This is a genomic window from Enterobacter sp. 118C5, assembly GCF_034107645.1.
GTDB lineage: Bacteria > Pseudomonadota > Gammaproteobacteria > Enterobacterales > Enterobacteriaceae > Enterobacter > Enterobacter nematophilus.
Genome location: NZ_JAWNEU010000014.1, coordinates 55,962 through 97,072 on the forward strand (window position 1 = coordinate 55,962; position 41,111 = coordinate 97,072).

The following is a 41,111-nucleotide window of genomic DNA, read 5'->3' on the forward strand; positions in this document are numbered from 1 at the left end:
GTCTCTGTTTTCATGGTTGGCGATTCTAAATATCGTCAGCCATTAGCGCCACTCATTTTTCTATGCTTATATTTACTTTTATCCGGCCTGCGCCCTGTTTCACGCAATCGATTTGGTGGTTATTAAACCAATCACCACCTTGAGGTGAAGAAACTGTGAGTAACCGGGTGATAATTGGTAAAAGTCATCTTGCTATAACCCGGCGAGCAGTGGAATAATGAGACCGTTTTCCGCGTTAAATCCGGGTTTTGTAAGGATGTCGACGGAATGACCAATTTTGTCTGACCGATCATCCACGCAGCAATGGCGTAAGACGTATTGATCTTTCAGGCAGTTAGCGGGCTGCGGGTTGCAGTACTTCCCGGTATAAGGATTGTTCTCTGGAGAGTTCTACCCAGGCAATTCCCCTGATAATTGCGCTGTGTTTCCGTATGAAATACAGGCAACCGACACTCTGCGCCTCTTAAGCGAGCGACAACCGTGAGGTTGGCGACGTGAACAGACACGAGGCCATCGGTTCATACCCCGGAAAGCGTCACCTTGCCCGCAGCTTTGTCGTCAATGTAAGAATAACGAGTAAGTTACGATGAAAAGAATGTTAATCAACGCAACTCAGCAAGAAGAGTTGCGTGTCGCCCTTGTGGATGGGCAGCGCCTGTACGATCTGGATATCGAAAGTCCTGGACACGAACAGAAAAAAGCGAACATTTACAAAGGTAAAATCACCCGCATTGAACCAAGCCTTGAAGCTGCATTTGTCGATTACGGTGCTGAGCGTCATGGTTTCCTCCCTCTGAAAGAAATCGCCCGCGAATATTTCCCTGCAAACTACAACGCTCATGGCCGCCCAAACATCAAAGATGTTCTACGTGAAGGTCAGGAAGTTATCGTTCAGATTGATAAAGAAGAGCGCGGCAACAAAGGTGCCGCACTGACTACCTTTATCAGCCTGGCGGGGAGCTATCTGGTGCTGATGCCAAACAACCCGCGCGCGGGTGGCATCTCTCGCCGTATCGAAGGTGATGACCGTACCGAGCTGAAAGAAGCCCTGGCAAGCCTTGAGCTGCCGGATGGCATGGGGCTTATCGTGCGTACCGCGGGCGTGGGCAAATCTGCCGAAGCGCTGCAGTGGGACCTGAGCTTCCGTCTGAAGCACTGGGAAGCTATCCAGAAAGCTGCAGAAAGCCGCCCTGCTCCGTTCCTGATCCACCAGGAAAGCAACGTTATCGTGCGTGCCTTCCGTGATTACCTGCGTCAGGACATCGGTGAGATTCTGATCGATAACCCGAAAGTGCTTGAGCTGGCTCGCCAGCACATCGCCGCGCTGGGTCGTCCGGATTTCACCAGCAAAATTAAACTGTACACCGGTGAAATCCCGCTGTTCAGCCACTATCAGATCGAATCCCAGATTGAATCCGCCTTCCAGCGTGAAGTGCGCCTGCCGTCCGGCGGTTCTATCGTTATCGATACCACCGAAGCGCTGACCGCTATCGACATCAACTCCGCGCGGGCAACCCGCGGCGGCGACATCGAAGAGACGGCCTTCAACACCAACCTTGAAGCCGCTGATGAAATCGCCCGCCAGCTCCGCCTGCGCGACCTGGGCGGTCTGATTGTTATCGACTTCATCGACATGACGCCTGTTCGCCACCAGCGCGCGGTTGAAAACCGCCTGCGTGAAGCGGTGCGTCAGGATCGCGCGCGTATCCAGATTAGCCATATCTCGCGCTTCGGCCTGCTGGAGATGTCCCGCCAGCGTTTGAGCCCGTCGCTGGGTGAGTCCAGCCATCACGTCTGCCCGCGCTGCTCCGGCACCGGTACCGTGCGTGATAACGAATCTCTGTCTCTCTCTATCCTGCGTCTGATTGAAGAAGAAGCGCTGAAAGAGAACACCAAAGAGGTTCACGCGATTGTGCCTGTGCCAATTGCCTCTTACCTGCTGAACGAAAAACGTGCAGCGGTCAGCGCAATCGAAGCCCGTCAGGGTGGCGTTCGCTGCATCATCGTGCCAAACGACCAGATGGAAACCCCGCACTATCACGTGCTGCGTGTCCGTAAAGGCGAAGAAACCAGCACCCTCAGCTACCTGCTGCCGAAGCTGCATGAAGAAGAGATGGCGCTGCCTTCCGATGAAGAACCTGCCGAGCGCAAACTGCCTGAGCAGCCTGCGTTAGCGACCTTCATTATGCCTGAAGCACCACCGGAAGCGGCGCTGGAAAAACCGGCAGCCAAACCGGCGGCACAGAAACCAGAAGCCGCAGCAGCGAAAGCCCAGCCGGCGCAACCGGGTCTGCTGAGCCGCTTCTTCGGCGCGCTGAAGAAGATGTTTGCGGGTGAGGAAGTTCAGCCAGAGCAGCCGAAAGAAGAACCAAAAGCAGCCAAACCTGAGCGTCAGCAGGACCGTCGCAAGCGTCAGAATAACCGTCGCGATCGTAACGACCGCAGCGAGCGTAACGAGCGCCGTGACAGCCGTTCAGACAATAACGAAGGCCGTGAGCAGCGCGAAGACAACCGTCGCAACCGTCGCGAGAAACAGCAGCAGAACGTTGAAGATCGTGAAATTCGCCAGCAGGCGGGCGATGAGTCCGAGAAGAGCAAACAGCGCGACGAGCAGCAGCCACGCCGCGAACGTAACCGTCGTCGTAACGACGAGAAGCGTCAGGCGCAGCAGGAAGTTAAAAACCTGAACCGCGAAGAGCCCGCTGAGCAGCAGGACGGCGAGCAGGAAGAACGTACTCACGTTATGCCGCGTCGTAAGCAGCGCCAGCTGGCCCAGAAAGTGCGCACCGGTGCGGCTCCGGTAGAAGAAACCACCGTAGTTCCGGCTGAAGCGGCAGAAACCGCAACAGGCACGCAGGTTGCAAAAGTTGACCTGCCAGCCGTCGTGGACAATAACGTTGAGCAGGATGAAAACGGTGAAAACCGTGACAACGCAGGTATGCCGCGTCGCTCCCGCCGTTCTCCGCGTCATCTGCGCGTGAGTGGCCAGCGCCGTCGTCGCTACCGTGACGAGCGTTATCCGACTCAGTCTCCAATGCCGTTGACCGTGGCGTGCGCGTCACCAGAAATGGCATCCGGCAAAGTCTGGATCCATTATCCGGTCGCTCGCCTGGAGCAGGCTGTTGAAGAACAGACTGTGGCCGAAGAGGTGATTGCCCCTGTAGCAGCGGTTGAAGAGGCTGTGACCGAAGCAGCAACCGTGGTTGAACCTCAGGTTGTTGAAGCGGCAGAACCACACGCAGTGGACGTCGAAACCACCCATCCTGAAGTGATTGCCGCGCCGGTTGATGCCGCACCGCAGATTATCGCCGAAGAAGATGTCGTGGTGGCTGAGGAAGTTGCTGAAGAGGCCGAACCTGTAGCCGCGGCGGAAGAAACTGCTGAAACCCTCGTCGAAACCACCACTGAAGAAGTCGTTCAGGACGTTGAGATTCAGGTTGAACCGGTTGTTGAAGAAGCGAAAGCGCCTGAAGTGGAGCCAGAGCCGGTTAAGGTTGTTGCCGCACCTGCGCCAGCTCACGTTGCGACAGCGCCGATGACGCGCGCTCCGGCACCAGAGTATGTGCCAGAAGCACCGCGTCACAGCGACTGGGTTCGCCCGGCGTTCAGCTTTGACGGTAAAGGCGCTGCAGGCGGCCACAGTGCAACGCATCAGGCGACTGCACCGGCGACGCGTCCGCAGTCTGTCGAATAACGACGCAGAAAGTAAAAAGCCGACCTCCGGGTCGGCTTTTTTATGCCTGCTGCACGGGCTTTCTCATCCCGGTGACCTCCGGCATGATCTGCCGCATCAGCTCCAGAAACCGCCGCAATCGCGCCGGATAATACCGGGACCAGGGGTAAACCAGATGCACCGGTAACGCCGCCGGCTGCCACTCTGGCAATAAATGCACCAGCCGCCCTTCCTGAATATCATCCTGTACCGTCCAGCTGGATACCACCGCCACGCCAAGTCCGGTGAGTGCCGTATTGCGTGCGACGTACAGACTGTCGGTGCTCAGGCGTGGGGTAATTATCACGCGCGCGGTGGCGGATGATGCCTCGTGAAAAAGCTCCACATGGTGCTGGTAGAAAGAGCTGATGGCAATCCAGGGAAGCTGCTGCAGATCCTCCGGGGCGTTAACCGTCGGAAAACGGTCCAGCAATGCCGGAGAGGCCACCACCGAGCGCGGCACTTCGGCCAGCAGCACGGACACGGTTGCCGGGTCGACTTCCATTCCCACCCGAATAGCGCAGTCAAGGTTGTCGCCCAAAAAATCAGCCGACCGATCGTTGAGCATCCATTCAATAGAAAGCTGCGGATAACGCTGTAGAAATTCGGTTAAGGGTTTCAGGAGCTGATCCTGACCAAACGCATGCGGTGCCCGCACCCGCAGCACGCCTACCGGTTCATCTTCCGTCTGCCCTACCTCATCTTCCAGCGCCAGCCAGCTGTCAATCACCCGACGGGCGTGCTGGTAGCAGCGCTCCCCGTCATCCGTCAGCCGCATCGTGTGGGTGGTGCGCAACATCAGACGCACGCCCAGCATGGTCTCAAGCGACTGCAGCCGCCTGCTCACCGTGGCCTGGGTTGTGGCCAGTTGCCGTGCCGCCGCAGAGAGAGAGCCCGCCTCCACAATGCGCACAAACGTCCGCATCAGCTCCACCCTGTCTATACGCTCAGCTCTTTTCATCTCATTTTTACCTATACACCCAACGTATAAGCGTTTTACCACCACGCCCGCTACCGCCGCAAGGCGTAGTGATAAAAAATAGCCTCACACGATGAATGAGGAACGTCTTATGAACACAACAACCGCCGCCCATGCCGTAAGCCGCTGGGTAATATTAATGCTGGCGCTCGGTGCGGGCTTCAGCGTGGCATCCATCTATTATGCCCAGCCTCTGCTGCCCCTGATGGGCGCAGACCTTCACCTCAGTATCGAAGGAATGGGCATGGTCCCGACCCTCACCCAGGCGGGATATGCCCTGGGGATCCTGTTCCTGCTGCCGCTCGGCGATCGCCACGACCGCAGAACGTTAATCCTGATAAAGAGCGCGGCACTGGCGCTGTTCCTGCTGGGCTGTAGCCTGACCGGACAGATCCACTCCCTGCTGCTGGCAAGCCTGCTCATCGGCATGGCCGCTACCATGGCGCAGGATATTGTCCCGGCTGCGGCGATCCTTGCGCCAGAAGGCAAACAGGGGAAAACCGTGGGTACGGTGATGACCGGTCTGCTGCTGGGCATTTTGCTCTCCAGAACCGTCAGCGGCGTGGTGGGTGAAGCGTTTGGCTGGCGCGTGATGTATCAGCTGGCTGCGGCAAGTATTGCGTTTATCGGCGTGGTGATGTGGGCCGTGCTCCCTCGTTTCGCGGTTCACTCCACGCTGAGCTATCCCGCTCTGCTGCGCTCGATGGAACATCTGTGGCGTCGCTATCCCGCTCTGCGCCGCGCGGCGCTGGCCCAGGGTTTTCTGTCGATAGCCTTTAGCGCCTTCTGGTCTACGCTTGCGGTCATGCTGCTGGAACGCTATCACCTCGGGAGTGCCGTCGCCGGTGGTTTTGGTATCGCAGGTGCAGCCGGCGCGTTGGCAGCCCCGCTGGCGGGCGGCCTGGCGGATAAACTGGGTGCAGGAAAAGTCACGCAGCTTGGCGCCGTCCTCGTGACCGTCTCGTTTGCCCTGATGTTCCTGATGCCCGCTCTGGGGGTTCACGGACAGCTGATTCTGATTGCCGTCTCTGCTATCGGGTTCGATCTGGGCCTGCAGTCCAGCCTGGTCGCGCACCAGAATCTGGTTTACAGCCTTGAGCCACAGGCTCGTGGCCGTCTAAACGCCCTGCTCTTTACCGTGATCTTTATCGGCATGGCGTTAGGTTCCGCGTTAGGCAGCAATATTTATACGCTGGCTGGCTGGACGGGCGTGGTTGCGCTGGCAACGGTCTGCGGCATCATTGCGCTGGCAATCCGTATGATCGAAAGCGCGCGCGTCGCCTCGGCACCAGCAGAAATGGCATAAAAAAAATGCCCAATCCAGACGGATTGGGCAGTAAAACATGCCCAGTTTCAAGACATGTTCCAAGAGGTCAAGATGTTATTTGTTCAGCTGGAACAGAGACATGCCCTGCATATCGCTAAACGCTTTATAAGAGGCCTGCAGGGCCGCCTGCTGCATGGTGTAAGAGGAAATCGCTTCGTTCCAGTCCACGTCCACCAGGTCGCTCATCTGCTTAGTCTGACCCAGCGCGCGGTCGTCACCCAGGGTATCGAGTTTTTCCAGCTCATTCAGCTTGGTACCCACATCCGCAACGACCGTCAGGACGTTGTTCTGAGCGTTTTTAATACCGATCTGCGCATTGGAAATCACCTGGCTTTGCGCGGCAGCCGCGGCCGGATCGTTCTCAATCGGCGTCTTCAGCGAAGCAATGGCGGAATCAAGGATTTTAAACATGTTGGTATCGCCATACCCACCGCCCGGCAGCTCTTGCGCATTGCTGGTAATGCTCTCGAAGATCTGCTGGCCGGTATGGCTGATCGCCATGTTTCGCGCCGTATCAACCTGCTGGGTGATCGCCTCAGTGCCGCCATTGTAGGTGCCGGTTGCGGCATCAAACGGTGCACTCTCGGTTTTGTAACCCGCAAAGATAAAGCGACCATTGCCATCCGTCGTGTTAGCCAGGTTCATGAGCTGGTCGCGGATCCCCTGGATATCGGTCGCCAGAGAGAGGCGGTCGTCATCGCTTAAGGTGCCGTTTGACGCGTAAACCAGCTTCTCACGCACGCTTGATAACGCGGTGTTCACCTGGGTCAGCACGTTATCTTCCAGCGACACTTTTTGCGTGGCAAAGGTGCGCGCTAACGCGAACTGGCTGTTTTGAGACTGAGATTGTGACAGCACAATAGACTGTGAAGCCGCGATAGGATCGTCCGACGGACGGTTAACGCGCTTGCCGGTGGACATCTGCTCACCATAGCTCAGCCATCTGCTCTGGGAATCGGTGATCCCGCGCATGTTCTGTTCGTACATCATCTGGGTGCTAATACGCATTTTTCACCTCAACCTTAACGAATGTTGATAATTGCATCAAAGAGCGTACTGGCAGTCTGGAGCACCTGCGCGTTGGCGAGGTAATACTGCTGATAACGCTGCAGGTTGCCATACTCTTCGTCGAGGTTTACCCCGGAGATGGTCTGCTGCTGCTTAATTAACTGCGTTTCCACATTGGCTTTCGTCTGGCTGCTGACTTTCAGTGAAGCGGTGGTGCTCCCCACGGTGCTGACCAGCGAGGCGTAGGCATCGTTGAAGGTTTTGTTCCCGCCGACCACTTTGCTGTTTTGCAGATCGAGCATTTTCTGCCCGTTGCGGTTATCGCTGTCACCGCCGTTCTGCACCCCGGCCATGGCCAGTTTGGACTCGTCGCTGATGGACAGTTCCATGTTCATGATGACGTCGGAAACAGGCTTCACGGTAAAGCTGTCTTTGGCGTTTGCCGAACCGCTGACGTTCACGTTGAGACCGTCAAACGACAGATTGCCGCTGGCATCCGGGCTCATGGTAAAGCTGGTCTTGTCCGACGTGCGGGTAATGGTCCAGTCGGTGCCGTTAAACTGCAGCTTATAGTCCGTTGCCTGAACTTTGGTGCTGTCCGCAACGGTGGCATTGACGACCGCCGTACCGCTATTTTTGCTGTTGGAAAGCACAGCCGGAGAGCCAAAGCCGAACAGCTTGCCGCCCGCATCGCCGTTGGCATCAAAGCCGGCCTCGTGCTGCTTGTTCATCGCGTCAGCAAACGCCAGCGCCATCTGGTTCAGGGTGTTACGGGCCTTATCCAGATCTTCCGCGCGGAAGGTCAGCAAACCGCCTAACGAGCCGGTGGTGATCATCTTTTCCGGGATCTCGACATTACCCGCAACCTCATCGACGTAGGCGATAGTGGTGCGGGATGGATCGGCGCTGGACTTTACGGCCGCCAGCTGGTTAGCTTTGCTGCCCTGCACCAGGCTGTAGCCATTGCCGAAAGAGATGTTAAACGTGCCGCTATCCTGAACCGAAACTTCCACACCCACGATTTTGTTCAACTCGTTGACAAGCTGATCGCGCTGGTCGAGCAGATCGTTAGGCGATGCGCCCGCGCCGACGCCGGTGAGGCGGGAAATCTGATCGTTAAGATTCGCAATCTGTTTGGCATAGTTGTTGATCTGCGAAACGCTGGTCGCAATTGCGGTATTCACCTGCGAATCCTGATCGCGAAGATACTGATCGTTGGTTTTAAACTGATTGACCAGGCCGCCCGCTTTTCCCAGCACCGTCTGACGCGCAGCCGGATCTTCGGCGTTGCTCACCAGCGTTTGCAGGCTCTTGAAGAAATCCTGCAGGGTGGTGGAAAGCGAGTTGGTTGTATCGGAGAGCACATCGTCAATTTTTGACATCTGCTGATAGCGCGTGGTCAGGCCGCTGCTCTGGGTCTGCGCGGCGCGCAACTGGTTGGTGATGAAAGCGTCATATTCACGCTGGACACCGGAGACATACACCCCGTTACCCACCCAGCCACCGCCGGTCAGCGTGCTGTTAGATGCACCCAGCACCGTCGTCTGGCGGGTGTAACCTGCCACGTTATAGCTTGAAATATTATTACTGACGGTATTGAGTGCCGACTGCGCGGCACTGAGGCCACTCATGGCGCTGTTAATCAAACTGGACATGGGGGTTCCTTTTATACGTTCAGACACGAGTCCTGATGAAGGTTATCGGCAACCTCCACCGGGACTTGAGAACTTTCAGAACAGATTTTCGATATCTGTGCTATAGGCTTTGCTGACCTTCTCGCCCATGGATTTCAGCTGTTGGATCATGCTGGTAAGCTTACGGGCGTAGTTCGGATCGGTCGCGTAGCCCGCGTTTTGCAGGGCCTGGGCGCCCTGCTCCGCCGTTGCTGCCTGCGTAACGGCGGTATAACGCGGATTTCGACTCAGCAGCCCCACATAGTCGGACAAGGCTTCCAGATAAGAGCTGTAAACGCGGAATTTCGCTTTCACCTTCACCGCCGCGCCGTTCTCGTATTCGGTGGTGGTGATCTCCGTGGTCGGCCCCTTCCAGCTGGAGGTGGCCTTCACGCCGAAGATGTTAAAGCTCGGATCGCCGTTTTCCTTGCGGATCTGGCGCTGGCCCCAGCCCGACTCCAGCGCGGCCTGGGCGAGAATCAGGTGGTGAGGCACGCCGCTCTGTTCACTGGCCAGTCGCGCAGGCAGAGAAAGCTGCGCCAGGAAGTCTTTGCTGTCACCGGAGAGCGCCTCGACGCCGCTGCCCGTTGCCTTCGGTATCGCTTTACGCACCATCTGCGTCAGCGCCTGGTTCTGATAACTGGTCACCGTTTCAAGGTCGAACTTCATCGGCACCTGCTGCGGCTGCTCTTCAGGCTGAACACCCTGTGCGGCGGCGGTCTGTTTGACAATCATGTCAGCCAGACCGAGGCCTTTACCGGCGGTCATCTGCTGCGCAATCTGCTGGTCATACATGCTGGTGTAAAGACGCGTTGAATCGCTGCTGAACATCCCGTCTTTCGGCAGGGTTTCACGCATGCTTTTCAGCATCATCTGTACAAACATCCCTTCCACCTGGCGGGCAACCGGGCGGATATTCGCCGCCGGATCTTTACCTGCTTTGGATTTCAGTTCGTTGAGCGACTGGGCGTCCCAGGCGGCACTGGTCAACAGTTTGCTATCGGTCAGCATCAGATGATTTCCAGTTTGGCGCGCAGGCAACCCGCGCTTTGCATGGATTGCAGAATGGACATCAGATCCATCGGCGTCGCGCCCAGCGCGTTCAGGGCACGCACCACGCTGTTCAGGTTGGCGCTGGAGCGCACGCTCTGCAGGGAACCGCCGCTCTGGCGTAAATCAATCTGCGTTTGCGGCGTCACTACCGTCTGTCCACCGCCAAATGGTGTATCCGGCTGGCTGACGTTGGCAGAACGGTTAACCGTCACCGACAGGTTACCCTGCGCCACGGCACAACTATCCAGCGACACTTCCCGGTTCATCACCACGGAGCCCGTACGGGAGTTGATGATCACTTTGGCATCCTGCACCGGCACGTTCACTTCCAGATTCTGGATATCCGCCAGCATGCGCACCTGGTTGCTGCTGCCGGTGGAGGTGCGGATCTGCACGGTACGCGCATCCAGTGCCGTGGCATTGCCATAGCTGCGGTTGATGGTGTCGGCAATCTGCTGCGCCATCGTGAAGTCTTCATTATTCAGCTGCAGGTTGATGGTGTTGCCCGCGCCAAACTGGGTCGGCAGTTCACGCTCGATGATCGCACCGTTGGTGATACGCCCGCCGTTCAGCTGGTTCACCTGCACGCTGCTTCCGCCAGCGGATGCGCCCGCCCCGCCGACCAGGATGTTACCCTGCGCCAGCGCGTAGACCTGGCTGTCGACGCCTTTCAGCGGGGTCATCAGCAGCGTACCGCCGCGCAGGCTTTTGGCGTTACCCATTGAGGAGACCACCACGTCAATGGTCTGCCCCTGGCGCGCAAACGCCGGGTAGGATGCGGTGACCATTACCGCGGCCACGTTTTTCAGCTGCATGTTGGTTCCCGCCGGCACGGTAATGCCGAGCTGGGAAAGCATGTTGTTTAAGCTTTGGGTGGTAAACGGCGTCTGGGTCGTCTGGTCACCGGTACCGTCCAGCCCCACCACCAGGCCATAGCCAATCAGCGAGTTCCCGCGAACGCCCTGAACGCTGGTGAGATCGCGAATGCGGTCAGCCTGGGCAAACGTTGCGACAAGAACCAGCGCCGCGGCGAAGATCGATTTAAACATGGGTCACCTCGCTTACATCGGCGATAAATTAAGGAAGAAGCGCTGCAGCCAACCCATATTCTGCGCTTCATTAATGTAGCCGTTACCGACGTACTCAATGCGCGCATCCGCCACCTGGGTGGACGGAACGGTGTTGGTGCCGCTGATGGTGCGTGGATTCACCACGCCCGAGAAGCGAATGAATTCAGTGCCCTGGTTAATGGCGATCTGTTTTTCACCCACGACGTGTAAATTGCCGTTAACCAGCACCTGGTCAACCGTGACGGTCAGCGTACCGCTGAAGGTGTTGCTGGCGTTCGCGCCACCTTTACCGTTAAAGGTGTTGCCGCCGGAGGCCTCAACATCCGCACGGGCATTGCCGAACAGGCCCTGCAAATAACGTGGAACGGTGTCGAAGCCAAAATTGGTTTTGCCATCGCGGCTGGCGTTCGCCGACGAGCTCTTGCTCGCGCTGACGTTTTCCTGCAGCACAATGGTCAATGTATCGCCGACATTACGCGGGCGGCGATCTTCAAACAGCGGCTGATAGCCGTAGTTAATCGGCTGCGCGGTCTGGAAAATGGAGCCGTTTACGACTGGCGCAGGGCCAGGAACGGGTTGGGCAGTCGTCGCACCCTGGACCAATGGTTTAGACGGGATCAAGGCGCACCCGCTGAGGGTGACGGCCAGAACAGTCAGTATCGGATAACGAAACGCCGCGTTTTTTTGCATTGCCTTCATCTTCGAAAACAGGGAGCCGGTGCGAGGTTTACCGCACCGGGCTACACCTTAGAGTTGCGTCAGTTTCTGCAGCATCTGATCGGTCGTCGAGACTGCTTTACTGTTAATTTCATACGCGCGCTGGACCTGGATCATATTCACCAGCTCTTCCGCCACGTTCACGTTGGAGGTTTCGACATACCCCTGATACAGCAGACCGGCACCGTTCAGGCCTGGCGTACTTTCATTTGGCGTACCGGAGGATTGCGTTTCGGTGTAGAGGTTCTCACCAATGCTTTCCAGGCCGGTATCGTTCATGAAGGTGGTCAGGTTGAGCTGACCGACCTGAACCGGCGCGGCCTGCCCCTGCTGGGTCACGCTCACGATGCCGTCACGGCCGATGGTAATGCTCAGGGCGTTCGCCGGAATGGTGATCGCAGGCTGAACCTGGAAACCGCCCGCCGTTACCAGCTGGCCGTTCTGATCGACCTGGAAGGAACCGTCACGGGTGTAGGCAGAGGTCCCGTCAGGCAGCTGCACCTGGAAGAAGCCCTGGCCTTTGATCGCCACGTCTTTGCTGTTGTTGGTCTGAGACAGGTTGCCCTGGCTGTGCAGACGCTCGGTCGCCACCGGGCGAACGCCGGTACCGATCTGCAGGCCTGACGGCAGCGTCGTCTGTTCAGAAGACTGCGCGCCCGGCTGGCGGATGGTTTGATAAAGCAAATCTTCGAAAACGGCGCGCTGACGCTTGAAACCATTGGTGCTCACGTTTGCCAGGTTGTTGGCAATCACGTCCATATTGGTTTGCTGCGCGTCCAGGCCAGTTTTCGCGATCCATAAAGAACTGATCATAAAGAGTCCTGTTAACTCATCGACAGAAGTTGGTTAGCCTTGCCCGCGTTTTCGTCCACGCTGCTGATAATCTTCATCTGCATTTCAAAACGACGGGCGCTGGCGATCATGTCGCTCATGGCGGCTACCGGCTTAACGTTGCTGCCTTCCAGAACGCCGGACATCACGCGGATGCTCGGATCGGCCTGTAGCGTGGCACCACGGGTAGCCTGGGCCGCCTGGGTCAGACGGAACATGCCGTCGTCGCCGCGCTGCACCTCTTTGCCTTCCGCTTTGACCAGCTTCAGACGCCCGACGGGAGCAACGGTGTTGGCCGGATCGCCCGGGTTCAGCGCCGAGATGGTACCGTCCGCAGCGATGGTCAGCTCAGAGCCTTCCGGTACGGTCAGCGGGCCCGCTTCACCCATCACCGGATGCCCCTGAATCGTCAGCTGGCCGGTCGCGCTGACCTGGATATTCCCGTTACGGGTATAGCCTTCGCCTCCGTCCGCCGTTTGCACCGCCAGCCAGCCGTCCTGCTGCAGAGCAACGTCCAGCGGGCGTGAGGTGTAATCCATCTGCCCTGGCGTCATGTCTGCGCCCGGGGTGGATGCCGCCACCAGCGTACGGGTCGGCAGGGAGAGCCCTTCCACCGGCACCGCGCGCAGCGCATTCAGCTGCGCGCGAAAGCCCGGCGTAGAGGCGTTGGCCAGGTTGCTGGCGGTAACGGCCTGCTGGTTGAGCGTCTGACTTGCCGCGCCCATCGCGGTATATATTGCGTGATCCATTGCGCTTTCCTGTTAGCCGCTTAACGCAGGTTAACCAGCGTGTTGAGGATCTGATCCTGGGTCTTGATGGTCTGCGCGTTCGACTGATAGTTACGCTGCGCGACAATCATGTTCACCAGTTCTTTACTCAGGTCCACGTTAGAGGCTTCCAGCGCGCCGTTGGTCAGCGTGCCGAAGTTACCGGTTCCCGCCGTACCCAGCAGCGCCACGCCGGAGGACTGGGTAGCCGACCAGACGTTATCGCCTTCAGATTTCAGGCCTTCGTTGTTGGCAAAGTTAGCCAGCACGATCTGGCCCAGCACCTGGGTCTGCTCGTTGGAGTAGTTCCCGACGACGGTACCGTCATCGTTGATCTGATAGCTCACCAGGTCGCCCGGCTTGAAGCCGTTCTGGTTGGTCGCCACGATATTGTTCGCACCGGTGTTCTGCTGCATGGAGTTAGCAAAACTCATCGCGAAGGTCGCCGGATCCGCACCTGGGATAGTCGCGGTAGTGATGTTGATGTTTCCCCCCCCAATCAACGTACCGTTATTATCGAAGGTCAACGTCGTGGCCACTGCCGCCGTGCTGCCTGCCACGCTGCCGTCCTGGGCATACACTTTCCAGGAGTTAGCCGGGGTCGCATCTTTGACGTAAAACAGGTTCATGTTGTGCGCATTACCCTGGCTATCAAAGACGGTTACCGTACCTTTTTTGTTGTAGGTATCCGGGTTAGCCGGATCGAAGGCGGCGGTCGGTGCGGCATCGGTAGAGTTGAGGTTAATCTGCTGGGAAGCCGTGGTGGTGGACTTCGCGGCCATCAGCGTGGTCGGGATATTAATCGCCTGTGGATTCGCACCGGTCTGAACCGTTGATGGCGTTCCGGCAACCGGATAACCCGTTAATTGCATCCCCTGCATGTTCACCAGGTTACGGTTTTCGTCCAGCTTGAACTGGCCGTTACGGCTGTAGAACACCGAGCCGTTTGCATCGACCATACGGAAGAAACCGTTCTGGCTGATGGCAACGTCCAGGCCACGACCGGTGTTGGTGGTGGTGCCGTCGGTAAAGTCCTGAGTGATGCCCGCAACTTTTACGCCCAGACCCACTTTGGAACCGGCAAACATATCTGCAAAGGACGCAGAACCGGATTTGAAACCATAGGTCGCGGAGTTGGCGATGTTGTTGCCAATGACGTCCAGGTTGGTGGCCGCAGCATTCAGGCCGCTGACCGCTTGAGAAAAGGCCATGACTTACTCCTGATAAGTGTTAAGGCTTAGATAATCTGCCGAACTTCGTCGAGTGTGGTGGTACCGGAGGTACCCAAATCCAGTTTGTTGCCGTCGCCCCCTTTAATCACGCCCTGAACCAGCGCGAACTGCAGCGGCTGCGCCACCAGCTGGGTTGTCCCGTTGCTGGCGCTAATCGCGACTTTGTAGGAGCCATTTGGTGCTTTCGTGCCGTCGGTCAGGCTGCCGTCCCAGGTAAAGGTGTGAACGCCCGCCTTCAGCTCGCCGATGTCGATGGTGCGAACCACGGCGCCGGTTGAGTCGGTGATCGTCGCCGTCACTTTGTCAGCCGCCTGCTGCAATTCAACGCCGAACGGCGTAGTGGTGGTGGTCGATGTACCGTCGGTGGTGCTGGTGCCCGCAAGGATCGTGGTCCCCGGGATCATCACGCCGTGACCAATCAGGCTTGCCGCCTGCAGGGACTGGGCGCTGTTAATCTGACCGGAGACGGAACCCAGAGTAGTGTTCAGTTTCTCAATGCCGCTCACGGTACTGATCTGCGCAAGCTGCGTGGTCAGTTCGTTGTTCTGCATTGGGTTAGTCGGATCCTGGTTCTTAAGCTGAGCCACCAGCAGCGTCAGGAAGCTGCTCTGCAAATCGGAGGCATTGCTTCCCGTCAGGGAGCTGGAGCTTGTCGAACTTTTGGTGTTGTTAACACCCGTGTTCGTCGGATCGTTCACATTTACGGCGATGGACATGCATGTCTCCTTTACTGGCCGAGAGTGAGTGTTTTGAGCATCATGCTCTTCACGGTATTAAGCACTTCGACGTTCGCCTGGTAGCTACGGGACGCCGACATGGAGTTCACCATCTCGCCCACCACGTCCACGTTTGGCATCTTCACGTATCCGTTAGCGTCCGCGAGCGGGTTACCGGGCTCATACACCAGCTTGTCCGGCGCCTGGCTCTCTACCACGTCAGACACCTTCACGCCGCCCGTTGCCGCGCCTGGCGCAGCGTCGACCTGAAACACAACCTGTTTGGCACGATAAGGCTGTCCGTCAGGTCCGGTCACGCTGTCGGCGTTCGCCAGGTTACTGGCGGCCACGTTCAGACGTTTTGACTGGGCGGTTAACGCCGAGCCGGCGATATCAAAAATATTCAGCAAGGCCATTTATCAGTTGCCCCCCTGCAGGACGTTCATCATGCCTTTGATTTGTCCGCCGAGTACGGTCAGGCCCGTCTGGTATTTCAGGCTGTTATCGGCAAACTGCGTACGCTCCCGGTCCATATCCACGGTGTTACCGTCGAGTGAAGGCTGGTCAGGGATGCGATAAAGTAAATCGGTCGCTGGCGCGGTCATCGCCTGAGCGGGAATATGGCGAGAGGATGTCATGGCGAGTGCAACACCCGTTCCTTCGGCACGTCCACGCTCCATCACCTTTTTGAGTTCACTGGAAAAATCAATATCGCGCGCCTGATACCCGGGCGTATCGGCGTTAGCGATGTTGGCGGCTAAAATCTCCTGCCGCTGGGCGCGTAAATTGAGCGCTTCCTGCTGAAAACGTAACGCGGCGTCGAGTTTATCGAGCATGTCTCCTCCGCTGATGGCAAAATTTCAGTTCACAGCTTAAATCTCACCCGGTCTCCCCTATCGACGGAATAAGCACAAAATGCGTCGCTATTTATTCCGTTGATGCAAAACCACTGCAGGTAGAATTCACTCAACTCTGGAAACGGTGGAACTTGCGATGCAAACGTTAAAACGTGGCCTGATGGCAACCTTCTTGCTGTTTAGCCCTCTGGTGAATGCCGGGGATTTACAGGATGCGCTGACCAATTTTTTTGCCCAGAAGCTGGCGGGCTTTAGCGACGACGTTAACGTGACCATCCGCACGCCGCCGAATCTGTATCCGACCTGCGAGCAACCGTCATTCAGCGTGACGGGGACCACCAAGCTGTGGGGCAATGTGAACGTCCTGGCACGCTGCGCCAACGAAAAACGCTATTTACAGGTTGCAGTTCAGGCGACGGGCAATTATGTTGTCGCCGCCGTACCCATTGTGCGTGGCAGCGCGCTGCAGGCAAACAGCGTGACGTTAAAGCGTGGGCGTCTGGATCAGCTCCCGCCGCGGACAATGCTGGACATTAACCAGGCACAGGACGCCGTCAGCCTGCGCGACGTCGCGCCGGGCCAGCCGATTCAGCTCTCCATGCTGCGCCAGGCGTGGCGTGTCAAAGCGGGACAGCAGGTGATGGTGGTCGCCAACGGAGACGGCTTTAGCATCAACAGTGAAGGGAAAGCGTTAAACAATGCCGCGGTAGCGCAAAACGCCCGCGTCAGAATGTCCTCAGGCCAGGTGGTGAGCGGAACCGTCGATTCTGATGGGAATATTCTGATTAACCTATAATCTTTTTAAAGATTTCGCGGCGCGTGCCGATAAATATTCCACTAATGATGATGTCAGGCGCAAACGCCGCGAACCCTCGATGAGGACAACACTATGAGCATTGATCGTACATCAGCCCTGAAGCCGGTAAGCGCTGTACAGCCTCGCGAAACGAACGACGCAACCCCTCAGAAAACGCGTCTGGAAAAACCGTCAACGTCTAACAGCACCAGCGTGACCCTGAGCGATGCCCAGGCAAAACTGATGCAGCCAGGCAGCAACGATATCAATATGGAACGTGTTGAAGCGCTGAAAACGGCTATTCGCAACGGTGAGCTGAAAATGGACACCAGCAAAATCGCTGATGCCCTGATTCAGGAAGCACAGAGTTTCTTACAGAGTAACTAACCGTATGAGTCGACTGTCAGAAATACTGGATCAAATGACGGTTGTCCTGAACGACCTGAAAACGGTAATGGACGCTGAACAGCAGCATCTCTCTTCCGGTCACATTAACGGCAGCGCGCTGCAGCGTATTACTGAAGATAAGAGTTCGCTGCTGGCGACGCTGGACTATCTGGAGCAGCAGCGCCGCGCCGAGCAGGACTCGAAGCGCAGCGCCAATGACGATATTGCCGAGCGCTGGCAGACCATTACCGAAAAAACCCAGCATCTGCGCGATCTCAACCAGCATAACGGCTGGCTGCTAGAAGGCCAGATAGAGCGTAATCAGCAGGCGCTTGAGGTGCTGAAGCCGCATAAAGAAACCGGACTGTACGGCGCGGATGGTCAGACGGCGACGGCACGTATTGCGGGTGTAAAAAAGATTTCGATTTGAAGCTTAAGCGACAAATCATGCAGTGGGGAGCACCCTGAGGTGAACTCCCCTTTTGGCGTTTATGCCGTCCGGCGGGTAAATTCTTTCACTTTGAAGCCCAGCACGGCGAGCGTGGCGAAATAGGCTACCACCCCAACGCCCACCACGGCCATCAGGCGCATCAGACGGTAAGGCATCGTGCCGAGGGACCACTCCGGCATGACGTACATCATCCCGATGAGTGCCGCAGACATCACCAGCACCGCCACAACCAAACGCGCGAGGAAACTTGCCCAGCCCGGCTGCGGCGTAAAGATATCCTGCTTGCGCAGCTGCCAATAAAGCAGCCCGGCATTCAGGCAGGCCGCCAGACCAATAGAGAGCGACAGGCCGGCATGCTTCAGCGGGCCGATAAATGCCAGGTTCATCAGCTGCGTCATAATCAGCGTCACAATGGCAATTTTCACCGGCGTTTTAATGTCCTGACGCGAATAGAACCCCGGCGCCAGCACTTTGACGACAATTAGCCCCATCAATCCCACCGAGTAAGCGACCAGCGCGCGCTGGGTCATCGCGGCGTCAAACGCGGTGAATTTACCGTACTGGAACAGCGACACCGTCAGCGGCTTGGCGAGGATCCCCAGCGCTACCGCGCTTGGCAGGGCCAGCAGGAAGCAGAGACGCAGGCCCCAGTCCATCAGGCGGCAGTATTCGTCATGGTTGCCGCTGGCAAAGCTTTTCGACAGCGACGGCAGCAGGATGGTCCCCAGCGCCACGCCCAGCACGCCGGACGGAAACTCCATCAGACGGTCAGCGTAGTACATCCACGAGACGGAACCCGACACCAGGAAAGAGGCAAAGATGGTGTTGATGATAAGCGAGATCTGGCTGACGGAGACGCCAAGAATGGCGGGCCCCATCTGCTTAATCACCCGCATAGCCCCGGCATCTTTAAGGTTGATGCGCGGCAGCACCAGCATGCCGATTTTCTTCAGATGCGGCAGCTGATACGCCAGCTGCAGCACCCCGCCCACGGTGACCGCCCAGGCCAGGGCCAGCACCGGCGGGTTGAAGTGCGGCGCGGCGAACAGCGCAAAACCGATCATGCTGACGTTGAGGAACGTCGGCGCAAACGCCGGAACGGAGAAGCGGTTCCAGGTGTTCAGGATCGCCCCCACCAGCGAGGCCAGCGAGATCAGCAGAATATAGGGGAAGGTAATGCGCAGAAGCTGCGAGGTGAGGGCAAATTTATCCGCCGTGTCGGCAAAGCCGGGTGCGGTCACCATAATTACCCAGGGCGCGGCCAGCATACCGACTACCGTCACCACGGCCAGCGCCAGCGTCAACAGCCCGGAGACATAAGAGACAAACACGCGCGTCGCGTCTTCACCCTGCTTGCTTTTATATTCCGCCAGAATGGGCACGAACGCCTGGGAGAACGCCCCTTCAGCAAAAATGCGACGCAGCAGGTTCGGCAGCTTGAACGCGACGAAAAAGGCGTCCGTTGCCATCCCTGCACCAAAGACCCTTGCCACAATGGCATCGCGCGCAAAACCGAGAACGCGAGAGAACATGGTCATCGAGCTGACGGCCGCCAGCGATTTTAATAAGTTCATTAACGTGAATTTCCAGAACCATACGGATTTATAGACCGGGTACGCGCAAGCGCCACCCGGCAAAGCCAACAAGCGGCGCTTAGTCTAACCCGATTTCAACGAATTACTATCCGCAGATGTTACAGCGAGTTATTCACTCATGGCATCGCGCCAGAGCCGCTCCACAATGCGCTGAGCCAGAATGGCCTGCTCGCCGGACGTTTCAGGAACCGTCTGATTTTGCACGCAGGTGATAAAGTGGCGGGCACATCCTGCGAAACCACGTTGCTCCAGAGTGCTTTGCCAGCCGGGGACCGGCTGCATCACCACGCCGCTGCCCTTCTCTTCCCGCCACTCGCGCATGTCGGTAACGTCGTACAGCGCGCCGTCGGTCACCGCCTGTACGGATTCCCGCTGGCTGCCCGCGCGGCGGTGCATGCTGGTGGTGACCTGAAGATGCTCAACGGCAAAATGGTGTTCCGCATACACCATCTGCCCCTGCTCGTTGGTGACGAGAGTGCCGCTTTTCAGCTGTGCATTGCCGTTAGTCAGCCACAGCGCTGTGTCCACTACGTGAAGGTAGTCATCGAGAAGGGTAAAGCGCAGATCGTTCGGACCCACGCTGTCGGTGCGGTGCTTGTCCATGCGCAGCGAGGCCATATTGCCGGACTGCGCCTTCAGCTGCTGGTAAAGCGGCGCGAAGCGGCGGTTGAAACCGACCATCAGCGTCAGTTTTTTACGGGCCGCCAGCTCAATCAGCCGTTCGGCGTCCTGAACATTTTCCGCCAGCGGTTTATCCACGCAGACGTGAACGCCCGCATTGAGCAGCTCGCTCACTACCTGATAGTGGGTTGCCGTTGAGGTATGCACAAATACCGCATCGCACTCGCGGGCCAGATCCTGAAGCGATGCCGCATACGGGATACGCCAGGTTTCGCAGATACGTTCTGCCTTTTCTCGGGTAGGTGACCATGCCCCTTGCAGCGTCCAGTCAGACGCGGCGCCCAGTACGGGCAGCCAGGCTTTCTGCGCAATACCGCCGAGCCCCACCACGCCAATGCGTAATTTTTTCACCGTTAGTCTCCCAAATGTGCCAGCAGTGCATCCAGCCGCTGTTTCAGCCCGGCCACCTCGTCTTCCAGCGCCTCTACGCGCGCGGCAAGGTCGTCACGGGTTGCAGGGCCCGATTCCGTCGCCACGCTTGTGGCGTCAACATCGCCGCTGAAGAGATGCATATAGCGGCTCTCACGTTTGCCCGGCTCGCGCGCCAGGCGCACCACGTAAGGGCCATCCTCACGCGCGGCCAGCCCTTCCAGGGTCTGCTCGACTTCCTGCATGTCGCTGAACTCATGCATTCGGGAAGCGCGCGTTCGCAGTTCCCCCGGCGTTTGCGCCCCGCGCAGCAGCAGCGTGGTAATGACCGCCACTTCCGCGCTGCTCAGCTTCAGGTCGCCAAATTCGGAGTTACAGAAGCGCTGCTCGTATTTGGTCACGCGGTTGCCGAAGCCGCTGACGGTGCGCAGATAGTGGCGCTTCACCAGCGCATCCAGCACGTCCTGAACCTCATGCTCGCTGAGGTTCATCACCGGCTCGCGGTTGGTCTTCTGGTTACAGGCCATGGTCACGGCGTTGACAGAGAGCGGATACTGCTCCGGCGTGGTGACCTGTTTTTCGAGTAAGCACCCAATCACGCGCGCTTCCGTACCGTTTAGCTGATATTTCATCTTTTCTCCTTAACGACCTGCGGTCCAGTCACGGGTGGTTAATGCCGTCAGAACGTGGTCGCGCCACTCTCCGTCTATCAGCAGATAGTCTTTAGCGTACCCCTCTTTCTCGAACCCTAAACGCGCCAGCAAATTGCCGCTGCGCTGATTATGCGGCATGTAGTTCGCCATAATGCGATGGATATGCTGCGTGCGCTGCATATAGCGGATGGCTACCGTTAACGCCTCGTACATCAGCCCCTGCCCTTGCCATTTCTGGCCGATGGAGTACCCAAGGTAGCAGGCGTGAAACGATCCCCGCACCACGTTTGAAAAATTGGCGATCCCGATAATCTCTTTCTCTTCTGGATCCAGCAGCGCGAAATAAAACGCGCTGCCCTGCTTATGAAATTCAGCGATCATGCTGAGGCGCGCCTGCCAGCCGGAGGGGTAACAATGGCTCTCGTCCCGAACGGGTTCCCAGGGTTTTAAAAACTGGCGATTCTCGGCGTAATAATCCGCCAGACGCCAGGCATCACGCTCATGCACAAGACGAACGACCAGCCTGTCCGTTGTCAGACGCACTTTTGGCACATTACTGCGATAGCCAAACATCAATACCACTCCTTCCCGTCACTTCAGCTTACCCATTAGCTTTACTATACCTGCGCCTGTGCCGTCTGTGAAAACAGTGACATACCATTTTGACCTCTTTTCACATTTTTCGATGAGAACTCTCTATCAAAGCACCGTTTTGATAAAAAAATATTGTCGCGCCCGGGGGTGGGAAAAAACGCGGCGACACCGCAGAATGTTAGCGTGCTCACCTTCTTATTTTCCCTGGAGGGAAAATGTCCCGCGTATCACAGGCCAGGAGCCTGGGTAAATATTTCCTGCTCGTCGATAACATGCTGGTCGTGCTCGGCTTTTTTGTCGTGTTCCCCCTCATCTCGATCCGCTTTGTCGATCAAATGGGCTGGGCGGCATTGATGGTCGGTATTGCGCTGGGGCTACGTCAGTTTGTCCAGCAGGGTCTGGGCGTCTTTGGCGGCGCGATCGCTGACCGCTTTGGCGCTAAACCGATGATCGTTACCGGTATGCTGCTCCGCGCGGCAGGCTTTGCCACGATGGCGGTTGCCCACGAGCCCTGGCTGCTGTGGTTCTCCTGCTTCCTCTCCGGTATCGGTGGCACCCTGTTTGACCCGCCGCGCACCGCGCTGGTGGTAAAGCTGATTCGTCCTCAGCACCGCGGCCGCTTCTTCTCCATTCTGATGATGCAGGACAGCGCCGGGGCGGTTGTTGGCGCCCTGCTGGGCAGCTGGCTGCTGCAGTACGATTTCCGTCTGGTTTGCGCGGCCGGGGCGGTGCTGTTTATTCTTTGCGCGCTGTTTAACGGCCTCTACCTTCCGGCCTGGAAGCTGTCGACGGTAAAAGCCCCGGTGCGCGAAGGGCTCGGACGCGTCCTGCGCGACAGGCGTTTTGTCACCTACGTGTTGACCCTGACCGGCTATTACATGCTGGCCGTACAGGTGATGCTGATGCTGCCAATCATGGTGAACGATATTGCGGGCACGCCTGCTGCCGTAAAATGGATGTACGCCATCGAAGCCTGCCTGTCGTTAACGCTGCTCTACCCGATTGCCCGCTGGAGTGAACGACGTTTTCGCCTGGAGCATCGCCTGATGGCCGGGCTGTTTCTGATGACGCTGAGCATGATGCCGATCGGTCTGGTAAACACGCTTCAGCAGCTTTTTACGCTGATCTGCACCTTCTACATCGGCTCCATCATTGCCGAGCCCGCCCGCGAAACGCTGAGCGCCTCGCTTGCGGATGCGCGTGCGCGGGGCAGCTATATGGGCTTCAGCCGCCTGGGTTTGGCCTTTGGCGGTGCGCTGGGTTACGCCGGCGGCGGCTGGCTGTTCGATGCCGGCAAAGCGCTGAACCAGCCGGAGCTCCCCTGGATGATGCTCGGCGTGGTGGGTGTCATGACGCTCCTCGCCCTGTGGTGGCAGTTCAGCCAGAAGCGCAGCGCGAGCGGCATGCTCGAGCCCGGCGCGTAGACCTTCCCTCCGGCGGGAGAAAACTCCCGCCTCACTTCTCAGTATTTTCTGCTGGTTTATGCCATTTCACACTGACATACTTGCGAAACAGGACAGAAGCGCCGATTTTTCGTTGAGGAACACTATGAAGAAAATTGTCATTGCCGCCGCATTTATTGTCAGCGGACTGCTGGTGGGCTGTAACCAGCTTACGCAATATACCGTCAGTGAGCAGGAAATTAATCAGGCGCTGGAAAAACATAACAATTTCTCTAAAGACATTGGCGTGCCGGGGCTGGCCGATGCCCACATCGTGCTCACCAATCTCACCAGCCAGATTGGTCGCGAAGAGCCGAATAAAGTCACTCTGGCAGGCGATGCCGCGCTTGATATGACCTCCCTTTTTGGCAATCAGAAAGCCAACATCAAGCTCAAGCTGAAGGCGCTTCCCGTTTTCAACAAAGAGAAGGGGGCGATATTCCTGCAGGAGATGGAAGTGGTCGATGCGCAGGTTTCGCCGGACAAAATGGCACCGGTACTGCAAACCCTGATGCCCTATCTTAACCAGTCGCTGCGAAACTACTTTAACCAGCAGCCGGCGTACGTCTTAAGCGAAGACAAAAGCAAGGGTGAAGCTCTCGCGAAGAAATACGCAAAAGGGATAGAGGTGAAGCCGGGAGAGATCGTTATTCCCTTCACCGATTAACCTGAAGGGCGCTGCGGCGCCCTTTTTTTTACGGAAAAGTGTGCAAACGAAAACGTTTCCGCTTATGATTTGTGTCCGGCAAAAACAGCCATCCTTATGACTGATTCCTGACAAGCCGGAGCTTCCATGACTGCACAACCCCAGGTTCTTAAAATCCGCCGCCCAGACGACTGGCATATCCATCTGCGTGATGGCGATATGCTGAAAACCGTCGTGCCCTATACCAGTGAAATTTATGGCCGCGCGATTGTCATGCCAAACCTGGTTCCGCCAGTCACCACCGTCGATGCAGCGGTTGCCTACCGCCAGCGCATTCTGGATGCCGTTCCGGCGGGACATGATTTCACCCCGTTGATGACCTGCTACCTGACCGATTCACTGGATCCGAACGAAGTGGAACGCGGGTTTAACGAAGGCGTATTTACGGCGGCGAAACTCTACCCGGCGAATGCCACCACCAACTCCAGCCACGGCGTCACCAGCATTGATGCCATCATGCCGGTGCTGGAGCGCATGCAGAAGCTGGGCATGCCGCTGCTGGTACACGGCGAAGTAACGCATGCAGAGATTGACATCTTCGACCGTGAAGCCCGTTTTATCGAGACCGTGATGGAGCCCCTGCGCCAGCGCCTGCCGGCGCTTAAGGTGGTCTTTGAGCATATCACCACCAAAGATGCGGCAGAGTATGTTCGCGACGGTAATGAGCTGATCGCTGCGACCATCACTCCGCAGCATCTGATGTTTAACCGTAACCATATGCTGGTGGGCGGGGTGCGCCCTCACCTGTACTGCCTGCCGATCCTCAAGCGCAACGTTCACCAGCAGGCGCTGCGCGAGCTGGTCGCCAGCGGATTCACGCGTGCGTTCCTGGGCACGGACTCCGCGCCTCACGCCCGCCATCGTAAAGAGGCTAGCTGCGGCTGCGCGGGCTGTTTCAACGCCCCAACGGCGCTTGCCAGCTATGCAACCGTATTTGAAGAGATGGACGCGCTGGAGCATTTCGAAGCGTTCTGCTCCCTCAACGGCCCGCGCTTCTACGGCCTGACGGTCAATGACACCTTCATTGAACTGGAGCGCAAAGCGAGCCAGGTTGAGGAGTCTATCGCGCTAACGGATGACACGCTGATCCCCTTCCTGGCAGGTGAAACCGTAAGCTGGACGGTAAAACGCTAAAAAATCAACGCCCCTTGTTGTCAAACCGACAATATGCCTGTATAAATAAACAGTATATTACACAGGGGGCATTTATGCGTATTGAAGTCACCATAGCCAAAACTACCGTTCTGCCTGCCGGCGCGCTTGACGCTCTGGCAGGCGAATTATCCCGTCGTATTAACAACACCTTTCCCGACAACGCTGGCGCCGTAACGGTGCGCTACGCCGCAGCGAACAACCTCTCCGTTATGGGTGCCGCAAAAGAAGACAAAGATCGCATCAGCGAAATCCTGCAGGAAACGTGGGAAAGCGCAGACGACTGGTTCATTACCGATTAACACTGCTCCCTCATTGTGTTTTTTGCCGGGTCGCCCCGGCTTTTTTTTGCCTGTAATTTCGATAATTCAAATTAATTCAGCGTCTTCTTAAAAAATCGTGAACGAGATGGTGTTTTATTGTTCGAACAATCCTAAAAAGCAGAAAAATGTGTTGCTACCTGTTTATTTTTCCCGTTGGAACCCTTATTACTTGGTATACTGAAGAAGCTTTCAGAAAAACATGCATTGAACCTCAGAGCCGTTGTCTTCTAACACGCATTTAGGGGGTTATAATGGAAAAGAATAACGAAGTCATCCAGACCCATCCGCTTGTAGGCTGGGATATCAGTACCGTAGATAGCTACGATGCGCTGATGCTGCGTTTGCACTACCAGACCCCAAATCAACTCAACCGTGACGAAGCGGAAGTTGGACAGACGCTGTGGCTAACAACAGACGTCGCCCGTCAGTTTATTTCTATTTTAGAGGCAGGCATTGCAAAAATAGAATCTGGCGACTATCAGGAAAATGAGTATAAACGGCACTAACCGTATGCCCACTTTTCACTCAACAGGCACCCTCGCGGTGCCTTATTTATTTCCCGCTTGTTTGCGCCCGCGTTGTTAATTACTCTGCTAACAAACCGTAAGTTTACGAGATGCATATGAGATACGACTTAATCATTATTGGTAGCGGCTCCGTTGGTTCGGCCGCCGGTTATTACGCAACGCAGGCAGGGCTAAACGTCCTGATGATTGACGCCCACCTGCCGCCTCACAGCGAAGGTAGCCATCATGGCGACACCCGCCTCATTCGTCATGCCTACGGCGAGGGGGAGCGCTACGTACCGCTGGTGCTTCGCGCCCAGACGCTTTGGGACGAGCTGGCGAAACAGACTGAAGAGCGCATTTTTGAGCGCACGGGAGTCATCAACCTCGGTCCGGCCCGTTCAGAATTTCTCGCCAACGTCGAACGCAGCGCGAAAGCCTTTAATCTTGACGTTGATAAGCTGGACGCGACGGCCATTACCTCGCGCTGGCCTGAAATTACCGTCCCGGAGGATTATATCGGCCTCTTTGAAGCCAACTCCGGCGTACTGCACTGTGAAACGGCGATCAAAACCTGGATCGATCTGGCTGCCAAAGCGGGCTGCGCGCAGCTGTTCAATTGCCCCGTAGAGGCCATTACGCATGATGCAAACGGCGTTACGGTGAAAACCGTAGACGGGGACTATTCAGCTTCCCGCCTGCTTATTAGCGCAGGAACCTGGGTTACCCGCCTTCTCCCGGACCTGCCGATCCAGCCGGTGCGCAAGGTCTTCTCCTGGTTCCAGTCGGACGGGCGTTACAGCGCGCAAAATAAATTCCCGGCGTTTACCGGCGAGTTAGCCAACGGCGATCAGTTCTACGGTTTCCCTTCCGAAAAGGACGCCCTCAAGATTGGAAAACATAACGGCGGGCAGGTCATCTCCTCACCGGAGGAGCGCAAACCGTTTGGCGCCTGCCCGCAGGACGGTTCAGAAGCCTTCTCGTTCCTGCGCAATATTCTCCCGGGCGTCGGTGGCCTGCTTTATGGCGCGGCCTGCACCTATGACAACACGCCGGATGAAGACTTTATCATTGATACGCTGCCGGGCCATGACAACACCCTGCTGATTACCGGGCTGAGCGGCCACGGCTTTAAGTTCGCTTCGGTGCTGGGTGAAATCGCCGCGCAGTTTGCCCAGGGTATCACGTCGCAGTTTGATCTGACGCCGTTCTCACTCTCGCGTTTTAACGGATAATCGGCCACGGGCTCCGGCGGTATCGGGGCCCGTTTTCTTCGTACTCAACCGTGGGGCGTTATGCGCAGGATCGTGGATTTCCTCATCAATAACATTCGCGAGCACTTTATGCTCTATATCTTATTGTGGGCGGTGCTCGCTATCTTTGATGTTATTTACATTGTGTTTTATTGAAAGCGACAGTTGACGTTAACTGACGTTACTTTATGTTTATTTAAGCTTTTTTCTTCTGCTAAATACGTCTTGCACGAAGCCATTGAATTAATCTTGCGGTTCCTTTTCAAAATCGCTGAAATAAATAAAATAAAAATCAATAGTCAATTTTTTCAGTTGCAATATCCCGCCTTCCCGTTCATTTTTAACTTTCGGTTAATTTGAAAATGGACATTCTGATGCAATTGCGTAACTCCTCCCGGCGCTACGGAATAATATCCATAAGCTTGCACTGGATATTTGCCATTGCCGTCTATGGTATGTTCGGACTTGGACTCTGGATGGTCACGCTCAGCTATTACGATGGCTGGTATCATCAGGCACCCGAGCTGCATAAAAGCATCGGGGTTCTGCTGATGCTGGGCCTGGTGTTTCGCGTGATCTGGCGACATATTTCTCCACCGCCCGCGCCGCTAAAGACGTACGGTAAAATAACCCGGGTCAGCGCCGTCGCCGCGCATATTGCGCTCTACGCGCTGCTCTTTGCCATTCTGATCAGCGGCTATCTCATTTCAACGGCAGACGGCAAACCGATTAGCGTTTTTGGCCTGTTCGAGGTTCCGGCAACGCTCAGCGATGCCGGGGCTCAGGCCGACACGGCAGGCGTCGTTCACCTCTGGCTTGCCTGGAGCGTGGTGATCCTGTCCGTACTGCACGGGCTCGCCGCCCTTAAACACCACTTTATTGATAAAGACGATACGCTTAAGCGCATGCTTGGCCGCTCGTCAGTTGACTCTGGAGCATAAAATGAAAAAACACCTGCTGGGTATCGCCCTTGGATCTCTGTTATTCACCGCCGGTTCTGCCGTGGCGGCTGACTATAAAATTGATAAAGAGGGCCAGCACGCTTTCGTCAATTTCCGCATTCAGCACCTGGGATACAGCTGGCTGTACGGCACCTTTAAAGATTTCGACGGCACATTTACTTTTGACGAGAAAAATCCTGCGGCAGATAAAGTCAATGTGACCATTAATACGAACAGCGTCGACACGAACCATGCTGAGCGCGATAAACACCTGCGCAGCGCAGAGTTCCTGAATGTCACAAAATTCCCACAGGCCACCTTCGCCTCTACGGAAGTGAAAAAAGACGGTGATAAGTTGGCTATTACCGGTAACCTCACGCTGAATGGCGTAACCAAACCCGTTACTCTGGATGCGAAATTGATCGGTCAGGGCGACGATCCGTGGGGCGGCAAACGCGCAGGTTTTGAAGCGGCGGGTAAAATTCACCTGAAAGATTTTAATATCACAACGGATTTAGGCCCGGCGTCTCAGGACGTTGAGCTGGTTATTTCCGTTGAGGGTGTGCAGCAGAAGTCGTAATAGATTCGCCCGGCAGGCTTTCGCCGTGCCGGGCGTTATTATCATTCCGGGTCAGGAATTCCCAGTTTGGTATTCAGACGGCCGCGTGATTTATTAAAAATCTTATTGCCGTTTTCACGCCCTGCGCGACGACGTCGCTGCTCTTCTTCCGGCAGGACGCTCTCTTCGCTGCACAGCTCGCTACAGCAGCCGTTAAACTTCTCGGCACAGGCCGGACACTGGATAAACAGCAGGTGGCAACCGTCGTTTTTGCAGTTGGTGTGGGTATCGCACGGCGCGCCGCACTGATGGCAGTGGGCAATCACGTCTTCTGAAATGCGCTCGCCCATGCGCTCGTCAAAGACGAAGTTTTTACCGATAAAGCGTACCGGTAAGCCCTGCTCGCGGGCGCGGCGGGCGTACTCGATAATACCGCCTTCAATGTGCCAGACCTTGTTGAACCCATTGTGCTTCATCCACGCGCTGGCCTTCTCGCAGCGGATACCGCCGGTGCAGTACATAACGATTTTTTTATCCTTATGCTCCTGCATCATCTCCACCGCTTTAGGCAGCTGCTCGCGGAAGGTATCGGCCGGAATCTCCATCGCGTTTTCGAAATGCCCCACTTCGTACTCGTAGTGGTTACGCATATCAATGAACACGGCATCCGGATCGTCCAGCATCGCATTCACTTCAGCGGCCTTCAGATATTCGCCGACGTCCGCCGGGTTAAAATCAGGATCGTCAATACCGTCCGCCACGATGCGTTCGCGCACCTTCATGCGCAGCACCCAGAACGATTTTCCGTCGTCATCCAGGGCAATGTTCAGGCGTAAGCCGTTAAGGGCCGGATCGAAGTTATAAAGCGCGTCGCGGAACGCATTCACTTTGCTTTCCGGGACGCTAATCTGCGCGTTAATGCCTTCGCGGGCAAGATAGACGCGCCCGAAAACGTTCAGCGCCGTGAAGGCCTGATAAAGCGCATCGCGGGTCGCCTGCGGATCGTCAATGGTAAAGTATTTGTAGAAGGAGATGGTCGTGCGCGGTTCGGTTTCAGCCAACATGCGCGCCTTTAACATCTCATTCGAAACGCGGTTGTGTAACACTGGCATGGTGTACAAGTCCTGCAATCGTCAGAGAGAATCAAAATCGGTCGGCATCATATAGCAAACAAAACCAATTTACATCCACACAATTTACGCTACATTTCACACACCCTGATGAATCAGGCTTAACAATTACTGCGGTCGTGCAGGTTTCGACGGCAGATATTTTGGCTATGTCTCAAAAAATGCGACAATAGCGAAACAGGACGTTTGAACACAGGAAAGACATGACCCAGTTACCAAAATTTACCGTCGCCCTTTTGCACCCCCGCTATTGGATGACCTGGCTTGGCATTGGCTTTTTATGGCTACTGGTACAGCTTCCCTACCCTGTTATCTTCCGGTTAGGTAAATCATTAGGCCGACTCGCGCAAACGTTTATGAAGCGCCGCGCCCGCATCGCGTATCGTAACCTTGAGCTGTGCTTTCCGCAGATGAGCGAGGCAGAGCGCCATGATATGGTTTCGAAGAATTTCGAATCCGTCGGCATGGGTCTTATGGAGACCGGCATGGCGTGGTTCTGGTCGGACAAACGCATGGCCCGCTGGAGCAAGGTTACAGGCACCGGCATGGAGCCGGTGCATACGCTTCAGGCCAATCAGACCGGCGTGCTGCTGATCGGCGTCCATTTTCTGACGCTCGAAATCGGGGCGCGTATGTTTGGCATGCAGGCGCCCGGCATCGGGGTTTATCGTCCTAACGACAACCCGGTTATCGATCTCATCCAGACCAACGGCCGCATGCGCTCCAACAAAAGCATGATCGACCGTAAGGATCTGAAGGGCATGATCCGCGCGCTGAAGTCCGGTGAAGTGGTCTGGTATGCCCCCGATCACGACTATGGCCCACAGGCCAGCGTCTTTGTCCCCTTCTTCGCCGTCGACGAGGCCGCCACCACGACCGGCACCTGGATGCTGGCGCGGATGTCCAAGGCCGCCATCGTTCCCTTTGTTCCCCGCCGTATGCCGGATGGCTCAGGCTACGAGCTGATGATGCTTGAGCCGGAACTCGCGCCGCCGCTGGAAGATGCGGAAACCACCGCGCGCTGGATGAACGGCGTTGTGGAGAAGTGCATCATGCTGGCGCCCGAGCAGTATATGTGGCTGCATCGCCGCTTTAAAACGCGGCCAGAAGGCACACCGTCCCGCTATTAATCCTCATGCGGCCTTCAGGGCCGCATGCTGTTTTAGCTTTAAAAGCTCCCCCTCATTGCGGCAATCATAACCCAGGCGCATAATTAGCAGGCTTATTACTTCATGCTTCAGGTGCTCTGCACCTCACTATGCGGATTGTTATGTCACCCTCAGATGCCCCCATAAACTGGAAGCGTAACCTCACGGTTGCGTGGCTTGGCTGTTTTCTTACCGGCGCGGCGTTTAGCCTGGTCATGCCTTTCCTGCCGCTCTACGTCGAACAGCTGGGCGTGACGGGCCACGGCGCGCTCAACATGTGGTCTGGCCTGGTATTCAGCATCACGTTTCTCTTTTCCGCCATTGCCTCGCCCTTCTGGGGCGGCCTTGCCGACCGTAAGGGACGTAAAATTATGCTGCTGCGCTCAGCGCTGGGAATGGCGATTATCATGGCGCTGATGGGCGTGGCGCAGAACGTCTGGCAGTTCCTGATATTGCGCGCATTGCTGGGCTTGCTGGGCGGATTTATTCCCAACGCGAATGCCCTGATCGCCACGCAAATTCCTCGCCATAAGAGCGGCTGGGCGCTTGGCACGCTCTCAACCGGCGGCGTGAGCGGTGCCCTGCTGGGGCCGCTGGCGGGGGGATTACTGGCGGATAACTACGGCCTGCGCCCGGTCTTTTTCATCACCGCCAGCGTGTTGTTCCTGTGCTTTATCGTCACCCTGGTCTGCATTCGTGAAAAATTTACGCCCGTCGCCAAAAAAGAGATGCTCCATGCCAGAGACGTGCTGACCTCGCTTAAAAACCCCAGACTGGTGCTGAGCCTGTTCGTAACGACATTAATCATTCAGGTGGCAACCGGATCGATTGCCCCTATTCTGACGCTGTACGTTCGCGACCTCGCGGGTAACGTCAGCAATATTGCGTTTATCAGCGGGCTGATTGCCTCCGTGCCCGGCGTGGCGGCGCTGCTTAGTGCGCCGCGGCTGGGGAAGCTGGGGGACCGCGTGGGTCCGGAGAAGATCCTAATCTGTGCGCTGGTCATCTCCGTCCTGCTGCTTATCCCCATGTCGATGGTGCACTCTCCGTGGCAGCTGGGCGTGCTTCGCTTTTTGCTGGGCGCCGCCGACGGGGCGTTGCTGCCCGCGGTGCAGACCCTGCTGGTCTACAACTCCACGAACCAGATTGCCGGGCGTATCTTTAGCTATAACCAGTCGTTTCGCGATATCGGCAACGTCACCGGACCGCTTCTCGGGGCGGGTATTTCCGCCAGCTTCGGTTTTCGCGCCGTCTTTATCGTGACGGCTGGCGTGGTGCTGTTCAACGCGATTTACTCGTGGTTCAGTTTATCCCGCGCGCTACGGCCGGTGACGGAATAAGAAGAAAGCCTGACGGCTTATTTTCGCATTCATACTTGCAGAATCTGATATTCAGCTATTCTTTCCCTGAAACCTTCTGGAAAACAGGGAGACACCAATGACCATGTACGCCACGCTGGAAGAAGCTATTGATGCCGCTCGTGAAGAGTTCCTTGCCGATAATCCCGGCGTTGAGGAAGAAGATGCTGACGTGCAACAACTTAATATCCAAAAATATGTTCTGCAGGATGGGGATATTATGTGGCAGGCCGAATTCTTTGCCGATGAAGGCGAAGAAGGGGAATGTTTGCCGGTCCTGAGCGGTGCAGGTGCGCAGGCCGTGTTTGATGGCGACTATGATGAAATCGAGTTACGCCAGGAATGGCTGGAGGAGAATACGCTGCACGAGTGGGATGAGGGCGAATTTCAGCTCGAGCCACCGCTGGATACGGAAGAAGGTCAAACCGCAGCCGATGAATGGGACGAGCGTTAATTTTCGCTACTCGTACGGGCCGTGGCTGGCATCGATGGGCAGCAACAGCGTGTCGAAAATCAGCGAGAACGGCAGATCGAGCACCGTCAGGTAGCGCCATGCGGAATCACGGACATCCCATTTCACGCCCGGGTAGTACTGGTTGCCGTGGCCCTGACCTGGAATGGTGCGGCTGATGATGCTGCCGCAGCCGCTTAGCAGGCATGCCATCATGACGACGATGATTATTTTCATCAGTAACCTCTAAAAAAATACCGGCCTCGCAGCCGGTATTTTATTTGGCGGGTGGCGCTTTGCTTAACCGCTTACTTCGCCTTCAGCGCCAGCGGGTTCAGCTTCAGCTCTTTGTAGTAGTTCACCCATGAAGAGTACTTCTCCGGAGCGGACCATACGCGATAGTGAAGCCTTGCCATCGTGACCGGATCGCTCAGCAGCACCAGACGGCGGTCGCGGTTGAGTTTTTCCGGGGTCTCGTTAAGCGCCTGCTCAACGTGACGATCGCGGGCAATCTCCAGCACCTGGCTTGCGCGGTGGCGCGCGGTGGCCATCGCCGTCGCTAGAGCGTTGAATGACGGATTAAACACGGCGTGCATAAAGCCATCGTCCAGCGTGCGGTTGCGGTTCTGTTCCAGATAGGTATCGGTATCCACCAGCACCTGCGGCGGGGAATACTCTTCCGGGATCAGGAACAGTTTCCAGCGTTTGGTACGCAGCCCCACCGTTGAACGGCTGGAGATCACGGACACAAACGGCGACAGGATCAGCGAGAAGACAATCGGCGCCAGCCAGAACAGGAAGCGCAGATCCAGCCAGGCCATTCCGGCTGCCCACACCAGACCCAGCAGCAGCTGAGAGCCGTGGCGCATGAAGGCTTCACTCCACGGCGTGGAGTCGTCATCACGCTGCGGTGAGTTCCAGACCACTTCCCAGCCCAGGAACGCACTGACCACAAACACGGTGTGGAACAGCATACGCACCGGCGCCAGCAGCACGGAGAACAGCACTTCCAGCAGCAGTGAAAGGGTCACGCGGAAGAACCCGCCGTACTCTTTCGAGCCTTTGCACCAGATCAGGATGATACTGAGCAGCTTAGGCAGGAACAGCAGCACCATGGTGGAAGCAAACAGCGCAATCGCCAGCTCCGGACGCCACTGCGGCCACACCGGGAACAGCTGGCGCGGTTGCAGGAAGTATTGCGGCTCCGTCAGGGCATGGACGACCTGCAGCGCAGTGGAGAGCGCGAGGAACATAAACCACAGCGGTGCGGAGAGATAGGACATCACGCCCGTCAGGAACACCGCACGGTGAACCGGGTGCATCCCTTTTACGAGGAACAGGCGGAAGTTCATCAGGTTACCGTGACACCAGCGGCGGTCACGCTTGAGCTCGTCCAGCAGGTTCGGCGGCAGCTCTTCGTACGATCCCGGCAGGTCGTAGGCAATCCAGACGCCCCAGCCAGCACGACGCATCAGCGCAGCTTCCACGAAGTCATGCGACAGAATTGAACCGGCAAACGAACCCTCGCCCGGCAGCGGCGCCAGCGCACAGTGTTCGATGAACGGCTTCACGCGGATAATGGCGTTGTGGCCCCAGTAGTGCGACTCACCCAGCTGCCAGAAGTGCAGACCGGCGGTAAACAGCGGGCCGTAAACACGGGTGGCGAACTGCTGGCAGCGCGCGTACAGGGTGTCCATACCGGACGCTTTTGGCGAAGACTGAATGATGCCCGCGTTCGGGTTAGCTTCCATCAGACGCACCAGACCGCTCAGGCAGTCACCGCTCATGACGGAGTCAGCATCCAGCACAACCATATAGCTGTACTGGTTACCCCAGCGGCGGCAGAAGTCATCGATGTTGCCGCTTTTGCGCTTCACGCGACGGCGGCGGCGGCGGTAGAAGATCTGCCCTTCGCCCTGCACTTCCGCAATCAGCTCCATCCAGGCTTTTTGCTCTGCAACGCAGATATCCGGGTTGTAACTGTCGCTCAGGATGTAAACGTCGAAATGTTCCGCGTTACCGGTCGCCTTCACGGACTCCCAGGTTGCACGCAGCCCCGCAAATACACGGTCAACGTCTTCGTTACAGATAGGCATAATCAGCGCGGTGCGGTGCTCGGGATTGAGGGGTTCATCCCCGACCGTTGACGCCGAAATGCTGTACTTGTCCCGTCCCATCAGCAGCTGAAGGAAGCCCATCAGCGCGGTCCAGAAACCGGCCGACACCCAGCAGAAGAGAACCGCGAACAGCAGGAGAATGCCGCTTTGCAGAATGTACGGCAGCAGCTGCATGAAGGAGACCCAGAGATCCTGGCCCATCATGTCAGTCGGGTTGATAAACGCCCAGCCCTGGTAAGGCAGAATGGTTTTCATGTACCAGGTCGCGACAACCGTCTGCGCCAGCGTCAGAAGCAGCAGGATATAGCGGCGAATTGTCCCCACGGTACGCCATTTCTGTTCGGAGGCCTGCTCTTCTTTCGTCAGGCGCGACAGATAGCGCGGCGTGACGTCACGTCCGCGCAGGCGATCCCAGAAGCGGCCAACCGGGTTGGTGCGCCATGGATCGGGGAACATTGAGGAACGCGTCGCCTTCGGCATTGCCTGAAGCTGATCGCGTCCTTCGTCGTCTTTAATCAACTGCCCTTCTGCCAGCGAGTCTGGCCAGGCCTGCTCCAGACGCGCCTTGACTGACCCCAGCGGCGTATCATCATCACGGGAAAACTGACGATGTTCGCCATCCAGCGCGGTATGAACCGCGCGGATGTCGCTCTTAGGCAGCGCCGCTTTTTCGATATCCGTCAGCGGCATGGCATCAATATATTCAGATGTATTATTCATTGGCAGGTAGCTGGTAGCTCCAGGTTTCACTCAGCGGCTGATCTTCACTGACCAGCGCAGCACGCATTTCAGTGGTCTGTTTCGGATCTTTCACTTTCACGCGCAGGGTCAGACGCCAGCCTTTGGTTACCGGGTTGTAACGCACGGTGTTCTCTACGATTTCACCGTTGTCACCGATGCTGGCCTGGGCCGACACCGCAGTATCCGGAGCCAGTTTCTTCATATCCTGACCGGTGAAGTCCACGACAAACGCTACCGTACCGTCAGGCTGACGGATCAGGTTAGACTGCTTCACGTCACCCGTAGAGCGGCGAGTCTGCGTCACATACGCGTTATCCGGCGCATGCAGCTTATCTTCGTCGCGGCTGAAGGTAATGGTGTACTTGAAGTTCATCTCTTTACCGGCTTCCGGCAGCTGATCCGGCGTCCAGTATGCGACGATGTTGTCGTTGGTTTCGTCGTTGGTTGGAATTTCAACCAGCTCTACCTTGCCTTTACCCCAGTCACCTTTCGGCGTAACCCAGGCGCTTGGACGCAGGTCATAGCGGTCGTCGAGATCTTCAAAGCGAGAGAACTGACGGCCACGTTGCAGCAGGCCAAAGCCCTGCGGATTTTCCATCGCAAAGCTGCTAACCGCCAGATGTTTCGGGTTATTCAGCGGACGCCAGATCCACTCACCGTTACCGGCATGAATAGACAGACCGTTGGAGTCATGCAGTTCCGGGCGGAAGTTGGTTGCCGGAGACGGCTGGTTCGGCCCGAACAGGAACATACTGGTCAGCGGCGCAACGCCCAGTTTGCCCACTTTGTCTCGCAGGTAAACCTTAGACTGCACGTCAACAACCGTGTCACGACCCGGCATAATCACAAAGCGATAGGCACCGGTTGCACGCGGAGAGTCGAGCAGCGCATAAATAGTCAGACGTTTGTCCGTTGGTTTTGGACGTTCAATCCAGAACTCGCGGAAACGCGGGAACTCTTCACCTGATGGCAGCGCGGTATCAATAGCCAGACCGCGCGCAGAAAGCCCGTACACCTGCCCCGCGCCAATCACGCGGAAGTAGCTGGCGCCAAGCATGCTGACGATTTCGTCGTTTTTATCTTTGCTGTTGATCGGATAAAGGACTTTGAAGCCTGCGAAGCCCAGGTCTTTCACCGTATCTTTGTCGTGTTGCACATTGCCAAAATTGAAGTAATCCGGGCTGTACTTGATCTTGCGTACCGCGGTTGCCGTCACTTCATTGATGGCAACAGGCGTGTCGAAGTACATACCCTGATGATAAAATTCAAGCTTGAACGGGGTTTTAATGTTGTTCCAGTACGCTTTATCGTGGTTGAACTGGATCTGCTGATAGTCCGCATACTTCATGTCGCGGAAAACGGAGGGCAAGTTACTTTTCGGCGCTTCGTAGCTCTTGCCTGCCATCGATTTTGCCTGTTTTGCGACATCGTCGATGTTAAAGGCCAGTGCCGATGAGGTATACAGTGATAACACCACTGCAGCACCCAACCAACGCATTTTCATCATCTGTGGTTTATGTTTCATAATAAGTAAGCACTTCCCCCTTTGTGTGCTTATATCGATCCGATCCATTTTAATGGAAACTCAGGCAATCCGACAACATAATCACTGCTTTGTTCAGCTGCTGGCTCATGGATTAAGCAAATGAAAGAACCCGCTATTCACTTTGCGTGCTTATCCTGGAGACAGTGTGTCGGTCTTGGTGTAGGGTTGGCTTCGAATGTAACCATTATGAGCCTTAGGGATAAGGCGAAAAGTCTGAGAATGCACAACGTTATATGAGCACAACACCGATACAACGGGAATATTTCCTCGACTCGATCCGGGCATGGCTGATGCTATTGGGGATCCCCTTTCATATTTCACTGATTTACTCCAGCCACACGTGGCATGTTAATAGCCAGATGCCCTCCTGGTGGCTGACGCTGTTTAATGACTTTATTCACGCCTTCCGCATGCAGGTGTTTTTTGTTATATCCGGCTATTTTTCGTACATGCTTTTTTTACGCTATCCGCTTAAGCGCTGGTGGAAAGTGCGCGTGGAGCGCGTAGGTATTCCCATGTTAACCGCCATCCCGCTGCTGACGCTGCCGCAGTTCATTATGCTGCAGTACGTTAAGGGCAAGGCGGAGAACTGGCCGAATCTCTCGCTGTATGAAAAGTACAACACGCTGGTCTGGGAGCTGGTGTCTCACCTCTGGTTCCTGCTGGTTCTGGTGGTGCTGACCACGGTCAGTCTGGTGATTTTCAGCCGCCTGCGCCGTCATCTCAGCACGACAGCAGACGCTTTCTTCGCCAACGTCACGCTGGGCAAACTGTCGGTGCTCTTCTTACTGCTGGGGATCGCCTATGCCGCGGTGAGACGCACGCTGTTTATCATCTATCCACCGATACTGAGCGACGGCCTGTTCAATTTTGTGGTGATGCAGTCGCTGTTCTACATTCCATTCTTTTTAATTGGCGCACTGGCCTTTATCCATCCGAAGCTTAAAGCGCTGTTTACCACCCCGTCACCGTGGTGCGCGGTGGGTGCGGCCATCGCCTTCGTGGCCTACCTGCTGAACCAGCGCTACGGAAGCGGCGACGCCTGGATGTATGAAACGGAAAGCGTGATTACCATGCTGCTGGGCCTGTGGATGGTGAACGTGGTGTTCGCGCTCGGCCACCGTTTGCTGAACTTTAAGTCCAGCCGCGTGACCTACTTCGTCAACGCCTCACTGTTTATCTATCTGGTGCACCACCCGCTGACGCTGTTCTTCGGGGCATACATCACGCCGCATATCGCATCCAACACGCTGGGCTTCTTTACCGGGCTGGTGTTTGTGGTGGGGATTGCCGTCGTACTCTATGAGATCCATCTGCGGATCCCTCTCCTGCGTTTCCTGTTTTCAGGAAAACCACAGCCGAAAGCCGCCTGAGCAGCGCGGCGCACTGAGTGCGCCGCCTTTACTTCAGCTTTCCAGCTCTTGTCTGCGCTGGGTCAGAAGCCGCTGATAAAGATGCGTGGTGTCTTCATCGAAGCAGACAAAAATCACCTTCTCTGGCAGCGGTTTGAGTGACAGATAACGGTAGACGGTATCTACAGCGATGGCCGCCGCGGCTGCCTTTGGATAACCATACACGCCGGTGCTGATGGCCGGAAAGGCCATCGTTTTAAAGCCGTTGTCGGCAGCAAGCCGCAGACAGTTCCGGTATGCCTCTTCCAGAAGGCTCGCTTCATGCTGGTCGCCACCATGCCACACGGGCCCGACGGCATGAATCACCGCTTTAGCAGGAAGGTTGCCCGCCAGCGTAATCACCGCATGGCCCGGAGGGCATTCACCCTGTTGCTGACGCACGATTTTACAGGCTTCCAGTAACTGTGGTCCGGCAGCCCGGTGAATAGCGCCGTCTACGCCTCCTCCCCCCATCAGGGAAGGATTGGCCGCATTGACGATGACGTCGACATGAACTGTCGTAATATCGCCATGAATAACTTCAATTTGCGGTTTCATAAAGCCCCTCTGCTGTCCGCTTTTTTATAAGTGTATCGCAGAGGGGTTATTGAGAAAAATGACAGGCATAAAACCGCGCCCACCGACGGGCGCGCACGGGTATTAACGGTACTGGATCTGAACAACCGCGAGCGTTTTTTCAGGATTCAGGTACGTCATATTGACTGTCGCAAGGCTTGAAGCCGTCGACTTGCCGTTCAGCGCATCGTCAAAACTGATCGTACGCGTTTGCATACGGTTTTTTTCCGGGCATGACAGCGCAAGCTGCCGCTGTTGCGGTGTGACTTCACAAGGGTCAGCAACGATTGCACCGCGAAAGTGAATAACACCACCTTCTGCAATAGTGGCTGAATAAGCTGGAGCGATAAAAGCAGAAACGAGCAGGCCCAGACCTGAAATAAGATGAGCAAAATAGTGGGTCACGATATGTACTCCTCAATGAAAATCGTCCATGAGGGGCAAACGCGCTTCATTATGCAAACGAAGGCTGACGTTACGGAACCTAACAACGCAGTTCCTGATAACAGCTTAGTTCAACGGCAAATATTCGCAATGTATTGATTTCATGAATATTTACAGCGCACCCCCGGCTGGCGACCACTGCTGTGATAAATGAAGCGCTTTTCCATCCGTGACGGTGACAACGATTTTTATCGTGTCTCCCGCAGAAATAGTTAAACTCAACCGCGTTAAATCAATCGGCTGATTAGCGGGTATAAAAAGGGTATTTTGCTGCCGCGAAGCACTTTGCCCGCTCTGCCCTTCCTTCAAGGTGTGGATATGAACCTGACAATCACACGGTTCCGTCAAAATGACCTGCGGAATAATGGTCGTCATATTTCCCTGCTGTGACGTTTGAAAGGTTATCTGGCCGGAAAGCGCGGCAAGGAGAATGAAGGTATTCATGTGGAACTCCCGAAAAAAAACAGGGCATCGGCCCTGTTTTTTTGTAGTACAGATTTCAGTATCAGTACTGATGCGCCGTCGCGTGGTTACCAAAGCCGATCTGGGTAACGTTGACGGTGGAGTTAGACGCCGTCTGGTCTACGAGCGCACCGTTAAGGCCGCCGTACTGGCTAACATTCATAACGGATTTTTTGCTGTTCCACTGATCGAGTGTCGCACTGTTGCCGAAACCGTTCTGGGTCAGGTTGATTTTACTGTCGTCAGAACCCTGACCGACATCAGCCCCGTTACCGCCACCGGTCTGGCTAATATTGAGAACGGAATTTCTGGCATCGGTCTGCAACGCCAGCGCGGAGTTACCGCCACCGTTCTGATAAATATTCAGGGTTGAATTTGGACCACTGTTTCCGCCCTGACCATGACCGTGTCCATGACCCCATCCGCCCTGATTAATCATACCAGCCATAGCACTACCAGAAACTACGATTGCTGCAAGTGCTGCCACTTTGATAAATTTCATGGTAAACCCCCATCGGATTGATTAACGTCGCCGCGAAATAGCTAGCGCTGAATAACGCGAATTGCCATCTGCGACTGTTTCTGCACTACAACTGCGGTTTTCTGCGTACCGTACTGCGTAATATTTGCTCTATTACCCGACCCTTTCTGGATAATTTTCGCACTATTACCATATCCATCCTGCGTAATACCTGCATCGTTCCCGTTACCGCTCTGATCGATCCAGGCAATATTGTAAGTCCCTGATTGATCAACTCTCGCTCTGTTGCCTGCCCCATCCTGGGAAATGACGGACAAGAGTTTCGATCCTTCCTGGCGAAGCTGAGCGTCATTAAATACGCCCTGTTGACCAATAATGGCTGCCTGATTTAATGATGAATGACTTAATTCATTAACCGCAAAATTATATTCAGCGTTTGCTAAATCTGAATTCGCTGCGGTTACAAATCCAGGCGCACCCAGTAATGTAAACATCAAAAATAACGATGTGTTTTTCATGTTGTCACCCTGGATCCGGCTACCTGAAAACACTCTGATCGTATTTCGTATTAAACGGCTCGTTTTTGTTAACGCGTCGTTACGGTGAAGAGTATGTCCGTTGAAACATTTTAAATATCTCACCCGCGCGGCTTATTTTTATTTTTCAGCTCACCACAAAGTTGTAATTTGCACCATAAAAGGCATTACACAGGCCGGTTTTATTTTTTATAAAAATATTTATGCGTGACATGTTGTACAACGACGAGAAAGCCGTCCATGCCCCTCCCCGCGTTGTTTAAGCGTAACGAAAGGATGACATTTTCTTCAGTGCGTGACACAAGGCGAGTTTTCTTAAGCCAGAAAAACCAGAACGGCATGACTTAGAAAGTATCAGTCACTCATACCTGGATACAAGC

At 56.0% G+C, this 41,111-nt stretch carries 44 protein-coding genes (1 of these 44 only partly in view); 18 read left to right on the top strand and 26 right to left on the bottom strand.

Features of this window, described 5'->3' with window-relative positions; genetic code table 11:
* Positions 1–14 carry the beginning of a 23S rRNA pseudouridine(955/2504/2580) synthase RluC gene (gene rluC, locus UTO39_RS18825; RefSeq protein WP_320727799.1) on the bottom strand. It extends 934 nt beyond the left edge of the window, so only the first 14 of its 948 coding nucleotides appear in the window; it begins with the start codon at positions 12–14; its stop codon lies beyond the left edge, outside the window.
* A gap of 572 nt (positions 15–586) precedes the next feature.
* On the opposite strand from rluC, the gene rne reads away from it, so the two are divergent.
* Entirely contained in the window at positions 587–3,694 is a 3,108-nt protein-coding gene (gene rne, locus UTO39_RS18830) for a ribonuclease E (protein WP_320727800.1), read from the top strand.
* 40 nt (positions 3,695–3,734) lie between these two features.
* On the opposite strand, the gene UTO39_RS18835 is transcribed toward rne, so the two are convergent.
* Positions 3,735–4,637 (bottom strand): LysR family transcriptional regulator, encoded by a 903-nt coding sequence (locus UTO39_RS18835; protein WP_407065112.1) that lies wholly within the window; start codon positions 4,635–4,637, stop codon positions 3,735–3,737.
* Between the two features lie 145 nt (positions 4,638–4,782).
* Here UTO39_RS18835 and UTO39_RS18840 point away from each other — a divergent pair, with 145 nt between their 5' ends.
* Positions 4,783–5,997 carry an MFS transporter gene (locus UTO39_RS18840; protein ID WP_266178306.1) on the top strand — a complete coding sequence of 405 codons (1,215 nt, stop codon included), beginning with the start codon at positions 4,783–4,785 and terminating at the stop codon, positions 5,995–5,997.
* A 75-nt stretch (positions 5,998–6,072) separates the two neighbouring features.
* Here the strand turns inward: UTO39_RS18840 and flgL are convergent, their stop codons facing one another.
* The 11 genes from flgL to flgB all read right to left on the bottom strand — a co-directional run bounded on the left by flgL (position 6,073) and on the right by flgB (position 15,921).
* Complete coding sequence (flgL, locus tag UTO39_RS18845; protein WP_266178307.1) at positions 6,073–7,026, bottom strand: flagellar hook-associated protein FlgL; 954 nt, start codon at positions 7,024–7,026, stop codon at positions 6,073–6,075.
* Between the two features lie 14 nt (positions 7,027–7,040).
* Positions 7,041–8,681, bottom strand: coding sequence for a flagellar hook-associated protein FlgK (gene flgK, locus UTO39_RS18850; RefSeq protein ID WP_320727802.1), 1,641 nt, complete (start codon positions 8,679–8,681; stop codon positions 7,041–7,043).
* Between the two features lie 75 nt (positions 8,682–8,756).
* Positions 8,757–9,710: a flagellar assembly peptidoglycan hydrolase FlgJ gene (gene flgJ, locus UTO39_RS18855; RefSeq protein WP_320727803.1), complete on the bottom strand. Its 954-nt coding sequence runs from the start codon at positions 9,708–9,710 to the stop codon at positions 8,757–8,759.
* A complete protein-coding gene (locus UTO39_RS18860; protein WP_028012706.1) occupies positions 9,710–10,801 on the bottom strand; it encodes a flagellar basal body P-ring protein FlgI in 1,092 nt (363 codons plus the stop codon). Before UTO39_RS18860 ends, flgJ begins: the two co-directional genes overlap by 1 nt.
* Before the next feature lie 12 nt (positions 10,802–10,813).
* Positions 10,814–11,512 (bottom strand): flagellar basal body L-ring protein FlgH, encoded by a 699-nt coding sequence (gene flgH, locus UTO39_RS18865; RefSeq protein ID WP_023311139.1) that lies wholly within the window; start codon positions 11,510–11,512, stop codon positions 10,814–10,816.
* Positions 11,513–11,569: 57 nt separating this feature from the next.
* Entirely contained in the window at positions 11,570–12,352 is a 783-nt protein-coding gene (gene flgG, locus UTO39_RS18870) for a flagellar basal-body rod protein FlgG (RefSeq protein WP_000625853.1), read from the bottom strand.
* Positions 12,353–12,363: 11 nt separating this feature from the next.
* A complete protein-coding gene (locus UTO39_RS18875; RefSeq protein ID WP_045281249.1) occupies positions 12,364–13,119 on the bottom strand; it encodes a flagellar basal body rod protein FlgF in 756 nt (251 codons plus the stop codon).
* Positions 13,120–13,139: 20 nt separating this feature from the next.
* Complete coding sequence (flgE, locus tag UTO39_RS18880) at positions 13,140–14,348, bottom strand: flagellar hook protein FlgE (RefSeq protein WP_061098580.1); 1,209 nt, start codon at positions 14,346–14,348, stop codon at positions 13,140–13,142.
* 26 nt (positions 14,349–14,374) lie between these two features.
* A complete protein-coding gene (gene flgD, locus UTO39_RS18885; RefSeq protein WP_041910524.1) occupies positions 14,375–15,085 on the bottom strand; it encodes a flagellar hook assembly protein FlgD in 711 nt (236 codons plus the stop codon).
* 11 nt (positions 15,086–15,096) lie between these two features.
* On the bottom strand, positions 15,097–15,501 hold the full coding sequence (gene flgC / locus UTO39_RS18890) for a flagellar basal body rod protein FlgC (protein WP_013097138.1): 405 nt from the start codon (positions 15,499–15,501) through the stop codon (positions 15,097–15,099).
* Between the two features lie 3 nt (positions 15,502–15,504).
* On the bottom strand, positions 15,505–15,921 hold the full coding sequence (gene flgB, locus UTO39_RS18895; RefSeq protein WP_008500815.1) for a flagellar basal body rod protein FlgB: 417 nt from the start codon (positions 15,919–15,921) through the stop codon (positions 15,505–15,507).
* A gap of 157 nt (positions 15,922–16,078) precedes the next feature.
* On the opposite strand from flgB, the gene flgA reads away from it, so the two are divergent.
* From flgA to flgN, 3 genes are all read left to right on the top strand, one after another.
* Complete coding sequence (flgA, locus tag UTO39_RS18900; RefSeq protein WP_028012702.1) at positions 16,079–16,738, top strand: flagellar basal body P-ring formation chaperone FlgA; 660 nt, start codon at positions 16,079–16,081, stop codon at positions 16,736–16,738.
* Between the two features lie 93 nt (positions 16,739–16,831).
* Complete coding sequence (flgM, locus tag UTO39_RS18905; RefSeq protein ID WP_014883360.1) at positions 16,832–17,125, top strand: flagellar biosynthesis anti-sigma factor FlgM; 294 nt, start codon at positions 16,832–16,834, stop codon at positions 17,123–17,125.
* A gap of 4 nt (positions 17,126–17,129) precedes the next feature.
* Positions 17,130–17,555: a flagella biosynthesis chaperone FlgN gene (gene flgN, locus UTO39_RS18910; RefSeq protein ID WP_028012701.1), complete on the top strand. Its 426-nt coding sequence runs from the start codon at positions 17,130–17,132 to the stop codon at positions 17,553–17,555.
* 59 nt (positions 17,556–17,614) lie between these two features.
* Here the strand turns inward: flgN and murJ are convergent, their stop codons facing one another.
* The 4 genes from murJ to rimJ all read right to left on the bottom strand — a co-directional run bounded on the left by murJ (position 17,615) and on the right by rimJ (position 21,447).
* Positions 17,615–19,150, bottom strand: coding sequence for a murein biosynthesis integral membrane protein MurJ (gene murJ / locus UTO39_RS18915; protein WP_061098582.1), 1,536 nt, complete (start codon positions 19,148–19,150; stop codon positions 17,615–17,617).
* A 129-nt stretch (positions 19,151–19,279) separates the two neighbouring features.
* Positions 19,280–20,203, bottom strand: a complete 924-nt coding sequence (locus UTO39_RS18920) for a Gfo/Idh/MocA family oxidoreductase (protein WP_320727804.1) — start codon at positions 20,201–20,203, stop codon at positions 19,280–19,282.
* A 2-nt stretch (positions 20,204–20,205) separates the two neighbouring features.
* On the bottom strand, positions 20,206–20,853 hold the full coding sequence (locus UTO39_RS18925) for a YceH family protein (RefSeq protein WP_320727805.1): 648 nt from the start codon (positions 20,851–20,853) through the stop codon (positions 20,206–20,208).
* Positions 20,854–20,862: 9 nt separating this feature from the next.
* A complete protein-coding gene (gene rimJ, locus UTO39_RS18930; RefSeq protein ID WP_013097146.1) occupies positions 20,863–21,447 on the bottom strand; it encodes a ribosomal protein S5-alanine N-acetyltransferase in 585 nt (194 codons plus the stop codon).
* Positions 21,448–21,683: 236 nt separating this feature from the next.
* Between rimJ and mdtH the strand changes: the two genes are divergently transcribed.
* The 9 genes from mdtH (at position 21,684) to UTO39_RS18975 (ending at position 28,371) form a co-directional block, all read left to right on the top strand.
* The gene (mdtH, locus tag UTO39_RS18935; RefSeq protein ID WP_061098586.1) at positions 21,684–22,892 is read left to right on the top strand and encodes a multidrug efflux MFS transporter MdtH; all 1,209 of its coding nucleotides are present in this window, start codon (positions 21,684–21,686) and stop codon (positions 22,890–22,892) included.
* Between the two features lie 124 nt (positions 22,893–23,016).
* Positions 23,017–23,577: a lipoprotein gene (locus UTO39_RS18940; RefSeq protein ID WP_061098587.1), complete on the top strand. Its 561-nt coding sequence runs from the start codon at positions 23,017–23,019 to the stop codon at positions 23,575–23,577.
* Positions 23,578–23,703: 126 nt separating this feature from the next.
* Positions 23,704–24,750: a dihydroorotase gene (pyrC, locus tag UTO39_RS18945; protein ID WP_320727806.1), complete on the top strand. Its 1,047-nt coding sequence runs from the start codon at positions 23,704–23,706 to the stop codon at positions 24,748–24,750.
* 74 nt (positions 24,751–24,824) lie between these two features.
* Entirely contained in the window at positions 24,825–25,070 is a 246-nt protein-coding gene (gene dinI / locus UTO39_RS18950) for a DNA damage-inducible protein I (protein ID WP_028012694.1), read from the top strand.
* Between the two features lie 272 nt (positions 25,071–25,342).
* Entirely contained in the window at positions 25,343–25,597 is a 255-nt protein-coding gene (gene bssS / locus UTO39_RS18955; protein ID WP_023299782.1) for a biofilm formation regulator BssS, read from the top strand.
* Positions 25,598–25,713: 116 nt separating this feature from the next.
* Positions 25,714–26,832, top strand: coding sequence for an N-methyl-L-tryptophan oxidase (solA, locus tag UTO39_RS18960; protein ID WP_320727807.1), 1,119 nt, complete (start codon positions 25,714–25,716; stop codon positions 26,830–26,832).
* A 60-nt stretch (positions 26,833–26,892) separates the two neighbouring features.
* Positions 26,893–27,006, top strand: a complete 114-nt coding sequence (locus tag UTO39_RS18965) for a YceO family protein (protein ID WP_320727808.1) — start codon at positions 26,893–26,895, stop codon at positions 27,004–27,006.
* Between the two features lie 218 nt (positions 27,007–27,224).
* Positions 27,225–27,791: a cytochrome b gene (locus UTO39_RS18970; protein ID WP_061098590.1), complete on the top strand. Its 567-nt coding sequence runs from the start codon at positions 27,225–27,227 to the stop codon at positions 27,789–27,791.
* Position 27,792: 1 nt separating this feature from the next.
* Positions 27,793–28,371 carry a YceI family protein gene (locus tag UTO39_RS18975; protein WP_320727809.1) on the top strand — a complete coding sequence of 193 codons (579 nt, stop codon included), beginning with the start codon at positions 27,793–27,795 and terminating at the stop codon, positions 28,369–28,371.
* Positions 28,372–28,412: 41 nt separating this feature from the next.
* Here UTO39_RS18975 and UTO39_RS18980 read toward each other — a convergent pair whose 3' ends face one another.
* The gene (locus tag UTO39_RS18980; protein WP_266178316.1) at positions 28,413–29,462 is read right to left on the bottom strand and encodes a rhodanese-related sulfurtransferase; all 1,050 of its coding nucleotides are present in this window, start codon (positions 29,460–29,462) and stop codon (positions 28,413–28,415) included.
* A gap of 221 nt (positions 29,463–29,683) precedes the next feature.
* On the opposite strand from UTO39_RS18980, the gene UTO39_RS18985 reads away from it, so the two are divergent.
* From UTO39_RS18985 to UTO39_RS18995, 3 genes are all read left to right on the top strand, one after another.
* Positions 29,684–30,610 (top strand): Kdo(2)-lipid IV(A) acyltransferase, encoded by a 927-nt coding sequence (locus UTO39_RS18985; RefSeq protein WP_061098593.1) that lies wholly within the window; start codon positions 29,684–29,686, stop codon positions 30,608–30,610.
* A gap of 140 nt (positions 30,611–30,750) precedes the next feature.
* Positions 30,751–31,968, top strand: a complete 1,218-nt coding sequence (gene mdtG, locus UTO39_RS18990; RefSeq protein ID WP_253541535.1) for a multidrug efflux MFS transporter MdtG — start codon at positions 30,751–30,753, stop codon at positions 31,966–31,968.
* Between the two features lie 97 nt (positions 31,969–32,065).
* Positions 32,066–32,440 (top strand): MysB family protein, encoded by a 375-nt coding sequence (locus UTO39_RS18995; protein WP_028012687.1) that lies wholly within the window; start codon positions 32,066–32,068, stop codon positions 32,438–32,440.
* Between the two features lie 6 nt (positions 32,441–32,446).
* On the opposite strand, the gene UTO39_RS19000 is transcribed toward UTO39_RS18995, so the two are convergent.
* The 3 genes from UTO39_RS19000 to mdoG form a co-directional block, all read right to left on the bottom strand.
* On the bottom strand, positions 32,447–32,674 hold the full coding sequence (locus UTO39_RS19000; protein ID WP_013097162.1) for a YceK/YidQ family lipoprotein: 228 nt from the start codon (positions 32,672–32,674) through the stop codon (positions 32,447–32,449).
* A gap of 71 nt (positions 32,675–32,745) precedes the next feature.
* Complete coding sequence (gene mdoH / locus UTO39_RS19005; protein ID WP_151413171.1) at positions 32,746–35,274, bottom strand: glucans biosynthesis glucosyltransferase MdoH; 2,529 nt, start codon at positions 35,272–35,274, stop codon at positions 32,746–32,748.
* Positions 35,267–36,820 carry a glucans biosynthesis protein MdoG gene (mdoG, locus tag UTO39_RS19010; RefSeq protein WP_116340716.1) on the bottom strand — a complete coding sequence of 518 codons (1,554 nt, stop codon included), beginning with the start codon at positions 36,818–36,820 and terminating at the stop codon, positions 35,267–35,269. The genes mdoH and mdoG overlap by 8 nt, the downstream gene beginning before the upstream one ends.
* Positions 36,821–37,074: 254 nt before the next feature.
* Here mdoG and mdoC point away from each other — a divergent pair, with 254 nt between their 5' ends.
* Complete coding sequence (mdoC, locus tag UTO39_RS19015) at positions 37,075–38,214, top strand: glucans biosynthesis protein MdoC (RefSeq protein WP_266178317.1); 1,140 nt, start codon at positions 37,075–37,077, stop codon at positions 38,212–38,214.
* A gap of 33 nt (positions 38,215–38,247) precedes the next feature.
* On the opposite strand, the gene ymdB is transcribed toward mdoC, so the two are convergent.
* From ymdB to csgB, 5 genes are all read right to left on the bottom strand, one after another.
* Positions 38,248–38,790, bottom strand: a complete 543-nt coding sequence (gene ymdB, locus UTO39_RS19020) for an O-acetyl-ADP-ribose deacetylase (protein WP_151413168.1) — start codon at positions 38,788–38,790, stop codon at positions 38,248–38,250.
* 102 nt (positions 38,791–38,892) lie between these two features.
* Complete coding sequence (locus UTO39_RS19025; RefSeq protein WP_061098599.1) at positions 38,893–39,213, bottom strand: hypothetical protein; 321 nt, start codon at positions 39,211–39,213, stop codon at positions 38,893–38,895.
* 150 nt (positions 39,214–39,363) lie between these two features.
* Positions 39,364–39,696 carry a curli assembly chaperone CsgC gene (gene csgC, locus UTO39_RS19030; RefSeq protein WP_320727810.1) on the bottom strand — a complete coding sequence of 111 codons (333 nt, stop codon included), beginning with the start codon at positions 39,694–39,696 and terminating at the stop codon, positions 39,364–39,366.
* 61 nt (positions 39,697–39,757) lie between these two features.
* On the bottom strand, positions 39,758–40,216 hold the full coding sequence (gene csgA, locus UTO39_RS19035) for a curli major subunit CsgA (RefSeq protein WP_028012680.1): 459 nt from the start codon (positions 40,214–40,216) through the stop codon (positions 39,758–39,760).
* A 41-nt stretch (positions 40,217–40,257) separates the two neighbouring features.
* Positions 40,258–40,713 carry a curli minor subunit CsgB gene (gene csgB / locus UTO39_RS19040; protein ID WP_061098601.1) on the bottom strand — a complete coding sequence of 152 codons (456 nt, stop codon included), beginning with the start codon at positions 40,711–40,713 and terminating at the stop codon, positions 40,258–40,260.
* Positions 40,714–41,111: the final 398 nt, after the last annotated feature.

Excerpts from the sequence above, each read along its gene's own strand:
- rne (WP_320727800.1), top strand. The coding sequence starts at position 587 with ATGAAAAGAATGTTAATCAACGCAACTCAGCAAGAAGAGTTGCGTGTC.
- UTO39_RS18835 (WP_407065112.1), bottom strand. The coding sequence starts at position 4,637 with ATGCGGACGTTTGTGCGCATTGTGGAGGCGGGCTCTCTCTCTGCGGCG.
- UTO39_RS18840 (WP_266178306.1), top strand. The coding sequence starts at position 4,783 with ATGAACACAACAACCGCCGCCCATGCCGTAAGCCGCTGGGTAATATTA.
- flgL (WP_266178307.1), bottom strand. The coding sequence starts at position 7,026 with ATGCGTATTAGCACCCAGATGATGTACGAACAGAACATGCGCGGGATC.
- flgK (WP_320727802.1), bottom strand. The coding sequence starts at position 8,681 with ATGTCCAGTTTGATTAACAGCGCCATGAGTGGCCTCAGTGCCGCGCAG.
- flgJ (WP_320727803.1), bottom strand. The coding sequence starts at position 9,710 with ATGCTGACCGATAGCAAACTGTTGACCAGTGCCGCCTGGGACGCCCAG.
- UTO39_RS18860 (WP_028012706.1), bottom strand. The coding sequence starts at position 10,801 with ATGTTTAAATCGATCTTCGCCGCGGCGCTGGTTCTTGTCGCAACGTTT.
- flgH (WP_023311139.1), bottom strand. The coding sequence starts at position 11,512 with ATGCAAAAAAACGCGGCGTTTCGTTATCCGATACTGACTGTTCTGGCC.
- flgG (WP_000625853.1), bottom strand. The coding sequence starts at position 12,352 with ATGATCAGTTCTTTATGGATCGCGAAAACTGGCCTGGACGCGCAGCAA.
- UTO39_RS18875 (WP_045281249.1), bottom strand. The coding sequence starts at position 13,119 with ATGGATCACGCAATATATACCGCGATGGGCGCGGCAAGTCAGACGCTC.
- flgE (WP_061098580.1), bottom strand. The coding sequence starts at position 14,348 with ATGGCCTTTTCTCAAGCGGTCAGCGGCCTGAATGCTGCGGCCACCAAC.
- flgD (WP_041910524.1), bottom strand. The coding sequence starts at position 15,085 with ATGTCCATCGCCGTAAATGTGAACGATCCGACGAACACGGGTGTTAAC.
- flgC (WP_013097138.1), bottom strand. The coding sequence starts at position 15,501 with ATGGCCTTGCTGAATATTTTTGATATCGCCGGCTCGGCGTTAACCGCC.
- flgB (WP_008500815.1), bottom strand. The coding sequence starts at position 15,921 with ATGCTCGATAAACTCGACGCCGCGTTACGTTTTCAGCAGGAAGCGCTC.
- flgA (WP_028012702.1), top strand. The coding sequence starts at position 16,079 with ATGCAAACGTTAAAACGTGGCCTGATGGCAACCTTCTTGCTGTTTAGC.
- flgM (WP_014883360.1), top strand. The coding sequence starts at position 16,832 with ATGAGCATTGATCGTACATCAGCCCTGAAGCCGGTAAGCGCTGTACAG.
- flgN (WP_028012701.1), top strand. The coding sequence starts at position 17,130 with ATGAGTCGACTGTCAGAAATACTGGATCAAATGACGGTTGTCCTGAAC.
- murJ (WP_061098582.1), bottom strand. The coding sequence starts at position 19,150 with ATGAACTTATTAAAATCGCTGGCGGCCGTCAGCTCGATGACCATGTTC.
- UTO39_RS18925 (WP_320727805.1), bottom strand. The coding sequence starts at position 20,853 with ATGAAATATCAGCTAAACGGTACGGAAGCGCGCGTGATTGGGTGCTTA.
- rimJ (WP_013097146.1), bottom strand. The coding sequence starts at position 21,447 with ATGTTTGGCTATCGCAGTAATGTGCCAAAAGTGCGTCTGACAACGGAC.
- mdtH (WP_061098586.1), top strand. The coding sequence starts at position 21,684 with ATGTCCCGCGTATCACAGGCCAGGAGCCTGGGTAAATATTTCCTGCTC.
- UTO39_RS18940 (WP_061098587.1), top strand. The coding sequence starts at position 23,017 with ATGAAGAAAATTGTCATTGCCGCCGCATTTATTGTCAGCGGACTGCTG.
- pyrC (WP_320727806.1), top strand. The coding sequence starts at position 23,704 with ATGACTGCACAACCCCAGGTTCTTAAAATCCGCCGCCCAGACGACTGG.
- dinI (WP_028012694.1), top strand. The coding sequence starts at position 24,825 with ATGCGTATTGAAGTCACCATAGCCAAAACTACCGTTCTGCCTGCCGGC.
- bssS (WP_023299782.1), top strand. The coding sequence starts at position 25,343 with ATGGAAAAGAATAACGAAGTCATCCAGACCCATCCGCTTGTAGGCTGG.
- solA (WP_320727807.1), top strand. The coding sequence starts at position 25,714 with ATGAGATACGACTTAATCATTATTGGTAGCGGCTCCGTTGGTTCGGCC.
- UTO39_RS18965 (WP_320727808.1), top strand. The coding sequence starts at position 26,893 with ATGCGCAGGATCGTGGATTTCCTCATCAATAACATTCGCGAGCACTTT.
- UTO39_RS18970 (WP_061098590.1), top strand. The coding sequence starts at position 27,225 with ATGCAATTGCGTAACTCCTCCCGGCGCTACGGAATAATATCCATAAGC.
- UTO39_RS18975 (WP_320727809.1), top strand. The coding sequence starts at position 27,793 with ATGAAAAAACACCTGCTGGGTATCGCCCTTGGATCTCTGTTATTCACC.
- UTO39_RS18980 (WP_266178316.1), bottom strand. The coding sequence starts at position 29,462 with ATGCCAGTGTTACACAACCGCGTTTCGAATGAGATGTTAAAGGCGCGC.
- UTO39_RS18985 (WP_061098593.1), top strand. The coding sequence starts at position 29,684 with ATGACCCAGTTACCAAAATTTACCGTCGCCCTTTTGCACCCCCGCTAT.
- mdtG (WP_253541535.1), top strand. The coding sequence starts at position 30,751 with ATGTCACCCTCAGATGCCCCCATAAACTGGAAGCGTAACCTCACGGTT.
- UTO39_RS18995 (WP_028012687.1), top strand. The coding sequence starts at position 32,066 with ATGACCATGTACGCCACGCTGGAAGAAGCTATTGATGCCGCTCGTGAA.
- UTO39_RS19000 (WP_013097162.1), bottom strand. The coding sequence starts at position 32,674 with ATGAAAATAATCATCGTCGTCATGATGGCATGCCTGCTAAGCGGCTGC.
- mdoH (WP_151413171.1), bottom strand. The coding sequence starts at position 35,274 with ATGAATAATACATCTGAATATATTGATGCCATGCCGCTGACGGATATC.
- mdoG (WP_116340716.1), bottom strand. The coding sequence starts at position 36,820 with ATGAAACATAAACCACAGATGATGAAAATGCGTTGGTTGGGTGCTGCA.
- mdoC (WP_266178317.1), top strand. The coding sequence starts at position 37,075 with ATGAGCACAACACCGATACAACGGGAATATTTCCTCGACTCGATCCGG.
- ymdB (WP_151413168.1), bottom strand. The coding sequence starts at position 38,790 with ATGAAACCGCAAATTGAAGTTATTCATGGCGATATTACGACAGTTCAT.
- csgC (WP_320727810.1), bottom strand. The coding sequence starts at position 39,696 with ATGAATACCTTCATTCTCCTTGCCGCGCTTTCCGGCCAGATAACCTTT.
- csgA (WP_028012680.1), bottom strand. The coding sequence starts at position 40,216 with ATGAAATTTATCAAAGTGGCAGCACTTGCAGCAATCGTAGTTTCTGGT.
- csgB (WP_061098601.1), bottom strand. The coding sequence starts at position 40,713 with ATGAAAAACACATCGTTATTTTTGATGTTTACATTACTGGGTGCGCCT.